Genomic DNA, 57,671 nt, shown 5'->3' with positions numbered 1-57,671 from the left:
TATTTATATATCGTTTTCCACCAAATCACTACTTGATCCACCAACAATCAATAAAATCTGTTAGCATATGAAACAGCAATCCTACGGCAACGATTCTGGTTTTTTTGAAGAACAGAAGCAGTACGTAAACCCCAATGGCATAATACGAATGCAAGGGATGAAACCCAATGCTACAGCGTTCTGGAGAAAATATTGGATCTGCCAATACATGATCCACATCTACGAGCATGGTAGCAATCATGATCAACCAAGCCTTTTTCCAATTGTTTCTGAAAAAAACAAATGCAATAAGACCTGGAGCCAGAAAATGAAGGGTATAATGAATAAAAGTCTGAAGCATTTTTATATAAACTATCGAGAAAAAAAGGTTAATAAACGGTTAGCTGCACCATTCAATATCCTGCAGCAGTTTCATTTTTTGTATTCTCACACAATAATAACACTAAACCCTAACTTATATGAAAAATTTCAGGAGGTTTCTTACTCACACAGACCCAAACATTTGAATTTCAATATTCTGGCACAGGGTTTTGTAAATATTTCAAACCTCGCCAATGGCTTAATCTTGCCATTATTACAGTATCTCGTAAAACCAACGATAAAATTTTACTGCCAACGCATCATCCGTTTGATCCACTTCAGTTTGTTTTTGGTATGCGGATAATATTTAATGGGAAGCTCCAGCCAGGTAGGTTTATCGAGAATGCTTTTATAATGCGTAAAACAGTCAAAACCGGCTTTGCCGTGGTAACTGCCTATTCCGCTCTGGCCCACGCCACCAAAAGGCAGGTTTGGGTTCGAAATGTGCATCACCGCATCGTTTACGGCGCCTCCTCCAAAGGAAATTTCTTTCAGGATTTTCTGTTTTGTTTTCTTATCGCTGGTGAACACATAGCAGGACAACGGCTTCGGAAATGTTCGCACCTTAGATATAGCATCTTCTACATTAGTATAAGCAATCACCGGTAAAATGGGGCCGAAAATTTCTTCTTGCATTGGCGCATCATCAAATGAAATATTTTGAAGAACTGTAGGTTGTATGTAACGGCTTTCTTTGCTCAAGGTTCCACCGTAGTATATTTTATCCTGCGGAATCATTTTTTCAAGCCGGTCAAAATTATCATCATTGATAATCTGGACGCAGTTATCATTTTCAAAGGCAAAGCGCTCTTTCTCGATTTCGGCTTTTAGCAGCTCTAAAAATTCATCTTTTACGCGTTCGTGCACCATTACATAGTCTGGCGCAATACAGGTTTGGCCAGCATTTAAAAACTTGGCCCAGACCAATCTTTTTGCGGTCATTTTCATATTGCAGTCTTCGGTAACAAAAGCCGGACTCTTTCCGCCCATTTCCAAGGTGACGGGCGTGAGGGTTTCGGCAGCGGCTTTATATACAATCTTGCCCACTTTGGTACTTCCGGTAAAGAAAATCTTATCGAAATCCTGTTTTAAAAGTTCGGTTGTTTCGGGTACACCACCTTCGATTACCTTAAACACTCTCGGGTCAAAGTTTTCATTGATCAATTGAGCAATAATGTTACTGGTATTTGCAGGCAGTTCACTGGGTTTTAAAACCACTGTATTACCGGCGGCCAATGCAGCTACAACGGGAGCAAGGGACAATTGGTAAGGGTAATTCCACGCGCCAATGACCAAGCAGACTCCAAGAGGTTCGGGTATAATGTAACTTGTTGCCGGGAAATTCAGCAAGTTGGTTGAAACCCGTTTTCTACCGGACCAATTTTTCAGGTTGCGTTTGGCTTGTTTTATATCGTGGTACAGCAAAGCCAACTCGCTCACATACGTTTCGAACCCCGATTTTTTAAAATCGCCATAAATGGCTTCGTTCAATAAGCTTTCGTTTTCCTTTAAAACGGTCTCTAATGTATTGAGTTGTTTTTTCCTGAAGGAAACAGCTTTTGTGGTGTGGGTGTTAAAAAATTCTTTTTGAGTTGCGATCAGTTGCTTCATGGCGCTTGGTTTATGAGCACACTAAAATACAAAAAGCCCATCCAAAACACTGAAACAAAGAACCTATTTACCCTTTCCCCCGGTTCAACACCTTATATTCTTCGTAGCATTCACTAATGGCGTCGAGGATTTGGAGATCGCTTGCTGTTTTTATGAAGTTTTCGGAATAGCTGCAATTGTTCAATATCTCGTCAATATCCACGCGTTCCAATTGTAGCACTGCCATAAGGGTTTCCCTATCGTATTTATTGGCAAGCAAGTTGCGTATTTCGTCATCTTCCTTCATTTTACGGAGCTTGCGCATTTGTTTGGGCCGTTTTCCGAAGACATTGTAAAGAAAATCGGCCGGGTTAAATATGGCGCTCAACACTTTGTTGACGGCTCCTGGTTGCCTGCTTCCGCCTTCGTAACCTGTGCTCAAACCCGAAATACGGTAGCGGTAATTGTCGTACACCGGGATTATTTTGGCATCGACCTCTACATATCCGGTGAGCTGTACGGGTTTAACCACCACTTCTTCCAAGGCGATGCCCAGCTCGGTCATTTTTACTTTAATGTCGCCAAATTTAAGCCAGTCATTGGTCACGCGAACCCTAATGGATTTATACCCTAAATAACTGAAATAAAGCGTGTCATTCACTTTGGCACGAATGGAAAAATCACCATCCTTATCGGTCGTGGTACCAATTACCTCGCTCAGGTTCACGATGTTCACATTTTCCAGTGGCTCATCGGTGGCACTGCTGAGCACCTTTCCCTTGATGGGCGCGTTTTCTTGCGAGAAGGCCATCCACGATATCGTACAGAACACTAAAAGTAAAAGATGTTTTTTCATAGCTAATTTGGGTAAATTTACATAAATAGACGAAACATCCGTGCCAAAGTTTCAAAAGGTGGGCAATTTATTTATTAATTGCGTCTTCTGCGTTTACCGCCGGTACCTTTTCCGGAAGGTTTTTGGCCTCTCCTCCGGCTTTTGCCTTTAAAATTCGGTTTTCCGCCGTCAAAACTTTTTCCGCTTCGTCTGCCCGATTTCCGGCCTTTGCCACCACTTTTTCCGCCACCTTTTTTTCGGCCGTCCTTGCTTATTTCTACTGAAATGTTACGTCCATCCAGCTTAAAATCGTCAAAAATGCTCAAAACCAAATCTTGATGCTTTTTATCGGTATTGAAAAAGGAAAACGAATCCTTTACATCTACACGGAACACATCGTCCTGACCTAAACTAAGTAAATCTTTTAAGAAATCTTTTAGGCTCATCCAGTTGAAATCGTCGCGCCCTCCAATATTGATGAAATAACGCACACTATCTGGATTATGACCCGCCGAAGGATCGCCGGCCGCAGCATTGAGGTCTTTTTCGTTTTTGTAATAATTGTAAAAACGCGTAAACTCTACCGAAAATACTTTTTTAATCAATTCTTCTTTGCTGAAACCTTCTAAGACCTCATTGATATTTGGCAAATAAGGTTCGATCTCTTGATTGACCTCGGTGTTTTTGATGCTATTGGCCAAATGGAACAGTTGCGTTTCACAGATTTCCATCCCGCTGGGGATTTCTTTTTTGGTAAAGCTTCTTTGAATGATTTTTTCAATGCTCTTGATTTTCCGGAGCTCACTTTTTGAGACAATTACCATAGAAACCCCGCTTTTTCCAGCACGACCGGTACGGCCGCTACGGTGGGTATAGGTTTCAATTTCGTCTGGCAATTGGTAATTGATCACGTGGGTAATATCGTCCACATCAATACCACGGGCGGCAACATCGGTTGCGACCAACATCTGTATTTGTCGCGTACGGAATGATTTCATGACCAAATCACGCTGGTTCTGACTCAAATCACCGTGCAGGGCAGCAGCGTTGTAGCCGTCTTCAATCAGTTTTTCAGCGACTTTTTGGGTATCGCGCTTGGTGCGGCAAAAGACTACCGAAAAGATATCGGGGTTGGCATCGGCCAACCGTTTCAACGCCAAATACCGGTCCCTGGCATTGACCAAGTAATATTCGTGCGAAACGTTTTCGGTACCTACGTTTTTGCTGCCCACGGTAATTTCAACCGGACTGTGCATAAACTTCTTGGCAATTTTTGCCACGTCTTTTGGCATGGTTGCGCTAAACAGCCACGTACTTTTATCTTTTGGCGAATGTGACAGTATTTCAGTGATGTCTTCGTAGAAGCCCATGTTCAGCATCTCATCTGCTTCGTCGAGAACGCAATATTCAATTTTTGAAATATCGATCATCCCGCGGCCAATCATGTCTTTCATCCTTCCGGGCGTGGCAACGATAATCTGTGCTCCTTTTTTAATTTGGCGGGCTTGATCGCTAATGCTGGCACCACCGTAAATGGCGACCACATTAAGTCCTTTTTTATGTTTTCCGTAGCTTTCCAGCTCTTTGGTGATCTGTAAACAAAGCTCACGGGTTGGCGAAAGAATAAGCCCTTGCGTGGTGCGGCTTTCTATGTGTATTTTTTGGAGCATCGGGAACCCAAACGCTGCGGTTTTACCGGTCCCGGTTTGTGCTAAGGAAACGATATCTGTTTCCCGGTCCAATAAAATAGGGATTGTTTTTTCTTGTACTTCCGAAGGGGTTTCAAAACCCATGTCGGTAATGGCCTGAAGTAAGTTTTTCTCAAGGCCCAATTGTGTAAATGTAGCCATATAATGGTTTAAATGTTTGCGTGTTGGTTGGAAGCAAACGACTGTTAAACCTTGGGCTCCGCTTCAACACAAATCCTCACCCTGAGGATTTTTTTTGAAGCGGCAAAGATACTACTAACTATTGACTTAAATAGGATTTCGGTAAGTTATTTTCATTTTTACTGACACGGCGCTAAGCCATTAATCTTCACTCTTTAAGGTACTCAATAAGTTGCCGCATGGCCTTGCCCCGGTGGCCTATTTCACTTTTTTGGGTGAGTTTCATTTCGGCGAAGGTTTCATTAAAGCCATCGGGCTTGAAGATTGGGTCGTAACCAAAACCGCTATCACCTTTCTTTTCGGTGGTGATTTCCCCTTCACAAATTCCAAGAAACAACACTTCGGAATGATTTAACGTCAATGCGATTGCGGTTTTAAAGCGGGCAGAACGATCCTCTTTCCCGTCAAGGTTTTCTAAGAGCTTTTCGATATTCGCTTCTGAATTTTTTTCCTCCCCGGCATAACGTGCACTATACACCCCAGGTTCCCCGTCAAGGGCAGCGACCTCTAAGCCAGTATCGTCTGCGAAGCAATTAAGGTCGTAATTATCGCGCACATAATTGGCTTTTAAAATAGCGTTGCCTTCAATGGTATCGGCTGTTTCAGGGATGTCTTCGGTGCAACCAATATCAGTTAGGCTCAATACCTGAATATATTTGGGCAACAAAGCTTTTACCTCTTTCAGTTTGTTTTTATTATGTGTGGCAAAAACTAATTTCATTATTTGAATTTGAAGTTTTTTTCGCAGGAATTTTATTTTTGTGAATGCAAAGCTACCCTATTTCCTTCAGAATCTATAAAAACCCCTATAAAGCCGTGTTCTGGAGAAATTTCGGTTTTTTCTTGATAGATTTTTCCACCAGCACCTTCTACTCTATTTAGTTCATTTTTAACATCTTCACTGTAAAAATAGACTAACGGGCCTTCTTCACTGGGGATGTAACTTTCTTGTTGAATTAGAGTTCCAGTGGCTCCGGGAGCACCTTCAGCAAAAGGAAACCAACCCATTTTTAAGCCCCCGAAATCAACGGGTTTTATGGTGGTGTCAAAAACTTTTTCATAAAACTGTATGGCGCGTTCCATATTGGAAACGGGAATTTCTATCCAGGCAAAAGGGTTGTGGTTCATAATCGTAGATTTTAGTGTTTGCAATTCAACCCCTAATTTACTGCTTTTTTCCGTAACTATTTTTATACCTACAGGGTTTTTAAAACCTTGCAGGAAATTGTAGTTTCAGTATAATTCCAGCATCTCTGGCTCGTTGGCAGGCAGCATTCAGCATTTAACCTCCCATTTACTGTTTTTTTCCCTGATACCCCGTCTGCTTTCCGGCATGGTATCGTTTTATAATATCTTCGGAACTTTTAATGCACTTTTGGGTCCAATCCATTTCAATCTCACGTTTTTCGGCTTCTGAAAGTTGCCATGGCAAACCACTTTTTTTAAGTCTGGTAACAACGTCTTGAAGGATAATAGCTGCCGAAACGGAAATGTTTAAGCTTTCGGTAAATCCATACATCGGTATTTTCAGGAACCCGTCGGCTTGATCAAGAACGGCATCGCTAAGACCTTCGCTCTCTTTTCCGAAGAAAAAAGCGCTTTTTCTGGACACATCAAAATCTTGCAGCATGGTTGACTCGTTATGTGGCGTCGTGGCAATTAATTGATAGCCTTGGACTTTTAGGTTTTTCATACAGTTTTCAATGCTGCTGTACCGGTTTAAGCTCACCCATTTTTGCGCACCCATGGCAATTTCGCGATCTACCCGTTTGCCCAATTTTTCTTCTACGACGTGAAGATCCTGAATGCCAAATACATCGCAGGTCCGCATTACGGCACTGGTGTTGTGCAATTGGTACACATCTTCGGTCACCACCGTAAAATGGCGGGTACGTTTGGCCAACACTTCTTTAAAAAGTGCCTTGCGGCGGTCGGTAAGATAGCTTTGCAGGTATTCAAACAGTTGGGTATCCAATGAAATTGTGTATTTTTAAAAAACGAAGATATAAAAAAATAGCGCAATGAACATTGTAGTTTTGACCGGTGCCGGCGTAAGTGCCGAAAGTGGCATCAATACCTTTAGGGACAGCAACGGCCTGTGGGAAAACCACGATATTATGGAAGTGGCCTCCCCCGAAGGTTTTGCCAAAAACCCAGAACTGGTACTGGATTTTTACAACAAACGACGAAAACAGTTATTGGAAGTGCAACCCAATGCTGCCCATAAAGCCTTGGCCCAACTTGAAAAAAACCACGCCGTTACCATTATAACCCAAAATGTGGACGACCTGCACGAACGGGCTGGCAGTACCAACGTCGTACATTTGCACGGCGAATTGTTGAAAGTGCGCAGTACCGGCAACGAAACCACGGTTTTAGAGTGGAAAAAAGACCTCAACCTTGGCGATTGCTGCGATGAAAACCACCAATTGCGACCGCACGTGGTTTGGTTTGGTGAAATGGTGCCTATGATGGACGAAGCGATGAAACACGTTTCTGAAGCCGATATTTTAATAATCGTTGGCACCTCTATGCAGGTGTATCCCGCTGCGGGATTGCTTCAATTTGCTTCAGAAAACGTGCCTATTTATTTTGTGGATCCCAACCCATCTATTTCTTCTTCAGAACGGGTTTCGGTCTTTGCTGAAAAAGCCTCGACGGGGGTGCCCAAGGTTATTTCAGAAATAGAAAACGCTCCGTATAATGAGTGATACCGGTTTATTACAGCAACTCAGTTATAAAAAAGCGTACCGAAAAAACCGCTTGCAAGCTGCCCATTGGGTGATCGATCACCCCGGAACCTTTGGCGAACTGCTTACATGTTGTTTTAAAAATGAAGACGATGTATCATACAAAGCCGCGTGGGTACTGGAGTTTGTGTATTTAGAACAACCAAGTTTATTATTTCCACACTTAGATATATTTTTTGAAAAACTGCCTACGGTAACACGCGACCAAACCTTGAGGCCAATGGCGCATATTTGTGAGATGATTGCTATTTCATATTATAAAAAGAAGGAAAAAAAGATAGTTTCTTGTTTATCTGAAACCCATAAAAAAACAATGACGGAGTGTTGTTTCGACTGGTTGATAACCGATAAAAAAGTGGCTTGCCAAGCGCGTGCCATGACGGCTTTATATTATTTAGGCACCGAGTTTGAATGGATACATCACCAGTTACGGCAAATCTTGGAGCAAAACATCCACCAAGGAAGCGCAGGATATAAAGCAAGGGGTAAGAAAATCCTTGGAAAAATTCGGAATCCTGAATCCTGAATTCTGAATGGAAAAAGGTATCTTTGCACCTTTAAATTTCAACCTATGGCCAGCAACGCATTACAAGCAATTTCGCCCATTGACGGACGCTACGCATCGAAAACAAAAGACCTTATCCCTTTCTTTTCTGAAGAAGCACTGATAAAATACCGCGTGCAGGTAGAAGTGGAGTATTTTATCGCTTTGGTAACGCTTCCACTCCCTCAGCTAAACAGTTTTGACACCTCAAAATTTGAAGCGCTTCGGAAATTATATACTGATTTTTCCACGGAAGATGCCCAACAAATTAAGGACACCGAAAAAGTGACCAACCACGATGTGAAAGCGGTTGAATATTTTATAAAAGAAAAATTTGACGGTTTAGGGCTTCAGGGTTTTAAGGAATTCATTCATTTTGGCCTAACCTCGCAGGACATTAATAATACCGCCATTCCGCTATCGCTAAAAGAAGCGATGAACGAGGTGTATGTGCCCTTGTTGCTTGATGTAAAAAAGAAGTTGAAAGAATTGGCCAAGGATTGGGCAAACGTACCCATGTTGGCACGAACCCACGGCCAACCGGCTTCTCCTACCCGTTTAGGGAAAGAAATCGATGTGTTTGTAACGCGTATCGAAGAGCAGTTCGGCCTGCTGGACAATATTAAAAGTGCAGCGAAATTTGGCGGTGCTACTGGGAATTTTAATGCCCATAAAGTTGCTTATCCTGATGTAGATTGGAAAGCGTTTGGACAAAATTTTGTACAATCTAAATTAGGATTGCACCATTCCTTCCCAACTACACAAATTGAGCATTACGACCATATGGCGGCGTTGTTTGATTGCCTAAAACGCATCAACACTATTTTAATCGATCTAGACCGGGATATCTGGAGCTATGTGTCCATGGATTATTTTAAACAGAAAATAAAGAAGGGTGAAGTAGGGTCTTCGGCCATGCCGCATAAAGTAAACCCGATCGATTTTGAGAACAGCGAAGGGAATCTCGGTATCGCAAACGCTCTCTTCGAACATCTTTCGGCCAAGTTGCCCATTAGCCGCTTGCAACGCGATTTAACCGATAGCACCGTTTTACGAAACATCGGTGTTCCCATTGGCCACACTTTAATCGGTTTTCAGTCCACGTTAAAAGGGTTGGATAAATTATTACTGAACGAAGCCAAATTCAATGAAGACCTTGAAAAAAACTGGGCGGTCGTGGCCGAAGCCATCCAAACCATTCTACGACGGGAAGGCTATGCAAACCCTTATGAAGCATTAAAAGGTCTAACTAGAACCAACGAAGCCATCACCAAGCAATCCATAGCCGATTTTATTGAAACCTTGGATGTTTCCGAAGCCGTAAAAGAAGAAATGCGGGTGATTACACCTTCTAATTATACAGGGATTTAAAAACCTAATATAAAAAAAGCTTCAGAAAACACCTGAAGCTTTTTTTTATTGAGTTTAGAAATAAATACTATTGTTTAACAGCAGTACTATCAGCGCCCATACTCAAAATATCTCCTATTCCGCTTAATTGGTCTATATTGATGTCGCCCTTGTCAATGGATTTCATTAATTTCATCATTTGATCCGGTCGCATCTTCTCGCCTAACAGTCTGAATACCGCAAAACCACGCTCTTCATCACTGGCAAAGACAATCAACTCATCAATGGCATCTTCTTCCCCTGTGTATTTTAAAGTAGCACCACGATTGTTAGAGCCCATTTTAAGTAAGGTTTTGTATTTTTCTTCCGCAAGAATGGATTTCACCTTGTCTTTTTCGGTTTGATAATCGGTTTTGTTATCGCCTTTTAAAGGATATGCGACAACGTTTATTTTTTTAACGGTTGCCAAGATGTCTTTCTCTTCCCGGGTAAAATCGCTGTTTTCATTTTGTAGCAAACTAGTGGCCAAATCCACTTTTAAGAATTTATCGTCATCCTGTTTGTCAACTAAATATTGTTGTAGCGATTCCGAGTTGTCGCAGGAAAACAGCGCTAGGCTCGCTAAGGTAATACCTAATATATATTTTGCAAGTGTCATAATTATTGTTTTTTATCGTCAAGGTTCTTCAGTGCGTCGCTTCCCGGAACGTTAAGGTCTTTGGTGAGTTTGGAGACTTTTTTAAGGTCGATGTTTCCGGTAATGCTCATGATCACGGTACGCTCTTTGCCCTCCAGGTTTCCGGTAAGGTGCATCAAGAGTTCGCTTACGTAATTATCGGTTTTTCCTTCTTTTGAATAAAACTTGATGTTTTTGCCATCGTCTTTTACCCGCATCAGTTCAGAAAGTTTGGAATTGCCGGCGACATATTTTGAAACGGCATCGTTCATTTTTGAAGCGACCGAAAGGTTATCGGTAGTAAAAATCTTGATGTTGTCCAGGCTGTTGACCAATTCCAGGTATTCTTTTACCTCGGGGTCGTTGGAGTCAAAATCCATCTTGCTGAGAAGCTTGAACATATTTTTGGTGGCTACAAAAGAGGTTACGTCTTTTTCATCTTCGAATACATCGAAGGCTTTTTGCGCCGAAGCGAAGAAAGGTACCGCCAATAGGGCAATTAATATAAGTGACTTTTTCATGTTTAAAGTGTTAAGGGTTATTTTAAAATTTTGTTTTTTGTTTCGGTAAATGTTGAAATGTACGTGAGCTCTTCGGCTCCTTTATTAAAGTTTTTAGACATAAACTGCATGGCTTCCTTGGTTTTTTCAAATGCGGCCAAAGCTTCTTGTTCTTCTTGTGTTAGTTTTGGTTCAGAAAACACAAACCCCGCCACGCCAATGGCCAGCACTACCGATGCTGCCGCAGCATACCACCAATTCTTTATTTTAAATTGGTTTTTTGGCAGTTTCAGTTCCCGATCAGAAACCTCTTCTTTTGCGGCGACCAAACCTACAAACAATGGCTGATACATCGCTACTTGTGGCGCTATTTCATCTTGTGCAAAATAGTCCCGTAACATGGCTTCTTCGGCCAAGGTGGTGTTGCCTTCAAAATAGGCATCCAGCAATTTTTCTATTTTAGCTAATTCCATAATTGTGTTTTTTAATCAGTTGTTCCCGTACTGTTTTTCTTGCCCGGGACAAATTTACGCGCACTGCGGTTTCGTTACTGTCCAGCATTTTTGCGATTTCTGAAAATTCAAACTGTTCCACGTCCCGCAATTGCAATACAATGCGTTGTTGTTCGGGCAAAGTTTCCATTATTTTAAAAACCAATTGTACCCCATCATTTGCTTCAATTTTCTTTTCTACATTTTCTGAAGTCTGAAAGTTGTTGTGAACAATCTTTAAATTGGAAGCCTGTTTCGATTTTAACCGATCCAGACAATAATTTTTTGTCATGGTCACGGCAAAAGCTTCAGGGTTTCTATAGTTTCCAATTTTATTGCGGCCTTTCCATAGTTTCAAATACACTTCCTGTATGGCATCTTCAGCTTCATCGCCCGAAACAAGAATCCGTTTTGCAAGACGATATAACTTATCCTTAAAAGGAAGCACGGTTGCTATAAATTCTTTTTGTTTCATTTTTTGGTGGTTGTGGGAAAGCTTTTGTGATGGCTCTCTATACTTACGACGAACAACTATAATATTTGTTACATTTACATTTCTGAAACTATAAAACTACAAGTAAACCGCAGATATATTATATTTGATTTTGAAAATCAACTGTAAACCCCGTAATTTTCATATTTACAATATTGTAAGTATTTTGGGGTTATTAGACTAAATCGAAATAAAACCCCAACATCTTGAAAAAGAAACTCATACTACTTTTACTGATTGTCGCTACTCTATTCACTTCTTGTTTTGAAGATAGCGACGACAACCCCCGTACCGCCTCCCAGTTGGAAATACAGGATTTCATTTACCGCGGCCTTAATTTTTTCTATCTCTATAAAGCTGACAAACCCGAACTTGCCGATGATGCTTTTGCCAATGAGCAGGAATTGAATAACTTTTTAAGCAGTTATGATTCCCCCGAAAGCCTATTCGACTTTCTGACCGTGCCACAAGACCGTTTCAGTATTTTGGTAGATGATTATATCGAATTGGAAAATGCACTTTCCGGTGTTTCCAAAAGCAACGGAATGGAATTTGGCCTGGTACGCTACCCCAATAACCCAACAAATGTATTTGGGTATGTGCGCTACGTATTGCCAAATACCGATGCCGAGACCAAAGGGTTGCAACGTGGCGATATTTTTAACTCTATCGATGGACAACAACTTAACGAAAACAATTTTAACGCATTGCTATCACAAGATAGTTACACTATTGGCCTCGCAACTTTTGACGGTACAAACGTAAATTCCACCGGAGAAACGGCCTCGCTTACAAAAACACAATACACCGAAAACCCTGTCTATATTGCCAAGACCTTGGATGTTCAAGGGCAAAAAATAGGGTATGTAATGTACAATAGCTTCACAAGGGATTTTGATAATGACCTCAACGCTGCTTTTGGATCTTTACAGGCAGATGGCGTGACAGATTTAGTTTTAGACCTTCGTTACAATGGGGGCGGCGCCGTGGAAACTGCGGTCGATCTGGCCGGTATGATTACCGGTCAGTTTAACGGCGAACTGTTTTATACCGAACAATGGAACCCAGACCGCCAAGAAGAATATGCCGAAAACGGACTTTTTAACGCAGCCATAAGTGACGGCAGCGCCATTAACAGTTTAGGCCTTACCACCGTTTATATTTTGACCACCGGTCGTACCGCCTCAGCAAGCGAGCTGGTAATCAACGGCCTCGACCCTTACATTAATGTGGTACAAATTGGCCAAAACACCACGGGGAAATTTCAAGCTTCGTTTTTATTGTACGATGCGCCCGCACCTGGTTTTCGGCGCAGTCAAGCCAACCCAGATCACACGTATGCCATGTTGCCGTTAGTGTTTAAAACTGCCAATGCCGTTGGAAACACCGATTACGTGGACGGATTAACCCCAGATATTGCCATAGATGAGGATTACGCCAATTTAGGCATATTAGGAGATGTAAACGAGCCTTTTTTGGCGACGGCCCTTTCCGAAATCGTGCCCGGTTTCCCAAAACCTGCTTCACGCGGTTCTTTTAATGAGTTGGAAGAGATTTCTGAAAGCAAGGCAAACTCGCCTTTACATCAAATTATGTTGGCTGAGCATTAAATAAAAAGCGCCGAGTTTAAAATATTAAAAACCCGGCGCTTGGCTTAACATCAAAAAAAATTAAAGGTTTAAAGTAAATCCGGTGTGGATGTTTCTTCCGCGGGTTTGGTACTGGTACAATTCTTCATATTCTTCATCAAGGATATTGCTTACGCCTGCAAAAAGTTTCAGGTTTTTGGTTACTTGCCCATTGATTTTAAAATTCAACAACCCATAACTTTCTAAGGTAACATCCTCATTCATAAAAGTGTCTTGACTAAAAAAAGTATCTTCACGTTCACTTACATATTGATAATCCAACCCTAAAAACACACGCTCAGTCACCTTATATCCAATGGAAGCATTTGCTTTATGTTCCGGGATGCGCAAGGCAAAGCGTTCATCGGCTTGGGTATTGGTATAATTGGCCTGCACCGTTACCTTTTTACCAAATTTTTTATACACTTCAACTTCAATCCCGCTGGTGTTGAACGTTTCATCTATATTAAGGTATTGCGAAATAAATAGATCAGGGTCAATGGTCACAAAATCCACATAGTTTTTTTCTTCCCTGTTAAAATAAAGGGCGCTAACGCGAAACCCTTCTTCCGAAGCAAACTCCAAACCACCTTCAATCGTTGTGTTTTCTTCAGGGATCAACTCCTCGTTTCCGTAAAGCGGGTCATAAAGCTGAAACAATGAAGGCGTAATATAAGCGGTGCTGTAAGAGCCTAATACTTTCAAAGTGTTGTTGCCAAGACCGAAAGCATACGACGGGTTCACATTATACACCAAATGGGTATCATAAACACTGTGAATGTTCAACCGCGCCCCAGCGTTAACCGTAAGCCCAAAATCTGAAATATATACTGCATTTACATAAGGATCAATGATATTGAATTTAGCTGTATCTTCATCTACATCTTGGTTAAAATCAGTTTCGCCAAAAGGAATTGAAAACGAATTAAAACTGCTAAAGTTTCCGTTTAACCCTACCACAACCTGCAATTGATTGGTAAAGCGATGGTTTATATACGTATCAAAAGTATAAGAATCTGAATCGTATTTTGAAGGAAATCCAGACGCTATTTCCCGTTCAATCCACGTGTAGGTATCGTTAAATATATAGGTGCCGTTTTTATAGTTCCACTCAAAATGGCCTCCAGTTTTTAATTGCTCACTAATGGAACGGAACTCGGCATCGGTAAAATCAAAATTATCAAAACCGGCTTTGAACTTGTCAAAACTGAAAAATTGACTAACGGTGATATCTTCTGAAATATGATACCCTAAATTTATGCGTCCGTCGTACCTATTGAACACATCGCTTTCAAACAACGCTTCCCCTTTTGGCGCAGCTAGGGCCGAAAGTCCATCGGTATATCGATTACTGAAATTAGCATTGTAAAAAAAATTGTTCAATGTTCCATTTACTGTTGCGTGGCTTGTAAACGCTTGAAGTTTTGTGTTTTTATCACTTTCAGTTGGTCTATTCGTACCCAACGTGGAACTTATAGTAGCGGCAATGGGTTCTTTCGATGCTTTTTTGGTGGTAATGTTAATAACCGCAGTTGCCGCTCCAGAACCATACAGAACACTCGAAGCTCCTTTTAATATTTCAATTTTTTCTACTGAAGAAGCCGACACCAAACGCAAGTCGTAATCATTGGCAATGTGCGATGGGTCATTTAATTGCACGCCATCTACCATAATCACCACTTGACGGTTTCTACCGCCACGCACATAATAATTCAGATTTTGCCCGTCATAACTCCGTGCGCCGTTTATTTCGATGCCCGACACAGTGTTCAGCACTTCAGCAACTGACTGCCCGGGGCTGTTTTCTAAGGTTTCCTTGTCAATGGTAATGACTGTTTTCCCGCTGTTTTTCCTCGCAATTGGGGTTTTGGTGTCTAAAACCACCGTATCCAGTTTTTCTGGATTGTTGTTTTGGGCAAGCGATACAATGCTTGCACCAAGGCATAATGCCACAAGTACATGTTTTTTCATTTTAAAAGATTAAAACGGAAAAAGAAAGAAGAACTATAACAGATGTTTAGGTACAGATGCTAAAATATCTTCTCAAACCTTTATCCCGAAAGTTTGACAATTGGTTGAATGCTGGCAGGTCTCCTGGCTTACCTTTTCTATGAACCTTCCCATCCCCAATGTTCAGGACAGTGGTGAAGTTTTCATAATCTCAACGAATGTGAGACGGTTTACAGTTGCGGGAACAGCTTCGGATTTTAACCGAATTCCCTTTTTAAGAGAATTTTCAATCGTGGTTGAAAATTCTCACCAAAATTCACTGCAAAAATAAGATTTTATTTTCGTTGCACCACCCAAACAAAAACCTTTATTTTTGGATATGCAAAAAATTGTCCTATTTACCGCTTTCCTCCTTCTGTTTTTTTCGTGTAAGGAGCAAAACAATCAAAACGATACATTAAAAAATGAAACCTCCTCAAACAAATCCAAAAAGCAGGTTGACATAACTTATGCAAAAGGTTTTGCTATCGATCTGTACGACGGTTACAAAGTGCTTACCATAAAAGAGCCTTGGCCAGATACCGAAACTGAATTTAAATATGCGTTGGTTGAAGAAAAGGGAGCATTACCAGACGATGCCGACTTTGACGCCGTAGTGCAGATGCCCGTAAATAACATTGTGGTAACCTCTACCACACATATTCCTTCGTTGGATATGTTGGGCGAAACAAAATCCTTGGTTGGATTTCCAAACCTCTCTTATATTTCTTCTAAAGAAACAAGAAAGCGAATTGATGCAGGGAACGTTAAGGAGCTGGGTAAAAACGAATCTATAAACACCGAAGTATTGATCGACTTAAACCCTGATCTGGTCGTCACTTTTGCCGTAAAAGGAAACAACAAAACGGTTTCCACCATTGAAAAAACAGGGATTCCGGTTTTTTACAACTCCGATTGGACCGAGCAATCCCCATTAGGAAAAGCAGAGTGGATCAAATTTTTTGGAGCGATATTCAACAAAGAACAAAAAGCCGATAGTATTTTCAAGAACATTGAAACCGAATACCTTTCCGCCAAGAAAAAAGCTGCTAAAGCTACCACTTCTCCCACTACTTTAAGCGGTGCCATGTACAAAGATGTTTGGTATATGCCCAAAGGCGGAAGTTGGGGTGCACAATTTATAAAAGATGCCAACGGAACCTATTTATGGAATGACACCGAAGGCACAGGAAGTCTTTCACTCAATCTGGAATCTGTTTTAGAAAAAGGGAAAGATGCCGATTATTGGATTAGCCCTGGACAGTTTTCCAGCAAACAGCAATTAAAAGATGCGCATTCGGTATATAGCGAATTTGCAGCCTATAAAAACAATACTATTTACACCAATACTACATTAGTGGGCGAAACCGGCGGCGTGATATATTATGAGCTCGCCCCAAACCGTCCCGATATTGTGCTAAAAGACATCATTAAAATCTTGCATCCAGAAGTATTGCCGGAACACGAATTGTACTTTTTCAGTAAATTGAAATAAAAGATGCAGACCACCCAAACATACCGTGTCTTTTTTGTGGTGTTGCTCATCGCATTGCTTGCTGTTTTTCTGGCGAACATCAGTTTGGGGTCAGTTTCCATCCCAATAGATGAAGTAGTAAAAGGGATTTTTGGCGGGAATGCCTCAAAAGGGACTTGGAACTACATCATTATCGATTACCGATTGCCCAAGGCCATCACTGCAATTTTGGCCGGTGGCGGGCTGGCCGTTTCGGGTTTGTTAATGCAAACATTGTTTAGAAATCCTTTGGCCGGTCCTTTTGTATTAGGCTTAAGCAGTGGCGCCAGTTTGGGTGTTGCACTTTTAATTTTAGGCGCCGGGGCCTTTGGCGGTTTTTTAGGAAATGCTTTGGTAAGCGAATGGAGCTTGGTCATTGCTTCGGCAGTGGGCAGTTTCTTGGTGCTTTTGGCGGTTTTAATGGTGACGTTTCGGGTAAAAGATACGATGGCGATATTAATTATAGGATTGATGTTCGGGAGCGTTACCGCTGCGGTGGTCGCCGTGCTCTCTTATTTTAGTAATGCCGAAAAACTGCAACAGTACATTTTTTGGAGCTTTGGGAGTTTGGGCAACCAATCGTGGGAAGGCATTATTATATTGAGCTGTTGTGCCGTATTGGGACTTTTAATTGCCGTTGCCAGCAGTAAGTCGTTAAATGCGTTGTTGCTCGGGGAAAACTATGCTAAGAGCATGGGGCTTCATATAAAGCGCACCACTTTTGCCATTATACTTGCCACCAGTATCTTGGCTGGCGCCATTACGGCGTTTGCCGGTCCCATTGCTTTTGTGGGCTTGGCAGTACCGCATATTACCCGGCAATTTTTTAAAACGTCCAACCATTTGGTTTTAATTCCAGCAGTATTGCTGTGCGGCAGCCTGTTGATGTTGGTCTGTGATACCATTGCACAACTTCCGTTCAGTGAACACACCCTGCCCATCAATGCCATTACCTCACTTGTTGGGGCACCGGTAGTAATTTGGTTGTTGGTAAGAAAACGTAAATTGCTGTTTTAATGACTTCGGAAACAAAACATATCACCTTACAGGCACAGGATTTAAGTGTGGGTTATTTCAACAAGAAAGCCAAAAAAGCCGTCGCCGAAACTATAGATTTCAGTTTTTCTGAAGGCGAGCTCATTGGCTTGGTGGGCGCCAACGGAATTGGCAAATCCACCTTGTTAAGAACCTTGGCCGGGATGCAACCCAGACTTTCCGGAGCCATCTTGGTGAACGAAAAACCATTGGAGGACTATTCAACCTTGGCCTTGGCCAACCAAATAAGCGTAGTGCTTACTGAACCACCTGCCTCTAAGAACCTGACTGTTTTAGAACTGATTTCCTTGGGAAGGCAACCTTACACCAGCTGGATGGGCACCTTGAGCGAAAAAGATAAAACGGCGGTCCAAAACGCACTGCAAGCCACCGAAACCCAATCGATGGCCCATAGAAAATGTTTCGAGCTCAGCGATGGCCAAATGCAACGTGTCGCCATTGCCAGAGCCTTGGCACAAGACACGCCCATTATTCTTCTTGATGAACCCACCACCCATCTCGATTTATACCACCGCGCCTATATTTTAAAGTTGTTGAAGAAACTTGCTTCCGAAAACAAAAAAACAATTCTTTTTTCTACTCACGAAATCGATCTTGCCATTCAGTTAAGTGATACCATGCTGGTGATGACGGGGAACGCCAATTATTTTGATACGCCCTGTAATTTAATTGAAGCGGGACATTTTGATGCGCTTTTTCCGAAGGATACCATTCATTTCGATAAAAACACAGGCCGGTTTACAGTAAGAAAATAAAGGTTTGCGACTTTATAAAGTAGCTAGCAAACTCTATCTCCTTCCCTTGCTAAGGGAACCCGCCTGAATGACTAGTCGGGCAGGGGTGGCCCGAAGGGTCGGAAGGGTCAATGCCAAAGTTTTAACCTTCTAACCTCTATTAAAACAAACATCTCAAACACAACAGCCTAAAAACTACGTTTACAGCTTTTACCAAATACGTTTATTGAATTTGTTCGTATATTTACTTTTGTGGAGATATAAGCGTATTGTTTACATACAACCGTTGTGGTACATTTAATAAAATGAAACAATTAACAAAATTCATAGAAAGAAACATATCGGGAAAAAAGGTTTTAGGACTTTTTATCTTGACAAATGTTGTCTACATCTTTATGCTGACCGTTACGATTCCGAAAACAATGAACCACTCAAACGGATTAAATCTTTTGGATATGATGCCAGCGGGATATGACTTGAACTATGTAGGCGAATTATTCAATTCGCTCGGGGAAATTGGGCGTCGGACTTACCTAACAAACCAAATTCCTGTGGATATGATTTATCCGCTACTTTTCGGACTTTCTTACGGTTTTATTTTGGCATACTTTCTCAAGAAACTAAAAAAATTAAATGCACCATACATTTATCTATGCCTACTGCCGATAATTGCGGGAATTGCAGATTATATGGAGAATTTCGGAATTATTGCAATGTTGAAGAGTTATCCCGATTTGACACAGGGAATGGTAAGTACAACAAGTTTATTTTCGGTCATAAAGAGTATCTCGACAAGTGTATTTTTCGTTACTCTGATTATTATTTTAATATTACTCGGAATAAGAGCTATTAGCGGAAAAAAAACGCACTACAACAATTTATAAAAAATAGGGCGGTTTGGCACTTAAAGAAAGGCTTGGGCGTATTTGCGAAGACCGCCAAATCTTTTGATTTGGCTTTTAGAAAATTAATATAAAAACAAAATGCAAAAGTTTTGGCTTGTGGCTATACCCAAAGGTCTTCGCTTACCATCTGCCCTACTTTTCTTATACTAGACGTTGTGGCTAATTTGAATCAACTAAATGAAATTATTTAGAAGAATACGACATAAGCTGATTTTAGACAACAAAAAAGTTCAATACCTAAAGTATGCTTTAGGAGAAATTGTATTGGTTGTAATCGGAATTTTAATTGCCTTACAAATCAACAATTGGAATGAATCCAGAAAAGGCGATATAGCCTTGAAAGAGTATTTAGTAAAAATCAAATCCAATACTTTGGAAGATATTATCGAGCTAGACTCCTTAACAATAGGAAGAAGACAAATAGCTGAGCTATGTAAAAAGGCACGTACTAGTATTTTGGACAAGACGGAAGATGAAAACACTATGCTTTTTATGTCCAGTGGTTGGGCTTTTATTGACCTTTATTTTAATCCTAGCATTGATGGGTATGAAGCCTTAAAGAATTCAAATTATTATGGGAAAATAAACAATACGGCTTTGGATTCGCTTTTAACAAGATACCATACCATTATTGGCGAAATTGCATTAAATGAAAAGAGTTATAATGAATATTCAGAAAGTCAGGAGGCATATCTTTCCACTCAATTTGACAGGTCTTTGATTTTGGCATATGCCTTTTTACCACCCGATTCACTTAACATTAGAGCCACTTCACAAACTGAGTATTTTACCGATTTTAAAGAATATACTTCATTTCCTGCCTTTCGAAACGTAATTAGTTTAGCTGCCTGGCAGTTTGATACGATGATTCATCGATACAATGAATTAAAAAATGTAGGCTTAAGCATTATAAAGGAAATAGACACGATTATCGAAGATTAAAAATTAATAAAAACACAAAAAAGCCAAATGGATTGTAAGCATTGAAAATGATGATACAACACCTTTCTGGTATTCCAAATTTCACAGATAATCCAGTGTTTTGGAAAAACAAAGAAATACAAATGGCAGTTCAACTATTCCATTTACCTTGAAAACAAAAAAGTACAGTTGGCAACAATTTATAGCCATAATACCAGTACTAAACCGAAATTCTGTATTTTTATCCCGTAACGGACAGTTATACCAACCGTTAAAACCCATAACCAAAACACACAATACTTTGGAGCGAAACCCTACTTTAAATTCGACAGGGATTTTTAAGCTTTCTTAAAATAACCAAATGCCAAGAAAATAGAAAAAAGGTAAATAAACCTGTTGTTAGGCATCCTTTGAAGCACAATTAAATAAACAGTTATGAAAAACACTATAATAGGATTTTTACTTTTACTTCTTTTAATTCCAAGTATAAGTTACGCTCAATTTTGGCCATTTACCCCAATGGACCGATTTGGAAATACTGTTTATTATCAGATGGACGGCGACGGGAAAATTGAGTTAAAAGGTTCCAATAAGTTATTGGGTAAAAATCTAGAGAATAGGTATTTTGATGTATTATCACATCAAGATGACATTCAGGTTAAAATAAACGATACCTCCCTTAATTTTACCCAGAAAAAGAGAAGAGAACCCAAAAACCACAAAGAAATACTTTTTTATTCCAGACGAAAATTAAAGAACGACCTTGCTACCATTAAATACTTAAAACTGTTAGAACTTAAAGAAAATGTGCTTATAGCAGAAGCAACGATTAAGTATAAAACAAAGTCAAAAAAACGAACAAAAGAACTCGTGGAAATTGACCGAAACCAACTAAAAGGGATATTTTTAGGCCCTGGAAAGAACCTCCGCACAATCACTTCGGTTGTAGCATTTGGTGGCACAATTATACTTATTTTGCTTATTTAACCGTAACTACTGCCTCTTTCTTTATTCTTCGGCTTCATTGAAGTTGGATTTCATCTACTCCAAGTTGCCAAAACCTATGCTTAAACCAAAAAAATCGCTACTTTAGCGGTATTATCGATAGTATGAGTCGTTATTTTAAAACCCTAAAACAACCCCTTAAAACGCTTTTCTTTTGAACGAAACACTTATCTTTTTACTCATTGCCGTTGTTTTTATATTGATCGGCTTTTTTCTCGGCAATCTGTTTGCACGCTTAAAACTTAAATCTGAAACCGGAAAACTGGAAGAACGCATCAACCAGTTACTGAATCAAGAAGAAAAACTCCAACAGCGCATCAGTGCAGTTGAAGCCGAGCGGGAAGCCATAAGGAAAGAAAAAGAAGCACTTAACAACCAATTGGTGCGTACTGTTGCGGAATATGATAATCTGCAAGAAAAAAACAGGGAACAAAAAGCCGAAGTGGAAAAACTGCAGGAAAAGTTCACCAAGGAATTTGAAAACCTCGCCAATAAAATCTTGGAAGAGAAATCGACAAAATTCACCAAACAAAACAAAGAAAGCCTGGAAGTGTTGTTGAATCCGCTTCAGGAAAAAATAAAGACATTTGAAAAACGCGTGGAAGACACCAACAAGGAAAATGTGGGGCGCCACAGCGAGCTGAAAGAGCAATTAAAACACCTTTCTGAGCTCAACCAACAAATGAGCAAGGATGCCGACAACCTTACCAAAGCCCTAAAAGGAGACAGTAAGATGCAAGGAAATTGGGGCGAATTGATCTTGACCAGAATCCTTGAAAAATCCGGATTGGAGAAAGACCGCGAATACACCGTGCAGGACAGCCACACCACTCCCGAAGGAAAACGATTGCAAACAGATGTTTTAATTCATCTACCCGATGGAAAGAAAATGATCATCGACAGCAAGGTTTCCTTGGTTCATTTTGAGCGGTTTGTTTCGGAAGAAGATGAGGAACAGAAGCAAGTGCATTTAAAACAACATATCGCTTCCATCAAACGGCATGTAGAACAGTTGAGCGCCAAAAACTATCAGTATTTAATCGATGAAAGCCCAGATACGGTTTTCATGTTTATCCCCATAGAACCAGCTTTTGCCATCGCTTCGGCCCACGAACCCAATTTGTACGAACAGGCTTTTGACAAGCAGGTGATCATAGTTACGCCTGCTACTTTATTGGCCGCTTTACGGTTAGTGGATAATTTATGGCAAAACGACCGCCAGAAACAAAACGCGCTCGATATTGCCAAACAAGCCGGCGCTTTATACGATTCGTTCACCAATTTAACCGATGAGCTCATTAAAGTGGGCAAACAAATAGGCACGGTACAGAACAGTTATGAAAGTGCCATGAAAAAATTAACCGGAAGGGGAAATCTCATCCGTCGTGTGGAAAAACTGAAAAAACTGGGCGCCAAAGCCAGTAAAACCATTGACAGTAAGTTGTTGAAACGTTCGGAAGAGGAAGATGAAGAATAACTCAACTTGATTCAATCATATAAGGTGTCAAGTTCCAAAAAAACAAAACACAAATTCCAAACAAAAACAAAAACAAAACGATTTAAACATTCAAAAAGCATTAATCTCTAAAAAATTAGAGATAATATTATATTTAATAAAGCAATATCGTCCTAAACGATTTTAAAATAAACTCTGAAAGCCTTTATTCAAGCAAGTTTTAACAATATTATCAATTTTTAAGGTTGTTTTTTATAACAGCCCATTTTGTGCCTATCGAAAGTTTATCGTAAAATTTGAAGTGAAGACCCCGTAAAATTTTAGGCTGTTTGAGCCAGCCAAAATAGTTCCCAAAGCACTATTTTTAAAGGCGAGTTCCTAAAATTTAGGGGGCGAACAAAAAATTTAGATAAAGTTTCGTAAGCCTAGATTTTTTTGGTTCGTTTTTTCATCAATGGAAAAAATGAACAAGTTAAATGTTTAGGACAGGATTGTTAATAAAGTAGCTAATCATTATATTTATGGTTGACTATTACTTTTCCTGTTTTTAAAGGCAGGCATCTCAGTGAAGCTCTGCGACACTCTGTGTAATGACATATAAAATTGTACAATAAAAAAGATAAAGCAGACGAAAGATTAAAACTCAAACATTCTTTAAGTTAAAAAAAAAACCCCTGCTTTCGCAGGGGATATTATGAAAAAAATACTCTTTATCATTCTCGGAAGCCTATTGGCGTTGTACTTAGCGTACTTTGCTTTTGTTTATTTTGTAACCTTTAGCGAGGGTACGCGGGCAGGCGAGCTCATAAAATTCAGTCATCGAGGGATTGTTGTAAAAACTTGGGAAGGCGAAATAAGCCAAGGCATCAGCGGGGCACAGATATTTTCGTTTTCGGTCATGGATAAAGAGGCCGATGTAATCGAAAAACTGAAAGAATACCAAGGCAGCTATGTGAAATTGACTTATGTGGAACGCTACGACACCTTTTTCTTTTGGGGCGACACCAAATATTTTGTAACCGATGTTTCCCAAGAAAATTCACCGCACTTTAACAGGAATTAAATGGAAAAAATCCACAAACACGTAGAAGAATCGCAAGTGACCATTTCCGAACTGATGCTGCCCTCGCACACCAATTTCAGCGGAAAAATTCACGGTGGGTACATTTTATCGCTTATGGACCAGATTGCTTTTGCGTGCGCATCCAAACACAGTAAAAATTATTGCGTAACGGCTTCTGTTGATACCGTAAACTTTTTAAAATCCATTGAAGTTGGGGAGTTGGTCACTATGAAAGCTTCCGTAAATTATGTGGGAAAAACCTCTATGGTCATTGGTATTCGCGTGGAGGCCGAAAACATTCATACGGGCGTTAAAAAGCACTGTAATTCGTCCTATTTTACCATGGTTGCCAAAGATGATGACGGCAATAATGTAGAAGTTCCCGGGTTGATCTTGGATTCGAAAACCGAAATACGCCGTTTTTTAAAAAGTGAACATCGGTTGAAAGTGAACAAACAACAAAAATATCAAGAATCCAGTTTTGAGGTGGCAGAGCACTTGCACGTTTTAAAAGAACACAACGTGATTGTTTCTTATAAAAAATAAGGAACAAGAAAAAAGCAGAGCGAACATTGCCCTGCTTTCACTTTTAAAAGCTTTAAACTTAACGGGTCAAGTACATTTTTCTTCGAGCGTAAAGCTCATAAAAATCATCGTCTTTTAAGTTCTCGATAAACAAAATGCTTTCACCGGTACTCTTCATTTCGGGACCCAATTGCTTGTTCACATTCGGGAATTTATTAAAACTGAACACCGGCCGCTTAATCGCATAACCATCCAAGTGTGGATTGAAATCGAAATCTGAAAGTTTCTTCTCGCCCAACATTACCTTGGTGGCGTAATTTACATACGGTTCGCCATACGCTTTGGCGATAAACGGCACGGTACGCGACGCCCTTGGGTTAGCCTCGATAATATAAACCTTATCGTCCTTAACGGCAAACTGAATGTTGATAAGCCCAACGGTGTTCAAGGCCAAGGCGATTTTTTCGGTATGGTCTTTTATTTGTTGAATCACCAAATCGCCCAAACTGAAAGGTGGCAACAGCGCGTTCGAGTCGCCACTGTGTATTCCGCAGGGTTCAATATGTTCCATAATACCAATGATATAGACGTTCTCGCCATCGCAAATGGCATCGGCTTCAGCTTCTATGGCACCGTCTAAATAATGGTCCAACAAGAGTTTGTTGTTTGGTATTTTCCGAAGTAAATCAACCACGTGTTCTTCCAGTTCTTCTTTGTTGATTACGATTTTCATTCCTTGGCCTCCCAATACATACGAAGGACGTATCAATAAAGGGAAATCCAATTGATCGGCCAACTCCAGAGCTTGTTGTGTGGTTTCAGCAGTTCCAAATTCTGGATAAGGAATGTCGTTTTCTTTCAGGATTGTTGAGAAACTGCCCCGGTCTTCGGCCAAATCCAGCGCCTTGTAGCTGGTTCCCATAATTTTGATGCCGTAACGGTCCAGTTTTTCGGCCAATTTCAATGCCGTCTGTCCTCCGAGCTGTACGATAACACCTTCTGGTTTTTCGTGGCGGATGATATCGTAAATATGTTCCCAGAACACGGGTTCAAAATACAATTTGTCGGCAATGTCAAAATCGGTCGATACGGTTTCGGGGTTGCAATTGATCATAATGGTTTCGTACCCACATTCGGCAGCGGCCAAAACGCCGTGCACACAACAATAATCAAACTCGATTCCCTGCCCAATACGGTTGGGTCCTGAGCCTAAGACCACGATTTTCTTTTTATCGGAAACCTTGCTGTCGTTTTCCACATAGCGATCTCCTTGGGCGGTTTCCACTTCGTTTTCAAAAGTAGAGTAGTAATATGGAGTTTGGGCTTCAAACTCGGCGGCACAGGTGTCCACTAACTTGTAAACCCGCTGTATATTGAGTTCTTCCCGCTTTTTATAGACCTGGCTTTCCAAACATTTAAGCATATGGGCTATTTGCCTGTCGCCATAGCCTTTTTGTTTGGCTTCCAACAATAGTTCTCTTGGTAAGGTGTCTAATGTATATTCTGAAATTTCCTTTTCAAGCAAATACAGTTCTTCGTATTGCTTTAAAAACCACATATCTATCTTTGTGATGTCGTGAATGCGGCTCAAAGGAATGCCAAGCTGTATGGCGTCATAAATGACAAACACCCGGTCCCAGCTGGGGTTTTTAAGCTTATCGAGTATTTGCTCGTAGTTGGTATAGCCTTTTCCGTCGGCTCCTATCCCATTTCGTTTTATTTCGAGGGATTGGGTGGCTTTATGCAGTGCTTCCTGAAACGAACGGCCAATGCCCATCACCTCGCCTACCGATTTCATTTGTGGACCGAGCAACCTGTTGGAACCTTCAAATTTATCAAAGTTCCACCGTGGTATTTTCACGATCACATAATCTAAGGTAGGTTCAAATAAAGCTGAAGTGGTTTTGGTAATTTGGTTGTCCAATTCATCAAGGGTATAGCCCAAAGCCAATTTCGCCGCAATTTTAGCGATGGGATAGCCCGTGGCTTTAGAAGCCAAAGCTGAAGAGCGGGAAACACGCGGGTTGATTTCAATGGCGATGATGTCTTCTTTTTCATCTGGGCTTACGGCAAACTGCACGTTGCAACCACCAGCAAAATCCCCAATGTTCCGCATCATTTTAATAGCCATATCGCGCATACGCTGAAAAGCCGAATCGCTCAAAGTCATCGCTGGGGCCACGGTAATGGAATCGCCTGTATGGATCCCCATTGGGTCCATATTCTCAACAGTACAAATTATAACAACGTTGTCGTTTTTGTCGCGAAGCAGTTCCAATTCGTATTCTTTCCAACCTTGTAACGCTTTATCGATAAGCACCTCGTGAATTGGGGAAACTTCCAATCCGTGTGTAAGCGCTTTTTCAAATTCATCTTCGGTTTCCACAAAGGCCGCTCCTGCCCCACCTAAGGTAAACGATGCGCGAATAAGCAAAGGCAAGCCAAATTCTTGGGCAATTTCTTTCCCCTGTAAAACCGATTTAGCAGTTTTGGCAGGAGCCACGGGAACACCAATACGTCCCATTAGTTGTTTAAATTCTTCGCGGTCTTCGGTAATATTAATGGCGTCGATATCCACCCCAATGAGTTTTACGTCAAAATCTTCCCAAATCCCTTTTTCATCGGCCTCGATACAGAGGTTGAGCGCTGTTTGCCCGCCCATTGTAGGCAACACGGCATCGATTTGTGGATGTTCCTTTAAAATCTTGACCAGCGATTTTGTGGTAAGCGGCAAGAGATAGACGTGGTCTGCCATGGCAGGGTCGGTCATAATGGTTGCCGGGTTGCTGTTTATAAGTATGGTTTCAATTCCGTCTTCACGAAGAGAGCGTAAGGACTGGGAACCAGAATAGTCGAATTCACACGCCTGCCCAATGACAATAGGGCCAGAACCAATGATCAAGATGGATTTTAATTTTTCGTTTTTAGGCATTGTTAAAGAAGATTTTTTTTTCGGTGCGTAAAATTACGTTACGTATGGGTAAAAAAAAAGGCGTTGTATAAAAACAACACCTTTATTATTTAATAGGATATAAACATTATTTCTTGTGGCGGGTTTCAGAAGACACAGATAGTTTTTTTCTGCCTTTCGCTCTGCGGGCAGCCAACACTTTTCTACCGTTTACTGAAGCCATACGCTCTCTAAAACCGTGTTTGTTTCTCCTTTTTCTTTTTGATGGCTGAAATGTTCTTTTCATGGTAACTTATGTTATAACTTCTTCTGAAAAATTTTAAATAAGACCTCTGTTAAAAGTCGGGTGCAAATATACAATCATTTATCAGGTTTCCAAATGGAATTTTGAAAAAATATTTATTAGTTTTTAGTACCTTTGCCAACCCTATAAAAACAGATAGTTCATGTTCAACAAAAATATAAAATTAGTATTGGCTGCGCTCGTTATTGCAGCAGCCGTTTGGCAGTTTTTTGAAAATAACATTGGCAATGGGATTATGTTGATATTCCTTTCCTTGATTTTCATTTTCCTGTATTTCAAAAACGAAATCATCCTACTTGCTTTCCTTCAATTGAGAAAGCAAAATTTTGACGGTGCCAAAAAATGGTTGGACAAGATTAAAAACCCAGAAGCTTCTTTGGTCCAGAAACAGCAAGGGTATTATTATTATCTAAACGGGTTGATGGTGTCGCAAACCAATATGAACGAAGCCGAAAAATATTTTAAAAAAGCCATAAGCTTAGGCTTGAACATGAGTGCCGATATGGCCATGGCCAAATTAAACCTCGCTGGGATTGCCATGACCAAAAATAGAAAGCGTGAAGCGCAAATACTCTTAAATGAAGCCAAAAGCCTGGACAAGCACAATATGCTGGACGACCAGATAAAAATGATGAAACAGCAAATGAAACGTGCTGGGCAGCCCAACCAACATTTTGGTGGTGGCCGGGCCGGACGCCGTGGTGGGCGCCGTTAATTTCTTACAAACCACTACGTGTAAACACGTACTATCTTACAAAATTTAGTTGTTAATCGATTATACGGCTGCTTAATCGAAAAAATACTGTTTTCTCTTAACACCTTAATACCTTTGAAGCGTTAACTAACAAAACGCTTATGGGTAGAAAACTACTTCTTCTATTCTTATTGGTTTCATATACAGCGCTCTCTCAAGAAGTTGAGCATGAAACCCTATTCTCCCAAGCGATTGGAAAAAACATCAAAAAATACAAACTCCAATCGAAACAAGCGTTCATGGACCACAATTACGAACGGGCAACTTTCCTGTTCGATTCGTTGGTAAACCACGTAATCAATGGAAGCCGGTTAGACAATTTTGACATCCGGAAAACTTCAGGAAAAAAAATAAACTTTTACGATTTTGACAAACCGGTGTTTTTAATAAGTTATGCCTCATGGTGTACGCCTGGCATAGGGGAAATCCCTGCTTTAAACAAAATCGTGGACGAAAACCATCAAGAAATCGATTTTGTGGTGCTTTTTTGGGACACGAAGCGAAAGGCAAGACAGCAGGCCCGCAAATACAGCAAAAACATAACCGTGGCCTATGTTGACGAAACCGAAAACACCCACGACCACATCGTGCAGACCTTGAAGCACAGCTTGGGCTTCCCTACTACGTTCTTTATCGATTCAAACAAAACCATTATCGATGTTAGACGTGGCGTTTTACACCCTTATAACGAGACCTATGACGCTTCATTTGAAATGAACTACGATGCATACCACAACGGCATTACCCTTATAAAAAGTTTTGACGGAAAAAGCCGGACAACCGTTGTAGCAAAAGACAACCCGTGAACGGGTAAACTAACCAAAATGCAAAAGACCGGTACTTTAGAAATAAGCTACCGGTCTTTGTCTTTTTAAAAAACGTGTTTCCTATTTTGTAGTTGTATCGTAATAGCCCTTTTTAGGGATCTCGATAAAATATTCTTTTCCCGAAGCATTTTTTAAATATGTTTCGCGCAACCAAGGGTTGTGTATTTTCAACACCTTATAGCTAATATCATATTTATGGGCAAAGTCTGGTATATCGGTTATTGCGGTATCCACTTTTACCTTAAAGGTGGGCACTTGGTGGTAGAGGTCCTGTTCCCTAAAATTGAAGCCGTATTTTTTGGGGTTGGACAAGATGGTTTTAAAAGCCAATATCCTAAATACGTAACGGCTTGTTTCATCGTTTAAAAGAATATCGTAATAATCGTTTTCGGCCTTCTGTCGGTCTATCTGTTTGCTTACCCCGTAATTGCCCGCGTTGTATGCGGCAGCGGCCAAAGTCCAGCTTCCGAATCGCTCTTTAGACTTTTTTAGGTACTCTGCGGCAACTTTTGTAGCCAACTCTAGGTTATACCGTTCATCCACATAATCATTGATTTCCAATCCATATTCCCGTCCAGTACTGCTTAAAAAGTGCCAAAATCCTGCGGCACCAGCTGGCGAACGGTTGTTCATCAGTCCACTTTCGGCTACGGCAAGGTATTTAAAATCGTCTGGCAGACCATATTTTTTGAGCATTGGTTCAATAATTGGGAAATATTTGTTGGCTCGTTTTATAATCAACAGCCCGTTGGATTGCCAATACGTGTTTACCAACAATTCCCGGTCAAAACGTTCTCGTATGTCTGGCTCGTTCAAGGGAACGGGTTCCCCTGCAAACTCCAAATATTCAGGTGTTGGCAAGGCATACACATTATAATCGTTTACTAAACTTTCTTCAAACTTCTCGCTTCCGGGCGGATTTTGCACCGCTTTATCGGTTTTTGGCTCTTGTACCGCATTGATGGACAGCCCGCTAATAACGAACAAGATTGCCCCCAGCCCTATTTTTGATAAAAAACTCATAACTTTTATTTTTTTTCTAAATATACCATATAATATACCTCTTTTCAATTAATTAACACAGCATTACTTAGAAATTATTTCCACTAGTTTTTCTGAAATTTTCGTTCCTTTATTCAAAAGCATAATATGGGTGCCTCCTTCTAATGTAACGCAATCATCAATGTTTTTTATGGGAAACACCACATCTTTGTCACCGTGTATGTGTACCACGTTTTCCATAGGTTCTTTACGTTGCCATTTTACCATGTTTTTTATGGCCCAGTCTAAATACTGCTTATTGCGAACGTGAAGAAATTCTTGGTACAGTTGAAGCCGTTTTTTAGACCGTGGGCCTATCGAAAATTTAGTAAGGTCATCGGCACTCAACACCAAGCGCGTGGGTATTAACTTATATGCTCCCGTTTTGCGGGCAAATTTCATACGGGTGGGCAATTCTTTTTCAGACTTCACGCTGGAAATAATGATCAGGTTTTTCAAGGTGAGGTATTGCGCCATTTCCTGTGCTACCACACCCCCAAAAGACACCCCTACCAATACCGAATTGGGTGCTTTTACCCGTTCTGCCATCCGTTTGGCGTACAAGGCGATAGGTTCGTCTTTTTCAGGAATCAACCATTCTAATATGTGCGTTTTAAAGCGGTCTTCGGGAAGCTTGATGTTTTTGAAAATCTCTTTTCCGGCAGCCATTCCCGGAATAAAATAAACGTGTGTCATTTCAAGAGCCATAAAGGATTATCGGGATTATATGCGTTTCAGCACACTAATTTTTTGTAACTTTGTTAAGCAAAGATACTATTATCTTATAGCTATTGGAGCGTATGAAAACTATTTTACATCCTGCTGAAAGTCGTGGTACAGCAAATTTTGGTTGGCTACAAGCCAGATATTCTTTCAGTTTTGCCAATTATTACAATCCGGACCGTCTTCAATTTGGCAAACTTCGTGTTTTGAACGACGACCAGATTGATCCAGCAATGGGTTTTGGCAAGCATCCCCACAAGAATACGGAAATTGTTACCATCCCACATTCCGGTGCTTTGAAACATCAAGACTCTACGGGAAGTAGCGGAATTATAAAATCTGGTGACATACAGGTAATAAGCGCAGGTACGGGTGTTGAGCAAAGAGAAGTAAATACAAGCACTACCGAAGCGGTTTCATTGTTTCAAATTTGGATCTTGCCTGAAAATGAAGGCGTTGCACCCCGTTACAACCAGAAAAAAATCGCTCCCCTATTACAAAAAAACGGTTGCAGCACCATGGTAAAGCTTAAACAAACCAAAGAAAACAAGCTGTGGACCCAAGAACAAGCCTATTTTAGTTTAGGTACCTTTTCAGAAAAAACCAAAACTTCCTATTCATTGCATAACAAAACCTACGGCGTTTACGTTTTTGTGATAGACGGCACCATTCTTGTTGACAATGAAACACTTAACAAACGTGATGCCATAGAAGAAATATGGGACACAGACAGTATTGATGTTACTGCCAGTAAAAACAGTCGCGTTTTACGTATTGAAATACCCATGAACTAAATTATAAAATAACTCCCATGATTGAAGATGTAGAGATTACCGACAATGAATTTTTAAGGCAATTCGAACTTGAGATTGGCGACAATATGGCGCGAATAGAATATGCCCTCCAAGACCGTAAAATATTTTTGACCAAATATGATATGCCAGAAGACCTGGAAGACCAAGGCTTTAGAGATATTTTTATTAAAGCTGTGTTTGAAGAAGTACGGGACCGTGGCATTAGTTTGGTGCCCACCAGCCCGGAGATTGCAGGTTTTATGCGAAAAAACAGGAGGAAATACCGCGATTTACTGCCCGTAGGCATTAGTATTTAACTGGCCATTGCTTTATTGTTCACAAATTCAAACCGCACCAGACCATCTTCATCTATTTCGGTAAGTTGAATTGTATGCAGTGTATTGACCAACTCCGGATTCCACGGTGCTTTTACTTTTACATAATTTTCGGTAAACCCGTGGATATAGCCTTTCTTGTTTTCGCCTTCAAAAAGCACCGTTCGCAAACTCCCTAATTGACTTTCATAAAAAGCCCTTCTTTTCTTAGCTGAAAGTCCCCGTAGCATTTTACTTCGTTTTTTGCGTACTTTATTCGGCACTACACCGTCCATTTCGGCAGCTGGGGTATTATCTCTTTCTGAATAGGTAAATACGTGCAGGTACGAAATATCCAGTTCGTTTAAAAAGTTGTATGTTTCCAAAAACCGTTCTTCCGTTTCCCCGGGAAAGCCTACGATAACATCAACGCCAATGCACGCATGAGGCATCGCATCTTTAATGCGTGCTACCCTATCTACATACAACTCGCGCATATACCGGCGACGCATCAGTTTTAACAAATCATTGCTTCCGCTTTGCAACGGAATATGAAAATGCGGTACAAAAGTTCGTGAGCCTGCAACAAAATCTATCGTTTCATTTTTCAACAAATTAGGTTCTATGGAAGAAATGCGTAAGCGTTCAATTCCGGAAACTTCATCCAAGGCTTCGCAAAGTTCAAAAAAAGTGTGCTCGTGTTTTTTGTTGCCAAACTCGCCTTTTCCGTAGTCGCCAATATTTACACCAGTTAAAACAATTTCTTTAATTCCTTTTTCTGAAATTTCAGCAGCATTTTTAAGCACATTTTCCAAGGTATCACTTCGGGAAATTCCCCGTGCCAAAGGAATGGTGCAATACGTACATTTATAATCACAGCCATCTTGAACTTTTAAAAATGCTCTCGTTCGATCACCAATAGAATACGAACCGACATAAAAGTCTGCTTCGTCTATTTCACACGAATGTACTTCCCCGAAATCATTTTTAGAGAGATCATTTAAGTAATCGGTGATTTTAAATTTTTCTGTAGCCCCTAAAACCAAATCAACACCATCAACATCGGCTAATTCTTCGGGCTTCAATTGCGCGTAGCAACCTACAGCCGCCACAAAAGCATCAGGATTTACTTTTTGAGCTTTCTTTACAATAGTTTTAAAACGCTTATCTGCATTTTCGGTTACACTACACGTATTAATAACGTAGATATCTGCTTTTTCAGAAAAATCTACTCGACTAAACCCTTCATCTTTAAAATTTCTAGCAATGGTAGAAGTTTCACTAAAATTGAGCTTACAACCTAAGGTATAAAATGCGACTTTTTTTGTAGCGTTCATAGTATTTATTGAAGTGCAAAGGTACTATTTTCTATTTAATTTGCAGGGTGTGTGATGCTGGGCGCTGGATGATTGATTTATGAAATCACAATACATTATCTTTGAAAAAAACAGACAGGATGAGCTTTAAATTTGAAAAATTGAATATTTGGAAAAAAGCTATGGAATTAGGTGAAGATGTTGATGCTATAGCAGACACTTTTCCCAAAAAAGAGCTGTTCAATCTTAGCAGTCAGATAAGAAGAGCAGCCGATTCAATTGCGCTTAATATTTCGGAAGGGTCAATTTTGCAATCAGACCCTGAACAAAAGAAATTTTTAGGGTATTCTATTCGTTCTTTAGCAGAAGTTGTGACTTGTCTTTATAAGGCAAAGAATAGAAATTATATAAATCAGGATTATTTTGATGAAAAGTATGATTTTTGCTATCATTTAATGAATATGTTAATTGCTTACCGAAGAAGATTTTTATAACACAATATGACAATACGAGACCGAATCTCATCGAGCACCCAGCATCCAGTACCCAATTTTTTATGGGGAATAATAATAGTATTGTTCACTCTTTTTTCTTGTGGAAAGAACAATACCTCCAACAATAACCACCTCGTTTTCCGCTACAACGAGCACAGCAACATAAGCTCCCTGGACCCGGCATTCGCCAGAAATCCGCAAAACATCTGGCCTACCAATCAATTATTTAACGGCCTTATACAATTGGACGATTCATTAAACATTGAACCCGATATCGCTAAGCGATGGGAAGTGAATGACAGCACGTTTACCTATACTTTTTATTTGCGGGACGATGTTTATTTTCATAAAAACCAATGCTTTGGAAGCGATTCAACCCGAACGGTTACCGCTCACGATTTTGTGTTCAGCTTTGACCGTTTGACCGATGCCGACGTCGCTTCGCCTGGAAGTTGGGTGATGAACACCGTTAAAAACTATAAAGCAAAAAACGATACCACGTTGGTTATTCAATTAAAACAACCCTTTCCTGCTTTTTTGGGTTTGCTGTCCATGCGGTATTGCTCGGTAGTGCCAGAAGAAGCAATTAACTTCTACGGAAATGAATTCAGGAGCAACCCAGTAGGCACAGGCCCGTTCCGGTTTAAGCTGTGGGAAGAAAATGTGAAGTTGGTCCTTCGGAAAAACCCGTTGTATTTTGAAACCGATGCACAGGGAAACCAATTGCCGTATCTGGAAGCCGTTGCCATTACCTTTTTACCCGATAAACAAAGTGAGTTTCTACAATTTGCACAGGGAAAATTGGATTTTATTTCAGGCTTGGACAATTCGTATAAAGACGAAATAATAACCACTCAAGGAACGCTTCAGAAAAAATACAGAGACCGGGTAAAACTAATCACAACCCCATATTTGAACACCGAATATTTGGGTTTTTTCATGGAAACCGAAACCTCTGAAATTGAATCAAAAGAATTAAGAAAAGCAGTCAATTATGGATTTGACCGTAAAAAAATGGTAACCTACCTCCGCAACGGAATGGGTACGCCCGCCACGCACGGTTTTATACCAAAAGGACTGCCAGGGTTTGCTTCTATTGAAGGATATGACTACAACCCTGATAAAGCCCGACAATTAATCGAGCAATACAAAACCGAAACAGGAGACACCCAACCGGAAATTACCATTGGCACTAACAGCCAGTATCTGGACATTTGCGAGTATATACAACGGGAATTGGAAAAAATAGGGATTGCAGTAGAAATCGATGTGATGCCCCCTTCCACCCTACGGCAAATGAAAAGCAGTGGCGAGCTGGATATTTTCCGGGCCAGTTGGATTGCCGATTATCCCGATGCCGAAAATTACCTGTCGTTGTTTTACAGTGAAAACTTCACACCTAATGGCCCCAATTATACACATTTTAAAAATGTTGTTTTTGATAGTTTGTACGAAAAATCACTGACCATTTCAAACATTGAAAAAAGAAAGCGGCTTTATGTAAAAATGGATTCCATAGTGGTTGCTGAAGCACCTGTTGTCCCTTTGTTTTATGATGTTGCCATACGGTTTGTGAACAAAAAAGTGTCTGGCTTGGGCATCAATCCACAGAATTTTTTGGTTTTAAAACACGTTAAAAAGAAAAAATGAAACGAGGAATAACAAAATGCGAATGGTGCCTCACCGAAAACAGTAACAATACCACCCGTTGTAATAATTGTGGTGGGCCTGTGGCCGTTTTGGAACCGTGGGTGTTGCAATGCGGTTGGTGCAAAACCTCTAACAGGCGCGACCAGGTGAGCCACTGTATAAGTTGCGGTGGACAGTTGCCAAGCATTCCCGGCAGCTCCAGGCAACCCGAACCTCCCAAACAGCCCAGAAATTTGAGCTTCTCCTATAAAATAAGGGTAAAATATACGGGAAATGCGTTAATGATGATCGGAATTATTTTTATGATCGTTGGGCTCCCAGCATTGGCAATTTCTATATTTGAAATTTTTGAAGGACTGATTAATATTCCCTTTATCGTGTTCAGCCTTGTTTTTCCTGTAATTGGTTTCTTTTTAGTCAAAAAAAGTAACAAAAATTCCAATCAAAAGTTAAATGCGCTTCAATTTGGGGTGCCTACCCGTGGGGTAATAAAAAAGGTTTACGTAGACACCACGCAAAGTATCAACAAGAAACATCCCCTAAAAATAGAATATGAATTTGACACTCCTTTAAAAACCCGTCACGATTCGGTTAGGGTTTGGGACCGTGCTAACCTGAAACGCCCAAAAGGGGAACATATTTGGGTGGTTTGCAATCCAGAAAACCTAAAAGAAAACAACTTGTGGCCGCCTTTGGCTTAAATTACAGGTATTAAGGTAGAAAATGAAAAACAACACGTATAACACAATAAAATTATGTTCGGAGCCGGTTTTGTTATTGACATGATACAGACGCTTAAAAACAATAGGCGAGACCGTATCACAAAATTTGATAAAGGTGTTGACGAAGCCTCGCCAATGTATGGCAAATTTGTGGACCACAAAAAAATGAGCCCGGAAGCCTTTGCGGACTTTCAACAAAAGCTAAAAGAAACCAACAGAAAAAACAGACGTAGGCTATTTATAACATTTGGGACTGTCATGGTAGTCATTATTGCCATCATCATTTACTTTTTGTTCTTTCTTGAACTGGAACCGGCTAAGCCCATTAAATTTAAAATGAAATAGCCCCTTAATTTCACACCATTTCTTTGTGCCTCCGCGACTCTTCGGGAAACAGTACTACCCGCGACGCCATTGTGCCGTCTCTTCAAAAACATGTTCTAAAATCTTAGCATCTTCCTTAGAAAATTCAACACTTCGTCTTGCCATCACCACTTTGGCCACTTCAAAGGCCTTGTTGGTTTTGTAGGTAGTCATGCCGCCGCTTCCACCCCAGCTAAAACTGGGGACAAAATTACGCGGGAAACCGCTTCCGAAGATATTGGCACTCACACCTACCACTGTTCCGGTATTGAACATGGTATTGATGCCACATTTGCTGTGATCGCCCATCATCAAGCCACAAAATTGCAATCCGGTTTTGGCAAAACCTTCGGTTTCGTAATCCCATAAACGGACCTCAGCATAATTATTTTTTAAATTACTGTTATTGGTATCGGCACCCAAATTGCACCATTCGCCAATTACCGCATTCCCCAAAAAGCCATCGTGGCCTTTGTTGGAATATCCAAAAATAACCGAGTTGTTAAGCTCTCCACCTACTTTACTGTGCGGACCAATAGTACAACCGGTATAAATTTTTGCATTCATTTTTACCGTAGCATGATCACAAAGGGCAAACGGACCGCGAATCATAGAACCTTCCATGATTTCGGCATCTTTACCAATATAGATGGGGCCTTCGGTTGCGTTTAAAGAGCATAGGGGAAGTTTCGCGCCTTCTTCAATAAAAATCTGTTTTTTATTAAAAGCCACGGTCATTTCTGGTATGGGCTGCGATTGCCTGTTCTTGGTCAACAACTCAAAATCACGTTTAATGGCTTCATGGTTTTTTGAAAATATATCCCAAGTATGTGCTACTTGAAAGACGTCATCATACGTATATTGAATAATGTCGTAGCTTTCAAAATCCACTTCCTGTCCTTCAAGGGTGTAAAAGGCAATCGGTTCTTCATCATAAAATATGGCCTGGTTTTCTGATAGTTCTTTTATGATATTCACCAAATTTTCTGAAGGAAGAAAAGAAGCATTGATTAAAATGTTCTGCTCCATTTCAACCATTGGAAACTTTTCTGACAAATAATCCTCCGTTATCGTAGTGGTGGTAAATCCTAATAGTTTTTCCCATTTTTCACGAATGGTCAATATGCCTATACGGATATCGGCCACAGGACGTGTGAAAGTGAAAGGAAGCAATTGGTTGCGAACGGTACCGTCAAAAAGGATGTAATTCATGTTCAGTTGTGTGTTTTGAGTTGTCGGTTATCAACAATGTATTTTTATGCTGAGTAAATATACAAATCAAAAAATTAGGCGGTTGAGTGTTTTCCTGAAATTACTGGCAGTAATTTCAGGAAAATGTATCGAAACCACCGATTTAAAAAAAACAAATAAACAAAAAAAAGCCCCCGAAGAAATTTCGAAGGCTTTTATATATCGTATCAAAAAAAGGTTATTCGCTTTCTTTAGCTTCCTCTTCCTGTTTTTTAGGTGATTTCTTGAATTTTGCGTACTTGTTCTTGAACTTATCGATACGTCCGGCAGTATCAAGCAATTTAGCTTTACCTGTGTAATACGGGTGAGAAGTTCTGGAGATTTCCAGCTTTACCAATGGGTATTCTGTACCGTCAACCTCGATCGTCTCTTTTGTCTGTGCAGTCGATTTTGTTAAAAAAACGTCGTCATTGGACATGTCTTTAAAAGCAACTACTCTATAATTTTCAGGATGGATACCTTTTTTCATCTTCTTGTCTTTTTAATAGGGTCTCGATTTTGAGAATGCAAATTTAATTATTTTTACTAAACAGACAATAGTAAATGTTATTTTTTTGAAAAAGAAAAACCTACGTATCGTTCAAAAATATACAGATTGCATATTTCAGAAAAATAAACCGTAACAATTTAGTATTTTTGCTTACTAACCAACCAAACCAGCCTATCAGTAATTGGAGGCTATAAACTTCAAACCATGGAAAATCAAACTGCATCTGTTAAAAAAATCGGTCTTAATTATGGTCTTATCCTCTCCTTATTGGTCGTAGGACTTTCTGTAATCGTGTATGTTTTAGGTTTGCACCTAGAGCAACCTTGGTGGCAATCTGTGCTCAATTTCGTTTTTATGACCTTATGTATCGTTTATGGCCTTAAAGCCTTTAAAAATGAGAGCGGCGGTTTTTTATCGTTGGGCGACGCGCTTAAAACCGGCTTGATCATCGCCTTGGTATCGGGTATTATAGGTTCTGTTTTTTCTTATATTTTTATTACGTTTATTGAACCGGATTTTATTAGTCAAATGCTCGATACAACCCAAGAAAAAATGATTGAGCAAAATCCTAATATGACACAAGAGCAGATGGATATGGCCATGGGAATGACCGAGAAGTTTATGAGCCCCTGGATTATGTTTGCCATGGGAATGATTGCTTCGCTTTTCTTCGGCTTTATCATTTCATTGATTGCCGGTCTTATAATGAAACAACCTAGGCCAACACACGAATAGACAGCTCTATGAACCTATCCATCGTCATTCCACTTCTCAACGAAGAGGAGTCCATAAACGAACTCTACCATTGGATTGCAAACGTTATGCAATCCAATGGCTTTTTATATGAGCTCATCTTTATAGACGATGGTAGTACCGACAATTCTTGGAACATAATCGATACGCTTTCCCGTGAGCATAAGGAAGTGAAAGCCATCCGGTTTTTAAAAAATTTCGGAAAATCCCAAGCCTTACATGCCGGCTTCGCCCTTGCCATTGGCGATGTGGTAATCACCATGGATGCCGATTTACAGGACAATCCAGAGGAAATCCCAGCACTATACAATATGGTGGTTAAAGAAGGCTACGATCTGGTTTCCGGCTGGAAAAAGAAACGGTACGACTCGGTAGTTTCCAAAAACATGCCTTCCAAACTCTTCAACTTTGCCGCCCGGAAAACCTCGGGTGTAAAACTGCACGATTTTAACTGTGGACTAAAGGCCTATAAAAACGAGGTGATAAAAACCATTGAGGTTACTGGCGAAATGCACCGGTACATCCCGGTACTGGCCAAAAATGCCGGTTTCAACAAAATCAGCGAAAAAGAAGTGCAACATCAAGCCCGAAAATACGGTACCACCAAGTTTGGGGCCGAACGGTTTGTGCGCGGTTTTTTAGATTTAATCACCATTTCTTTTTTAACCCGCTTTGGAAAACGGCCTATGCACCTTTTTGGGGCTTGGGGCGCTTTTATGCTCTTTGTGGGCTTCTGTTTCGCGCTGTACTTGGGTATCGATAAACTGTTTATCCATACCAAAGGTAGGCTATTGGCCGAGCGTCCCGAATTTTTTATCGCCCTTACCGCTATGATCTTGGGCACCCAACTTTTCTTGGCCGGATTTTTGGGCGAACTCATCTTGCGCAGCAAAAACGGCTCCAAAAACTACATTATTAAAGAACACCGAAACGTTAAAGAATAACGAATTGGTTTCCTTATTTTTGCACCTGCCTGCCATAGCGGCTTTTATTAATTTTGAAACATGATTTACGTAGATCCTTCCATATTAGAACGCGTCAATAAATGGCTTACCCCTTTTTTCGATGACCAGACGCAATACACTATAAAAGAAATGATCGCCCACGACCCCGAAGGGCTGGAAGACAGTTTTTATAAAAATTTAGCTTTTGGCACCGGCGGTATGCGCGGAATAATGGGCGTTGGCGATAACCGTATCAATAAATACACCCTTGGAAAAAACACACAAGGCCTTTCCAATTACTTAAAAAAACAATTTCCTAACCAAACCATAAAAGTCGCGATTGCCTACGATTGCCGCCATAACAGCAAAGAGCTGGCCCAAGTGGTTGCCAATGTTTTTTCGGCCAATGGCATTGAAGTTTTTTTGTTTTCAGATTTACGCCCCACACCAGAGCTTTCGTTTGCGGTAAAATACCTTAACTGTCAGTGTGGCATTGTATTGACTGCCTCGCACAACCCACCGGAATACAATGGTTATAAAGTGTATTGGGAAGATGGCGGACAATTGGTGCCACCTCAGGATAGCGAAGTAATTGCTGAAATAAACGCACTGGAATATAGCGCTATTAATTTTGAAGCCGTTTCAGAAAAAATTCAATTGATTAATACTGAAGTAGATAACGCTTTTGCTGAAGCGTCTATTAAAAACGGCAGTTTTAATACGTCGCAAGAGGCTAAAGACAATTTAAAAATTGTATTCACGTCGCTTCATGGAACTTCAATCACCATGATCCCGAGGGTTCTGGAAGAAGCCGGGTATCAAAATGTTACTGTTGTTGAAGAACAAGCCAAACCTGATGGCGATTTCCCAACCGTTAAATCGCCCAACCCAGAAGAACCGGCGGCCTTGAAAATGGCTTTGGAACTGGCGGAAAAAAAACAAGCCGATATCGTGATTGGTACCGATCCTGACTGCGATCGCTTGGGAATTGCCGTTCGTAATAACAACGGAAAAATGACACTGCTCAATGGCAACCAAGCCATGGTATTGAAAACACACTTTTTGTTGGAACAGTACAAAAAAGCGGGAAAATTAAACCGCACCCAGTTTATCGCTTCGACAGTGGTTTCCACTCCAATGATGCGGAAATTGGCCGAACGTTATAACGTAATATACAAAGAAGGCCTAACCGGCTTTAAATGGATTGCCAAAATGGTAAAGGATTTTCCAGAACTTGAATTTATTGGCGGCGGCGAAGAAAGTTTTGGTTTTATGGTGGGTGATTTTGTTCGTGATAAAGATGCCGTGACCGCTACCCTGCTGACTTGTGAAATCGCTGCCCAGAAAAAAGAAGCCGGCAGCAGTATGTTTGATTATTTACAATCCATTTATGAAGAATATGGTACCTACCGCGAGCATTTGGTTTCCTTGGTGAAAAAAGGTAAAAAAGGAGCCGAAGAAATTTCAGAAATGATGAAAACCCTACGTGAAAAACCGTTTACCAAAATAGCCGGCAGCAACGTAATCCGGTTTGAAGATTTACAAAAACAAGAAGCGATTACATTCCCTTCAAAAACAAAAGAAACCTTAGACATCCCAAAATCGAACGTGCTGATTTATTATAGTGAAGATGGCAGTAAAATTGCAATGCGCCCCAGTGGAACGGAACCCAAGATTAAGTTTTACATGAGCGTGAACACAAAATCCACTGGAGAGGATGCTGTTGCACAATTACAGCAAAAAATTGATAACATTAGTACCCATTTAAATATTAGTTAGTGAAATACTTTAAAAAAATACTGCGGTACGCACAGCCTTACAAAGGGTATGCTTGGATGAATATCGTCTCCAACGTTTTTTATGCCCTGTTCGGTACTTTGGCCTTTGTATCGTTGATGCCAATGCTGAAAGTGCTCTTCGGAAATTCAGAAAAAATAACCGAAGTACCGCAATTTAACGGTATTGGCGATATTGGCACTTACTTTGAAGAATATTCCAATTATTACATCAACCGACAGATTGAAACGTCAGGCGAACTCAATACGTTAATGATTATGATCGCCCTGGTCATTGCCACGTTTTTATTGAAAAACCTGTTTGGCTATCTGGCGATGTATTTCATTACCTTTTTACGCAACGGGGTGCTAAAAGACCTTCGGAACGCGCTGTATAAAAAAACGATCGATCTGCCCGTTTCTTTCTATTCTGAAAAACGAAAAGGCGATACCATTGCCCGTATCACGAGTGATGTATTGGAAATCCAACATTCGTTTCTCTCTATTTTAGAACTGATTATTCGCGAACCGCTTATGATCCTTTTTACCATTATTGCCATGCTCGCCATAAGCCCGCAGTTAACGCTCTTTGTATTTATTTTCATTCCGGTTTCTGGTTTGATTATTTCACGGATCGGGAAAAGCCTAAAACGAAAATCAGATCGCGTACAGAAGGAACAAGGCATGTTTCTCTCCATTTTAGAAGAAACCCTCGGGGGGCTTAAAATAATAAAAGGCTTTAATGCCGAACGCATTTTCAACCGGAAATTCAACGAATCCACTTCTCGGTTTTACAAGTATTCAAATTCCCTGATCAATAGACAAAACCTCGCTTCGCCTACCAGCGAATTTTTGGGCATTGTGGTTATTGCAATTTTATTGTGGTACGGTGGATCTATGGTATTGGTTGAAAAAACCCTGGCTCCGGAAGAGTTTATCGTATTCATGGGGCTGGCCTATAATATCCTCACCCCGGCAAAAGCGATAAGCAAAGCCAGTTACGGCGTTAAAAAAGGAAATGCCGCTGCCGAACGGGTGCTGGAAATACTGGAAACCGAATCGACCATACAAGATATTCCCAATGCTACCGAAAAAGAAGGGTTTAATGACAAAATCGAGATACAGAACATCTCGTTTAAATACGAGGATAACTATGTGCTGCACGATTTTTCATTGACCGTCCCCAAGGGGCATACCGTAGCATTGGTGGGGCAAAGTGGAAGCGGAAAAAGTACCATTGCCAACTTGCTCACGCGTTTTTACGATGTGAACAAAGGTGTTATCTCCATCGACGGGTTGGACATTAAAACCATTTCTCAAAGTTCTTTGCGCAATTTGTTAGGCTTGGTTACCCAAGACTCTATTTTATTCAACGGCACCGTTAAAGAAAATTTATTGGTCGCCAAAGAAAGCGCAACTGTTGAAGAAATAGAAGACGCACTGAGAATAGCCAACGCCTGGGAGTTTGTGAAAGACTTACCGCGCGGAATTGACACCAATATTGGCGATAGCGGCAATAAATTAAGTGGTGGCCAAAAACAGCGCCTGAGCATCGCTAGGGCCGTACTGAAAAATCCGCCTATTATGATTTTGGACGAAGCCACTTCGGCCTTGGACACCGAAAGTGAACGCTTGGTACAAGATGCCTTGGAAAAGATGATGAAAAACCGTACCTCGGTGGTTATTGCTCATCGATTATCCACCATTCAAAATGCGGATAAGATTGTGGTATTATCTAAAGGTAAAATAGTTGAGCAAGGAAAGCATCAAGAACTATTAGCCAAAAAAGGGGTGTATCACAGTTTGGTTGAAATGCAATCTCTGGCTTAAATACAGGACATAAGTAAAAAAAAAGAACGGTTGGGGGACCGTTCTTTTTGGTTGGTGCCATCGTATTTGGGGCGCACGATGGCCGGTATTAAGTAGGTTTTTTTATTTGATTCAAATATAAATTCTTTTTTTCATTCCACCAAGAAAAAATGCATTTAATCTTAAAATATTGTATTTCATCGATTATTTTACACTTATTTTCCTACATATTCTTACAAATCATTTTAATATAAAACGGGTCAGCCCCCGCTTAGACCCGTTTTAACTTCGCTTTTGCTATACTTGAGGCTTATAACAAAAACACACATAAGTAGTGTACACCAAAATTAGTAATATTTTTCTTACAAAAAAACATTTAACACACTTAATCGGTTTAAATCGTACTTAATCGATGCTATTCAGAATATTCTAAAGGTAAATAAACGGTTTTTACATTTAAACCTTTTACATTTAAAGACGTCAAAATATAAAATGATCAGTTTTTGGTTACAGAGAACGACTTGGTGGGTGCGTTACAGAACGACAAGCATAAAGAAGCTGCGTTTAGGGAGCTGGTGTCCCAATATAAAGAACGGTTGTACTGGCATATCCGAAAAATTGTCTTGAACCACGATGATACCGACGATGTACTCCAAAATACGTTCATCAAAATTTACAAAAACATCCATTCGTTTAAAGGCGACAGCAAGCTTTATACGTGGATGTACCGCATTGCCACCAACGAGTCCATCACTTTTATAAACAAACGGGCCAAACGGAAGCAGGTTTCTTCAGAAGAACTACAAAATCAAGCCATTGAAAAGTTGACGAGCGATGTTTATTTTGAAGGGGAAACCATTCAGCTACAACTTCAAAGAGCCATCGCTACCCTACCGCCCAAACAACGAATGGTGTTCAATATGAAGTATTTTGACGAACACACCTACGAAGAACTTTCAGAAATCTTAGAGACTTCAGTTGGTGGATTGAAAAGCAGTTACCACATTGCCGTAAAAAAAATAACCGAATATTTAAAAACCAACGAGAGCCGGTTCAACGATATGTAAAACAAAAAGAGGTATCAATGAAACCTTTTAGCATTTTTAAAGTCAAAAGACAAATGGACAAGCAAAAACATACATCTGGGTTTAAGGTTCCGGAAAGCTATTTTGAGACTTTTGAAGAAAAGCTCTTCACAAAAATAGCCGAAGAACAATTGCCCAACCAATCAGGGTTTTCCGTTCCTCCCGGTTATTTTGACGGGTTGGAAGACACCCTTGCACAGCATCCTGATATTGCCCCGAAACATACAAAAGTACGCTCACTGTTCGCTAAAAGCAATTTAAAGTATGCCGTTGCTGTTGCAGCTGCCGTAGTATTGGCTGTTGTACTGTTAAACAAGAACAATGCAACCGTTTTAGATATGAATTCGGTCGATTATCTGGCCATTGAAAACTATATAAATGAAGGCGAACTCGATTTTGACTTATATGATGTTTCCAATTTGCTTTCAGAAAATAATAGTGAAACCTTAAACTATGGAACCGAGAACATTTCCGAAGAAAATTTGGAAAGTTACCTGTTAGAAACCGTTGATGAATCTATTTTATTAGATGAATAATATGAAAAACATACTTATCCTCTTGGTGTTGGTTGGTTCGGCGACATTTGCCCAAAAAACCGACAGGGAAAAATGGCATGAAAAGATCAATGCCTTGAAAACCGCTCATTTAACCGAAGCCTTGCAATTATCCCCGGCCGAAGCAGAACGGTTTTGGCCAGTGTATAATGTGTATGAACAAAAAATGCACGAGTTGCACAGAACCAAAAAAAAGGAAATTTATTCAAAAATAAGAAACGGTGTCGATGCCATGAGCAACACAGAGGCAAACACTTTAATTGACAGGCAATTGCAACTGGAACAAAAAGAATTGCAATACCGTAAAGAATTGATAACAGCACTTAAAAAAATCATATCCCCCGCTAAAATCATTAAGTTGAAAAAAGCGGAAGATGATTTTAAAAGACAACTGTTAAAGCGGTATCGAGAGCGAGAAGAAAAAGAAAAAAAATAATGATTGGTTATTGTTGATTAACGATTGGTTTTTGTTTAGCTAAAAGGGAATGTGTTGAAAGATGCATTCCTTTTTACTATTTAAACAACAATTTGGCTATTTGGTTATTTCCGCTGGCAAAGGCAATGGAATCGTTTAAAAATTCAATGGCATAGAATCCCTCTGTTGAAAGCTCCTCCCACGTTTCGCCCCGATCGTTGCTATACGACAGTCCGGGCGACCCCACCGCTACCAGATCATTACCTTTTGTTCCCGGAACAAATTTAACAGACGAGCGATAGCCCGGCCCTTCCCCGTTGCTCAGCAAGCGCCAAGTTTTACCCCCGTCGGTGGTTATCGCCTTGTTGCCTTCATTAAAGTCTTTCTGGTTCCAATCGCCGCCAAAAACAATACCTGTTTTGGCATCAAAAAAATCAACGCTGTATATACCGGTCATGGCCTTTCCTTGAATTATAGGGGTGTCGTAAACTTCCCAGTCCTTTCCTTTATTTTTAGAATGGAATATACGGGCTTGTTTTCCGCCGGTAGCAATCCAAACATTGTTTTTATAAACCGAAATATTGCTGTTACTGGCCGCAAAGGCTGCTTCGCCTTTTTCCACCTCCGGAAGGTTTTCACAAGGTATCTTTTGCCACGTATCGCCACCGTTTCGGGTAAGGAGTATCGATAGGCAACCATCAACCGGGTCGCCCATGGCAATGCCTTCGTTGTTGTTCCAAAACTTCATGGAATCGTAAAAAACACCTTTCCCTGTTTCGGTATAGACCTCGTGTATATTGGTGGCTTCGTTACCGTCAAAATCGATTTTGTATAAAACCGCTGGACTCGCGATGCTAAGCACAAAAACTGCTGCATCTGTGGTAGCTATGGAACGGAAATGCAACAGGGAGTCTTCATATTTAATGGTCGCCAGTTTTGGCTGTTTATGGTCAATAAGCCCCACAATGCCTTTATTGGCGGCGAACCACACCCTGTTTTCGTTTAAAGGTTTTATGGCCCTAATGCTCAAACTATCCACGAAGACAGGTTCAATGCTAACAGAAGTGAAATTTTTTGAATGGTTTGAAGTACAGGAAATTACACCCAACAAAATGATAAGGGGAAAAAGAAATCGCATCGGTAAAATTTTTCGCCAAAAATAAAGAAAACAACGGGATTATAATACCTTTGCAATCCAAATTAAAAGCATGAGGTTACACCGAAATTTAGTATTTGCGACCATCGATTCGTTGCATTTGATTTTTAATGAAAACAAACAGGCGGACAAAGTGTTGAAAAACACCCTAAAACGCGATAAACGTTGGGGTTCTAGGGACCGAAGCTTTATTGCGGAAACCACTTACGACATTGTACGCTGGAAACGGTTATATGCTGAAATAGCCGAAGTGAAAGAACCGTTTGATCGTGCGAATTTGTTCCGTCTTTTCGCTGTTTGGGCCACCCTAAACGGAATAAAAATTCCCGATTGGCCCCAATTTGAACATACCCCTACCCGACGTATCAAAGGTAAGTTTGACGAATTATCCAAAATAAGGAAATACCGCGAGTCCATTCCCGACTGGCTGGATAAATTGGGCGAAGCCGAATTGGGTAAAAAATGGACTACGGAAATTGCAGCGCTGAATCAATTGGCAGATGTGGTACTTCGGGTAAACCCTTTAAAAGCTTCCGTAAAGCAAGTACAGGCCGAACTGCTTGATGCCGAAATAGAAACCGAAACCATACCTGGTTTTCCGTATGCATTAAAACTGAAAGAACGCGCCAATGTGTTCATTACCGATGCGTTTAAAAAAGGATGGTTTGAAGTGCAAGATGCTTCTTCGCAAAAAGTAGCCGAAATCTTAAGCCCCGAACCCGGAATGCGAATAATCGATGCCTGTGCCGGTGCTGGTGGAAAGAGCCTTCACATCGCTTCGTTGATGGAGAACAAAGGACAAGTAATTGCGTTGGATATTTATGGCAACAAACTGAAAGAACTCAAGCGCAGGGCCCGGCGAAACGGAATCCACAATATTGAAACCCGCCTTATCGACACTACTAAAGTAATAAAAAAGCTGAAAGGCTCTGCCGATAAGGTATTGATAGATGCTCCTTGTACCGGTTTAGGCGTTTTAAAACGCAACCCAGACGCCAAGTGGAAATTGCAGCCTGAGTTTCTGGAAAAAATCAAAAACACCCAACAAAAACTGTTGGTCTCCTATTCCAAGATGGTCAAGACCGGTGGACAATTGGTATATGCCACGTGCTCCATTTTACCTTCTGAAAACAGTGAACAGGTGGCCACGTTTTTAAGCAGTGCGGCAGGCAATGATTTTTCATTGGTACAAGAAGAAAAAATATTCCCCAGCAAATCGGGTTTTGACGGTTTTTATATCGCATTGTTGCAACATAATTAATCTAAACTATACTATGAACAGATTTTTACTTATCCCAATTCTATTTATCGCTCAACTTACAGTTGCGCAACAACCGTATTACGATGATGTTGACCTAACCCTTACCGGTCAAGATTTATACCTTGAACTTCAAGATAAAATTGACATCAACAACACTACCTTTACCTACAACGATGTAAAAGACGCCGTGAAGGTAACCGATGAAGATCCTGAAAACAACGCCAACGTTCTGCTTATTTACGGGTATAATGACAACGATGGCAATTGCACTACGGACAGAAGCCGCGATAAAGATGATTTTGGCGGAGGCACTTGCGAATACAACCGTGAGCACACGTTTCCCCGATCGTTGGCCAATCCACCAATGGGCGGAACCAGCAGTGGCACAACAGGTATTGGCGCCGATCCGCATAATTTACGCCCATCTGATGTGCAAGCCAACGGTAACCGCGGCAATAAAAAATTTATCTCGGGGAGCGGCAATGCCGGTTCGGTAAGCGGTGCTTGGTACCCTGGCGATGAATGGAAAGGCGATGTTGCCCGTATCATGATGTATATGTACACGCGTTACGGCGATAGATGCTTGCCCTCTTTGGCAGGGAATGGCCCCAAAGAAGGAACGACCGATATGTTAAAACTATTTTTACAGTGGAATGTTGACGATCCCGTGAGTGAACTGGAAGACCAGCGCAACCCCTACTTAGAAAATGAGTACGGCAACAGAAACCCATTTATCGACAACCCAGTGCTGGCCACCATTATTTGGGGCGGTCCACAAGCCGAAGACCGTTGGGGTTTATTGTCTTCTGAAGCATTTTCTAATGAAGTGATAAACATACACCCCAACCCCGCTTCAGAAAAAATTTGGATACAATCTTCTACTGCAACCAGGCCAGAACGGTATGTGCTTTTCGATATAACTGGAAGAAAAGTGCTTCAACAAGCTGCTACGGAAGAAGGTTTTATTGATGTTTCTGAATTTAAAAGTGGGATATACCTTTTGCAGGTCATTTCTTACCTACCCTCCGGCACGGCTTCAGCAATAAAAACAACCAAAAAAATTGTCATAAAATAATTTTTAAGATTTTCTGAAAACTAAAAAAAGCGTCCTAAATCCAAGGACGCTTTTTGTTGTTATTACAATGATGGTCTTTATTTTACAATCAGCCTTTTTACGGTACTGAATGTTTTGTTATTAAGTTTAACCAAGTACATGCCAGTTGCCACATTTGCAAGGTTTACGTTGGTTTTATACCCATCGCTTCCCGTTTCCATCTCGCCAGCGGTAATTTGTTGGCCCAGGGTATTGAACACTGTATAATCAATGGTTCCAAAATCGGTGCTGGTGTTAAACGTTACTTCATAGGTTTTATCGCTCACGGGATAAATCACCACATCGGTATTGTTGAATTCTTGTTGCCCAACAGACAAGGTAGGATCTATGATGGTTACGGTATAGTCTTCGGTTTCCCCATACGTGAAATCTATACAAGGGTCTGCTGTGGTGTCTTCACTATTGGCCCATCCAGCCCTAATACGCAGCAAGTGGGTGCCAAGCAATGCTTGATCCTGCGGAATTTGAAAAGTAGCCGTAACATCGGTACCAGAATTTGGGATGGCAACATCTTCTATGAGCAGCTCATTGGTATCGAACACCGAATTGTCATTATAATCGATCCAAAGAGAAAAAATTTGATTGTTGTAACCTGAAGCTACCGTAACTTCGATAGTGGAATTAAACTCCAGCTCCGTGTTCAAGTTGGTATAATCGCCGTATCCATTTGGCGAGCAAGAGGTGGAATTATCTATGGTACCTATAACAAAATGCTGAATTCCATCGCCTAAACTACAATTTGCCGTGGGCAGGCATTGCAGGTTTTCCACAGTAACCTGAAAAGCATCGTTATCGGTATTTTGATCGGTAGCCAAGTTTGTTTGCGCTTCAATCTCATACGTTCCCAATACCGAAAGATCTGCCGTTTCAGAAAAAGTATAGTCTATTTCCTCTTGCGAATTTATGGTTCCTGTAAACTGCTCTATCACCGGGGTATTGCCATCAACAGAATACTGTACGTCAAAATTAGATTGTGGATTATCGCCAAAGTTGGTTATTGTTACCGTCACGGTTTCGTTACCAAGCCCTTCTCCAGACACTGGTGAGGGAATGGCTGTTATGCCTACATCGTCGCCTAAATAATGGATAACGTCTTTGGTAAAGCCATCATTATCGGTAAACTCATCATTACTCAAACCGGTTTTGGCTTCAAGAGTATAGGTTTCGCCTTCATTTGAAAGATCTACTGTTTGGCTAAAGCTATACGTTGCCGTTTCATTGGGGTTAATGGTTCCTGTAAAGGTTTCAGAAACTTCAAGTGTTCCGTTCACGCGCAATTCTAATGGAATGTTGGACTGTGGATCGGTTCCGAAGTTACGGATGACAACCTCCACCGTTTCAGCGTTGGTCAAGATTCCGCTTTCCGGAGCAGTAATATTGTTTACCCCTACATCGTTCGCAAAGCCACCCGATAAACTAAAGGAAGCCACCCGGCTCGTCCAAAAGTTATTCGATGCAAAATATTCGGCGGTATGCCAAAAGGTAAAATTATCGGGGTCTATGGTCAAGTGTGAGTAATCGCCAAAGCGGTTGGTGTTAGTTTGTACACCAATACCATCTACTATTGTGGTTTCGGCCACCGTCATTTCGCCCAATGGGTCACCATTAAAACGGCCCGTGTAGCGAATTCCTGCTGGAAGTGTGTTGCTGGCGATATTAAAGCCCATACCTATGTTGCCGGCAGCGTCCATAGCGGCACTTCCCATAAAACGGCTATGACCATCTGCGGGGGCGTAGGTACCTTCCTGAAAAATAGACCAACCGTTTGAAGCATCATTGCGCAGTTCTATCCAGCGGATGCCCGACGTATCGTTCCCGTCTATATCAACATTAAAGGTAATGAGCCAAGAGTTATGGCTGCCATAACTGCGGTAATTGGCCGCATAGGAGATAACCCCGCCAATCATGTCGATTTTCTGACTGGTGCCCGGTTGTTCTACATCGCCTGTTCCAAAAGGGGCGAACGTAGCTTCAAAAGGCGTAGTGGGTATTTCTAGCGGTGCTGAAATGGTTGAGTTTGATGTATTGTTCCAATCCAGTTCAATTTCCCAGATTTTTAAGTGGTCGAAGGAAACCCCCGACCAACCATCGTCTTGCAAATAGACAATATATCCCGGCACATCGGCAGGAAAAGAAGTGCCGGTAAGATTTGCCGGTTCAGGGCTAAACACCGTATTTGGATTATTGGTCACCCCCGGAAGGTTAAAACCAATTATTTTTGGATCGGGATCACCGGCAATCAATGCATCCCGTTCTATGGCGTAGGTGGTGTTTCCCGAAAACTTATTGGCCGTTAAGTAATAGCCATCTGGCCACACCGAATAATGTGGATAATCTGGAAAAGCATCCAACGGAAATTCATAAACATTATAGACTCCCGTAGGGTCAGAAGTTTCCGAAACACCAATAATAAGACTATCGTTGCCTGTATCGAACTGGCTTACAAAAAAACGGTCGGCCAATTGATCGTACAAAACAATTGGGTCGCCACTGTTGTTCCCTGAACCTAAAAAATCACCGAGAAACGTTGGCCCTGCCAAAAGATTACCCGATTTATCGAAAATTTTCACGACCAAGTTTACGGCGTGCACATAATGATTAGGCCCAACGGCTCCCGTAGGGTCTGGAGGGGTTGCTTGACCTTCGGAAGCATCGGCGCCATCAAAATTTTGCTCAAGGGCTTTGGTTTGTATGCCACCAAACTTTTTTTGGGTCAATACATCGCCATCAAGCGGAAGCGCATTTTCGTTGGTTTTCCGATTGGCCCGCAATCTGTTTTGAATTATTTTAAGTGCACTGGTCTCCTCCTTTTCAATGGTTTGCCTTATGGGCATATCGCGCAAAGGAATTGTTTTTTTAACAAATGTTCCTGTTGCAATTACATCTGGCCCGTGCTTTTCTTGCGCAATAAGTACGCACGTACTGAAAAAGGTGAGCAGTAGTAGTAGTTTTTTAAAGTTCATACGAATGATTTTTAAATTGTTTTGGAATTCTTCACAATATAGCATGATTTAATAAAACAATCACTTCATTTGCAAATAGATAGATGAAACAAGAGCAATACATACTAGACTAAAAAAACCTGTGGCGTTGAAACCACAGGCTTTTAAAATAAATAATGATTATAAAAATCGACAGGTTATTCTACAATAATCCGTGCTGTTTTATAACTAGTGGTAGAAATTCCACCCATTTTCAATATGTAAACACCGCTTGATACTTTAGACATATCTAAAGATGCTTTATAGGTGTTCCCATCTCTGGATACTGATTTGTTCATGCCTATTTGCTGTCCAAGGGTATTGAAAACAGTCAAGTAAACAGTTCCATCAAATTCAGATGTCAAGGTAACATCATATTTGTTATCTCCTAAAGTAGTAACGATCATTTCAGAATTTGAAATTTCAAAATCGTTTACTCCCAAGTTACCAATATTAACAGTATAATCTTCTACTTCTCCAAGTCCATCGTCCTTACAAGAATCTGGACTAACCTGGCCGTCTCTGTTACTTCTAACTCTCATAATATGTTCTCCAATGGGAGCATTTGACGGGATAACCAATTCTAAGGTTTCAGTATAAGAACCTTGGCCTTGACCAGGTGCAATTTCAAAATTAGGAACGACTACTTCAGTATTTGAAAAAGTAAAGTCGTCATTAAAATCTATCCAAACCTTAACATTTTGACTTCCATAACCAGTGGTAAGTGTTATTTCATTAGTGCTTCCTTGATCGAGATTTGCTATTTGATTTGTAAAATCAGCATAACCTTCGCAATCTGACACGTTATTTATTTCTGCAATTGAAACCAATTGGAATCCATCACCAAGAACACAAAATAAATCAGGTTGACATAACAAGTTCTCAACAGTTATGGTAACCGAATCATTAGACGGTTGCTGATCTCCAGATAAAGAAGTTGAAGCGGTAATTTCATATTCTTTCAACTCATCAAAATTAATTTGTTGTGCAAAATCAAAGCTAGCAACTTCTCCAGAATTGAGAGTCCCCGTAAATGTTTCTACTACTGGCGTACCCCCATCAACACTGTATTGGACATCAAAATTAGATTGGGAATTAGCTCCAAAGTTTTTAACATCAATAGTAACGGTTTGCATACCCAAACTATTTCCGGTTGCTGGAGAGGTAATAGCTAAAGTACCAAGATCTTCTGCAAATAAACTGGTCACATCTTTAGAAACTCTATCGTTGTCTCCAAATTCATCACCAGATAAATCAGTAGCAACTTCTATGGTATATGTCTGAGATTGCGTTGAAAGATCTAATGTCTCATTAAAAGTGTAGGAAGCTGTTTCATTTGGCTGTACGGTTCCCGAGAATATTTCGGTTGCAACTAAACTTCCATCTAGAAAAAGATCCAGTGGAAATCCACTTTGAGCATCTGTACCAAAATTTCTAATGGTGACTTCTACTTGTTCGTTGGCTGTTAAAAGACCATCTTCTGGTTGGTCAATTGAAATAGCACCTAAATCTGCTGCAAAACCTCCACTCAATGAAAAAGCAGCAATTTGTGTTCTCCATTGATTATTTGCGTGAAAATAATCTGAAGTGAACCAAAAAGAAAAGTTGTTTGGATCCATGGACATATGTGAATAATCACCGTATCTGTTAGTATTGGTTCTAACTCCAGGACCGTCAATTATTATCTCTTCTGCCACGGTCATCTGTCCTAATGGATCACCATCAAAACGCCCTGTATAACGTAAAGAAACCGGTAGGTTTTCACTAGCTGTGGTATAGCCCATTGCAATATTACCGGCAGCATCCATAGCGGCACTGCTCATTAATCGGCTGTGCCCATCGGCAATGGAATAGGTCCCTTGTTGAAAAATGCTCCAATCATTGCTTGAATCGTTCCTTAGCTCAATCCAACGGATCCCTCCTGTTTCATTTTGATCAATAAATGTATTAAAAGTTAGCAACCAAGAGTTATGGTTAGCAAAAGAGCGGTAATGTGTTGGGAACGATATAATCCCACCATGTCCGGCCAATCGCTGGCTGGTTCCCGGTTGACGAATGGCACCGTTTCCGTCTCCAAAAAGTTCTCCGGCATCGAAAGGATCTGTTGCTAATTCTAAAGGTTGTGACACTGTAGAATTGTTTGGGTTGCTCCAGTCCACATCGATTTCCCAAATTTTCAGGTGATCAAAAGTAATCTGGCTAGTCCAACCATCATCTTGTAAATACACAATATATCCTGGTGCGGAAGTATCGACCGAAGTACCCAATAAACTTACGGCACCTGGGCTTTTAACTTGATTAGGGTTTACCACAATTTGCGGCAAGTTGAAAATTTGGATTTGAGGGCTGGGGCCACCAGACAACATTTCATCACGTTCCATAACAAATGCCTGGGTGGTCTGTCCATTTAAGTTAACGGTTCCATAATAGCCGTCATGCCATAATCCGTATTTTGGATAATCTGGGAAACCGCTAAATTGATATTGATATACATTGTAGGCTCCTCCTGGGTCATTTGTTTCAGAAACACCAATGGCCAATGAGTTGTTTAATGAGCCAAACTCACTAACCACCCAACGATCTGCCAATTGATCGTACATTATAATAGGGTCACCGGCATTAGAGCCAATTCCTAAGAAAGATCCAAGGCTTACAGGTCCAACTTCAAGGTTACCGGTTTTATCAAAAATCTTTACCAATGAGTTTACAGAATGCACATAATGATTTGGCCCTACGGCACCTGTGGGGTCTGGAGGTAAAAACCCAGATTCAGATTGCGAAACGCCTATAAAGTTTTGTTCGGGTGCTTTGGTAACGATTTTACCTTTTTCGGTCTGCAGGTCGTTTATAATAGTAGTGGTCTCTACAAACTCCATTTCGGTTCTGGAATCGTTGGGCACCAATACTTCAATGGCCTTACCCCTTACATCACCGGGTTCAACGGTTGGAAAATCCCTTAAAGGTATTGTTTTACCAATAAACTTTCCTGTTATCACTTTTTCTGGGGGGAGTTTGTCCTGCCCAAATACTGTCGCAAAGCACAATAAGCTGAGCGTAAATAATACATAGTTCTTTTTCATACTTAGTAGTTTAAAAAACGTTAAATCTTAATAGTTTGCGCAATATAACATAAAAAAAAGGAATTTAAAACCCAGTAGTTCCATAGGGTTAACCACCAAAATTCAAAAATCACATTGCTAACTACATAATAATCAATTAATTGAAATAAAGCAAGTTCTAATTCAGATTTATTTAAGAAAAAACTTCTCTATACCGCTAGTTAACAAGTATATGCTGCACACTCGTTTTTGCATCAGCTACAAAAATGGCAATATATGCGCCAGACTGAAGGGATATGGGCAAGGCTTTGTCCTGAAACAGGATTGTACGGAATACTTCTTTCCCGTTTGAAGCATATATGAAAAATTCGGTTTTTTCAGCAACACCTACAACATTTAAAATTTCAGAAACGGGGTTTGGATAGATGGATAATTCTGGTGTCTTCGTTTCTTCAACAGAAAGCGGAGGATAGTAGATCTCGCCTTGCATATTTCCCCAGAGGTGTTCTACCAAAATTGGTCGGTCTATAAACGGGTTCCTGTTTTTTTGCCACGCAAACACCATGTTGTTGCGATTCATTTCAAAATCGTCTGGAGGATCATTTCGGTGCCATTCCAGCAAAATGTCCAAATCGCCCAATTGACCTACAGTGGAATTATCGGGATCACCGCTCACCACGTCCAAATCATTATAGCGAACGGCCATATAAAGTACCGCCCGGGCTACATCGCCCATAAAACTCCCTGCATTGCCAGTAGGTCCTGAGTATTCGCCGTAATCCTGATTTCCCCGAGAGCTGTTTTCGGGGCCATCGGCAGCACGCAAGCCATGAGCATCGGAAATGGCATGCCGAAGCGAATCGGCATTGGTTTCGATAAAAATATTCATACCATCGGCAATATCGTCTTCTTCCAACGGATAAAACCCGCCACGTGAACGGGGATAGGTGTGTTCGCGGTTCCATTTGCCCACATTGCTACCGCCCAAAGTTTGGAATTCTATTTTCGCCCGGGGTTGTTCGGTATAGAGCAACCATACTTCATTGCTGTTCCCTGGGTTCTGGTCGGCACTTTTCAATATATCAATGGCATCGGCATAGGTTTGGGTGCGCACGGTTTCAGGATTGGCAATTACATCTTGAATGGCCTGCCGCAGTTCGTTGTCCGCCAGACCACCAATAGAATCGTAATAATCTTGTGGCTCTGTACTTTCCACAATATCATACGTTGGATTTACAGGTGTTCCCCAAGGTGCCGTTGTAAAATCCAAATCTATCACCAACCGTTTCACATTGTCCTTTAACCTATTGTATTCTTGCGGAAGTGCTTGTATATCTATCTCGGCAAACTCATCGCCATCGTTCACCCCGTCTTCAACCAACTGTATCGCAACGGTGGCCTCGCTCATTCCCGTCGCGATAAAAACCGAAGTACTCCCAGTGTAATCTTCGGTAGTAAAAGAGCCGTTTTCCAAAGTAAAATCAAAAATCAAATCGTTCGCAACAGGGTTTTCAGTAGTAAAGGTAATAGATATCGTATCGCCCTCGGTATATTCTTGTTGGTCTGTGGTGAAAGAAACACCGTTCAAATCAATTCCGCTGCCATCGTTCAAGGCGCCGGGAGTTGGGGTTGTTACCGTATACGTGCCATCATTGTTTCGTTGAATGGATTCAGTCGTTTGGTTGCTGTTCTCCCCTTCGTTTATCTGTTCGGTCAAACCCAACAAGCCCATTAAAATCTTATCATCGGGGTCGTTGGTATCATACGCCAACGCATCGATCAAGTTGGTTGTTGTTGCCAAGGTGCCTTCGGGAAAATCAGCTGCGCTACCTTGGTAAATGGCAACTGCATCGGGTCCATTCTGTATAATGGCCGGCGGAATTAAATAGGCCGGAACAGGCGAAACATTGCTGCTACCAACCACCAATATGCCATTGACATCGGTAGTAAACCCATCCAGATCGAAAGCTAAATAACTGCTATCGCCCCCACTTTGCGATCCATTGAAAAAAACCACCACGTAATCATCCAGGTTGGCATTGGGAGTATCAGATTTCAGTTCCACAAACTCCTCAAAATCCTGCCCATCGGTATCGGTATCAAATTCATTGATGACGATCTGTGCTTGGGTATTTAAGAAAAATAAGAAAAATAGAGATAACAGTACTAATGAGGAAAAATGGTTCATATACACGCTTTTTTTTACTAACACATTTAAGTGGGCACAATGTAACAATAAAATAAAACATGACCGAAACGAAAACTGGTTGAAAACCATGTGCATAACCCTTTAAATATGTCACCGCCTTTTGCAAGAAATACCGTAAATTTGTGCCTTTAAAAATCCGAACAACACCACGGCACCATGATTTATTATTTTTCGGCCCCCAAAGAAACGGTTTACGCAGTACAAACCACTAAGGATCTTCCTGAAACTGCCCTAGCAAAGCTGAAATGGCTTTTTGCAATTTCATCACCGAAGTCCTACAAACCTGAAGAAAAACTTTCGGGAACTTTCATCGGTCCGCGAGCGGCGAT

General features: G+C 40.7%; 53 protein-coding genes, 1 pseudogene and 1 riboswitch (1 of these 55 cut by a window edge). Of the genes and pseudogenes, 31 read left to right on the top strand and 23 right to left on the bottom strand.

What is annotated here, in order from left to right; translation table 11 throughout:
* Window positions 1–28: 28 nt before the first annotated feature.
* The 7 genes from DDV96_RS09510 to DDV96_RS09480 all read right to left on the bottom strand — a co-directional run bounded on the left by DDV96_RS09510 (window position 29) and on the right by DDV96_RS09480 (window position 6,649).
* Window positions 29–340, bottom strand: a complete 312-nt coding sequence (locus tag DDV96_RS09510; RefSeq protein ID WP_116694526.1) for a DUF6122 family protein — start codon at window positions 338–340, stop codon at window positions 29–31.
* A 266-nt stretch (window positions 341–606) separates the two neighbouring features.
* A complete protein-coding gene (locus DDV96_RS09505; RefSeq protein ID WP_116694525.1) occupies window positions 607–1,971 on the bottom strand; it encodes an aldehyde dehydrogenase in 1,365 nt (454 codons plus the stop codon).
* A 67-nt stretch (window positions 1,972–2,038) separates the two neighbouring features.
* Window positions 2,039–2,806, bottom strand: a complete 768-nt coding sequence (locus DDV96_RS09500; RefSeq protein ID WP_116694524.1) for a carboxypeptidase-like regulatory domain-containing protein — start codon at window positions 2,804–2,806, stop codon at window positions 2,039–2,041.
* Window positions 2,807–2,880: 74 nt separating this feature from the next.
* On the bottom strand, window positions 2,881–4,635 hold the full coding sequence (locus DDV96_RS09495) for a DEAD/DEAH box helicase (protein ID WP_116694523.1): 1,755 nt from the start codon (window positions 4,633–4,635) through the stop codon (window positions 2,881–2,883).
* Window positions 4,636–4,822: 187 nt separating this feature from the next.
* Complete coding sequence (locus DDV96_RS09490; protein ID WP_116694522.1) at window positions 4,823–5,395, bottom strand: non-canonical purine NTP diphosphatase; 573 nt, start codon at window positions 5,393–5,395, stop codon at window positions 4,823–4,825.
* A gap of 32 nt (window positions 5,396–5,427) precedes the next feature.
* A complete protein-coding gene (locus DDV96_RS09485) occupies window positions 5,428–5,802 on the bottom strand; it encodes a VOC family protein (RefSeq protein WP_116694521.1) in 375 nt (124 codons plus the stop codon).
* A 166-nt stretch (window positions 5,803–5,968) separates the two neighbouring features.
* Window positions 5,969–6,649, bottom strand: coding sequence for a TrmH family RNA methyltransferase (locus DDV96_RS09480; RefSeq protein WP_116694520.1), 681 nt, complete (start codon window positions 6,647–6,649; stop codon window positions 5,969–5,971).
* Between the two features lie 46 nt (window positions 6,650–6,695).
* On the opposite strand from DDV96_RS09480, the gene DDV96_RS09475 reads away from it, so the two are divergent.
* From DDV96_RS09475 to purB, 3 genes are read left to right on the top strand one after another with little or no spacing between them, the layout of a single operon-like run.
* Window positions 6,696–7,385 (top strand): SIR2 family NAD-dependent protein deacylase, encoded by a 690-nt coding sequence (locus DDV96_RS09475; RefSeq protein WP_116694519.1) that lies wholly within the window; start codon window positions 6,696–6,698, stop codon window positions 7,383–7,385.
* On the top strand, window positions 7,378–7,950 hold the full coding sequence (locus tag DDV96_RS09470; RefSeq protein ID WP_116694518.1) for an adenylosuccinate lyase: 573 nt from the start codon (window positions 7,378–7,380) through the stop codon (window positions 7,948–7,950). Before DDV96_RS09475 ends, DDV96_RS09470 begins: the two co-directional genes overlap by 8 nt.
* 45 nt (window positions 7,951–7,995) lie before the next feature.
* Window positions 7,996–9,339, top strand: a complete 1,344-nt coding sequence (purB, locus tag DDV96_RS09465) for an adenylosuccinate lyase (RefSeq protein ID WP_116694517.1) — start codon at window positions 7,996–7,998, stop codon at window positions 9,337–9,339.
* Window positions 9,340–9,406: 67 nt separating this feature from the next.
* Here purB and DDV96_RS09460 read toward each other — a convergent pair whose 3' ends face one another.
* From DDV96_RS09460 to DDV96_RS09445, 4 genes are read right to left on the bottom strand one after another with little or no spacing between them, the layout of a single operon-like run.
* A complete protein-coding gene (locus tag DDV96_RS09460) occupies window positions 9,407–9,976 on the bottom strand; it encodes a DUF4252 domain-containing protein (RefSeq protein WP_116694516.1) in 570 nt (189 codons plus the stop codon).
* Between the two features lie 2 nt (window positions 9,977–9,978).
* Window positions 9,979–10,515: a DUF4252 domain-containing protein gene (locus DDV96_RS09455; RefSeq protein ID WP_116694515.1), complete on the bottom strand. Its 537-nt coding sequence runs from the start codon at window positions 10,513–10,515 to the stop codon at window positions 9,979–9,981.
* Window positions 10,516–10,532: 17 nt separating this feature from the next.
* Window positions 10,533–10,967 (bottom strand): hypothetical protein, encoded by a 435-nt coding sequence (locus tag DDV96_RS09450; RefSeq protein WP_116694514.1) that lies wholly within the window; start codon window positions 10,965–10,967, stop codon window positions 10,533–10,535.
* The gene (locus tag DDV96_RS09445) at window positions 10,954–11,460 is read right to left on the bottom strand and encodes an RNA polymerase sigma factor (RefSeq protein ID WP_116694513.1); all 507 of its coding nucleotides are present in this window, start codon (window positions 11,458–11,460) and stop codon (window positions 10,954–10,956) included. Before DDV96_RS09445 ends, DDV96_RS09450 begins: the two co-directional genes overlap by 14 nt.
* 224 nt (window positions 11,461–11,684) lie before the next feature.
* Between DDV96_RS09445 and DDV96_RS09440 the strand changes: the two genes are divergently transcribed.
* On the top strand, window positions 11,685–13,088 hold the full coding sequence (locus DDV96_RS09440; RefSeq protein WP_116694512.1) for a S41 family peptidase: 1,404 nt from the start codon (window positions 11,685–11,687) through the stop codon (window positions 13,086–13,088).
* 60 nt (window positions 13,089–13,148) lie between these two features.
* Here DDV96_RS09440 and DDV96_RS09435 read toward each other — a convergent pair whose 3' ends face one another.
* Window positions 13,149–15,059 carry a TonB-dependent receptor plug domain-containing protein gene (locus DDV96_RS09435; RefSeq protein ID WP_206074016.1) on the bottom strand — a complete coding sequence of 637 codons (1,911 nt, stop codon included), beginning with the start codon at window positions 15,057–15,059 and terminating at the stop codon, window positions 13,149–13,151.
* A 114-nt stretch (window positions 15,060–15,173) separates the two neighbouring features.
* Window positions 15,174–15,385: riboswitch (cobalamin riboswitch) on the bottom strand.
* 50 nt (window positions 15,386–15,435) lie between these two features.
* Here DDV96_RS09435 and DDV96_RS09430 point away from each other — a divergent pair.
* The 9 genes and pseudogenes from DDV96_RS09430 to DDV96_RS09385 all read left to right on the top strand — a co-directional run bounded on the left by DDV96_RS09430 (window position 15,436) and on the right by DDV96_RS09385 (window position 24,294).
* On the top strand, window positions 15,436–16,590 hold the full coding sequence (locus tag DDV96_RS09430; protein WP_116694510.1) for an ABC transporter substrate-binding protein: 1,155 nt from the start codon (window positions 15,436–15,438) through the stop codon (window positions 16,588–16,590).
* A gap of 3 nt (window positions 16,591–16,593) precedes the next feature.
* Window positions 16,594–17,625, top strand: a complete 1,032-nt coding sequence (locus DDV96_RS09425; protein ID WP_116694509.1) for a FecCD family ABC transporter permease — start codon at window positions 16,594–16,596, stop codon at window positions 17,623–17,625.
* Window positions 17,625–18,239 (top strand): annotated as a pseudogene (locus tag DDV96_RS09420) (ABC transporter ATP-binding protein); the annotation flags it as partial. The gene DDV96_RS09425 and the pseudogene DDV96_RS09420, both read left to right, overlap by 1 nt.
* 464 nt (window positions 18,240–18,703) lie before the next feature.
* On the top strand, window positions 18,704–19,282 hold the full coding sequence (locus tag DDV96_RS09415; protein ID WP_116694507.1) for a hypothetical protein: 579 nt from the start codon (window positions 18,704–18,706) through the stop codon (window positions 19,280–19,282).
* 198 nt (window positions 19,283–19,480) lie between these two features.
* Window positions 19,481–20,245: a DUF6090 family protein gene (locus DDV96_RS09410; protein ID WP_116694506.1), complete on the top strand. Its 765-nt coding sequence runs from the start codon at window positions 19,481–19,483 to the stop codon at window positions 20,243–20,245.
* A 414-nt stretch (window positions 20,246–20,659) separates the two neighbouring features.
* Window positions 20,660–21,211: a hypothetical protein gene (locus DDV96_RS09400; RefSeq protein ID WP_116694505.1), complete on the top strand. Its 552-nt coding sequence runs from the start codon at window positions 20,660–20,662 to the stop codon at window positions 21,209–21,211.
* Between the two features lie 172 nt (window positions 21,212–21,383).
* A complete protein-coding gene (rmuC, locus tag DDV96_RS09395; protein WP_116694504.1) occupies window positions 21,384–22,706 on the top strand; it encodes a DNA recombination protein RmuC in 1,323 nt (440 codons plus the stop codon).
* A gap of 673 nt (window positions 22,707–23,379) precedes the next feature.
* Window positions 23,380–23,748 carry a 6-phosphogluconate dehydrogenase gene (locus DDV96_RS09390; RefSeq protein ID WP_116694503.1) on the top strand — a complete coding sequence of 123 codons (369 nt, stop codon included), beginning with the start codon at window positions 23,380–23,382 and terminating at the stop codon, window positions 23,746–23,748.
* Window positions 23,749–24,294 (top strand): acyl-CoA thioesterase, encoded by a 546-nt coding sequence (locus DDV96_RS09385; protein ID WP_116694502.1) that lies wholly within the window; start codon window positions 23,749–23,751, stop codon window positions 24,292–24,294.
* A gap of 58 nt (window positions 24,295–24,352) precedes the next feature.
* Here the strand turns inward: DDV96_RS09385 and carB are convergent, their stop codons facing one another.
* Window positions 24,353–27,205, bottom strand: a complete 2,853-nt coding sequence (carB, locus tag DDV96_RS09380) for a carbamoyl-phosphate synthase large subunit (RefSeq protein ID WP_116694501.1) — start codon at window positions 27,203–27,205, stop codon at window positions 24,353–24,355.
* A gap of 106 nt (window positions 27,206–27,311) precedes the next feature.
* Window positions 27,312–27,470: a 50S ribosomal protein L34 gene (gene rpmH / locus DDV96_RS09375; protein ID WP_114492135.1), complete on the bottom strand. Its 159-nt coding sequence runs from the start codon at window positions 27,468–27,470 to the stop codon at window positions 27,312–27,314.
* A 160-nt stretch (window positions 27,471–27,630) separates the two neighbouring features.
* Between rpmH and DDV96_RS09370 the strand changes: the two genes are divergently transcribed.
* Together DDV96_RS09370 and DDV96_RS09365 are read left to right on the top strand one after the other, a co-directional pair.
* Window positions 27,631–28,203, top strand: coding sequence for a tetratricopeptide repeat protein (locus DDV96_RS09370; protein ID WP_116694500.1), 573 nt, complete (start codon window positions 27,631–27,633; stop codon window positions 28,201–28,203).
* Window positions 28,204–28,343: 140 nt separating this feature from the next.
* On the top strand, window positions 28,344–29,048 hold the full coding sequence (locus tag DDV96_RS09365; RefSeq protein ID WP_116694499.1) for a redoxin domain-containing protein: 705 nt from the start codon (window positions 28,344–28,346) through the stop codon (window positions 29,046–29,048).
* An 81-nt stretch (window positions 29,049–29,129) separates the two neighbouring features.
* On the opposite strand, the gene DDV96_RS09360 is transcribed toward DDV96_RS09365, so the two are convergent.
* Window positions 29,130–30,092 carry a lytic transglycosylase domain-containing protein gene (locus DDV96_RS09360; protein ID WP_116694498.1) on the bottom strand — a complete coding sequence of 321 codons (963 nt, stop codon included), beginning with the start codon at window positions 30,090–30,092 and terminating at the stop codon, window positions 29,130–29,132.
* Window positions 30,093–30,155: 63 nt separating this feature from the next.
* Complete coding sequence (locus DDV96_RS09355; protein ID WP_240607699.1) at window positions 30,156–30,806, bottom strand: alpha/beta hydrolase; 651 nt, start codon at window positions 30,804–30,806, stop codon at window positions 30,156–30,158.
* 104 nt (window positions 30,807–30,910) lie between these two features.
* Between DDV96_RS09355 and DDV96_RS09350 the strand changes: the two genes are divergently transcribed.
* Complete coding sequence (locus DDV96_RS09350; protein WP_116694496.1) at window positions 30,911–31,627, top strand: pirin family protein; 717 nt, start codon at window positions 30,911–30,913, stop codon at window positions 31,625–31,627.
* Between the two features lie 17 nt (window positions 31,628–31,644).
* Window positions 31,645–31,944, top strand: a complete 300-nt coding sequence (locus DDV96_RS09345; protein ID WP_116694495.1) for a GNAT family N-acetyltransferase — start codon at window positions 31,645–31,647, stop codon at window positions 31,942–31,944.
* On the opposite strand, the gene mtaB is transcribed toward DDV96_RS09345, so the two are convergent.
* Window positions 31,941–33,278 carry a tRNA (N(6)-L-threonylcarbamoyladenosine(37)-C(2))-methylthiotransferase MtaB gene (mtaB, locus tag DDV96_RS09340; protein ID WP_116694494.1) on the bottom strand — a complete coding sequence of 446 codons (1,338 nt, stop codon included), beginning with the start codon at window positions 33,276–33,278 and terminating at the stop codon, window positions 31,941–31,943. The genes DDV96_RS09345 and mtaB overlap by 4 nt on opposite strands.
* 101 nt (window positions 33,279–33,379) lie before the next feature.
* Here mtaB and DDV96_RS09335 point away from each other — a divergent pair, with 101 nt between their 5' ends.
* The 4 genes from DDV96_RS09335 to DDV96_RS09320 are packed head-to-tail and all read left to right on the top strand — an operon-like array spanning window position 33,380 to window position 36,468.
* The gene (locus DDV96_RS09335) at window positions 33,380–33,751 is read left to right on the top strand and encodes a four helix bundle protein (protein ID WP_240607698.1); all 372 of its coding nucleotides are present in this window, start codon (window positions 33,380–33,382) and stop codon (window positions 33,749–33,751) included.
* A gap of 6 nt (window positions 33,752–33,757) precedes the next feature.
* Entirely contained in the window at window positions 33,758–35,401 is a 1,644-nt protein-coding gene (locus tag DDV96_RS09330; RefSeq protein ID WP_116694492.1) for an ABC transporter substrate-binding protein, read from the top strand.
* Complete coding sequence (locus tag DDV96_RS09325) at window positions 35,398–36,102, top strand: hypothetical protein (RefSeq protein WP_116694491.1); 705 nt, start codon at window positions 35,398–35,400, stop codon at window positions 36,100–36,102. The genes DDV96_RS09330 and DDV96_RS09325 overlap by 4 nt, the downstream gene beginning before the upstream one ends.
* A 54-nt stretch (window positions 36,103–36,156) precedes the next feature.
* Window positions 36,157–36,468, top strand: coding sequence for a hypothetical protein (locus tag DDV96_RS09320; protein ID WP_116694490.1), 312 nt, complete (start codon window positions 36,157–36,159; stop codon window positions 36,466–36,468).
* Between the two features lie 54 nt (window positions 36,469–36,522).
* Here the strand turns inward: DDV96_RS09320 and DDV96_RS09315 are convergent, their stop codons facing one another.
* Both DDV96_RS09315 and DDV96_RS09305 read right to left on the bottom strand, forming a co-directional pair.
* The gene (locus DDV96_RS09315) at window positions 36,523–37,698 is read right to left on the bottom strand and encodes a GlmU family protein (protein ID WP_116694489.1); all 1,176 of its coding nucleotides are present in this window, start codon (window positions 37,696–37,698) and stop codon (window positions 36,523–36,525) included.
* Between the two features lie 217 nt (window positions 37,699–37,915).
* A complete protein-coding gene (locus DDV96_RS09305; RefSeq protein ID WP_116694487.1) occupies window positions 37,916–38,206 on the bottom strand; it encodes a type B 50S ribosomal protein L31 in 291 nt (96 codons plus the stop codon).
* A 225-nt stretch (window positions 38,207–38,431) separates the two neighbouring features.
* Between DDV96_RS09305 and DDV96_RS09300 the strand changes: the two genes are divergently transcribed.
* The 7 genes from DDV96_RS09300 (at window position 38,432) to DDV96_RS09270 (ending at window position 45,583) form a co-directional block, all read left to right on the top strand.
* Window positions 38,432–38,962 (top strand): DUF4199 domain-containing protein, encoded by a 531-nt coding sequence (locus DDV96_RS09300; protein WP_116694486.1) that lies wholly within the window; start codon window positions 38,432–38,434, stop codon window positions 38,960–38,962.
* 8 nt (window positions 38,963–38,970) lie between these two features.
* The gene (locus DDV96_RS09295) at window positions 38,971–39,924 is read left to right on the top strand and encodes a glycosyltransferase family 2 protein (RefSeq protein WP_116694485.1); all 954 of its coding nucleotides are present in this window, start codon (window positions 38,971–38,973) and stop codon (window positions 39,922–39,924) included.
* A 60-nt stretch (window positions 39,925–39,984) separates the two neighbouring features.
* A complete protein-coding gene (locus DDV96_RS09290; RefSeq protein ID WP_206074015.1) occupies window positions 39,985–41,703 on the top strand; it encodes a phospho-sugar mutase in 1,719 nt (572 codons plus the stop codon).
* Window positions 41,703–43,529 carry an ABC transporter ATP-binding protein gene (locus DDV96_RS09285; RefSeq protein ID WP_116694484.1) on the top strand — a complete coding sequence of 609 codons (1,827 nt, stop codon included), beginning with the start codon at window positions 41,703–41,705 and terminating at the stop codon, window positions 43,527–43,529. Before DDV96_RS09290 ends, DDV96_RS09285 begins: the two co-directional genes overlap by 1 nt.
* A 482-nt stretch (window positions 43,530–44,011) precedes the next feature.
* Window positions 44,012–44,575: an RNA polymerase sigma factor gene (locus DDV96_RS09280; RefSeq protein ID WP_116694483.1), complete on the top strand. Its 564-nt coding sequence runs from the start codon at window positions 44,012–44,014 to the stop codon at window positions 44,573–44,575.
* 53 nt (window positions 44,576–44,628) lie between these two features.
* Entirely contained in the window at window positions 44,629–45,129 is a 501-nt protein-coding gene (locus tag DDV96_RS09275; protein ID WP_133240835.1) for a hypothetical protein, read from the top strand.
* 1 nt (window position 45,130) lies between these two features.
* The gene (locus DDV96_RS09270) at window positions 45,131–45,583 is read left to right on the top strand and encodes a hypothetical protein (protein ID WP_133240834.1); all 453 of its coding nucleotides are present in this window, start codon (window positions 45,131–45,133) and stop codon (window positions 45,581–45,583) included.
* A gap of 76 nt (window positions 45,584–45,659) precedes the next feature.
* Here the strand turns inward: DDV96_RS09270 and DDV96_RS09265 are convergent, their stop codons facing one another.
* Window positions 45,660–46,700: a WD40/YVTN/BNR-like repeat-containing protein gene (locus DDV96_RS09265; RefSeq protein ID WP_116694480.1), complete on the bottom strand. Its 1,041-nt coding sequence runs from the start codon at window positions 46,698–46,700 to the stop codon at window positions 45,660–45,662.
* 70 nt (window positions 46,701–46,770) lie between these two features.
* Here DDV96_RS09265 and DDV96_RS09260 point away from each other — a divergent pair, with 70 nt between their 5' ends.
* Both DDV96_RS09260 and DDV96_RS09255 read left to right on the top strand, forming a co-directional pair.
* Entirely contained in the window at window positions 46,771–47,979 is a 1,209-nt protein-coding gene (locus DDV96_RS09260) for an RsmB/NOP family class I SAM-dependent RNA methyltransferase (protein WP_116694479.1), read from the top strand.
* Between the two features lie 13 nt (window positions 47,980–47,992).
* A complete protein-coding gene (locus DDV96_RS09255) occupies window positions 47,993–49,054 on the top strand; it encodes an endonuclease (protein WP_165805993.1) in 1,062 nt (353 codons plus the stop codon).
* A gap of 77 nt (window positions 49,055–49,131) precedes the next feature.
* Here DDV96_RS09255 and DDV96_RS09250 read toward each other — a convergent pair whose 3' ends face one another.
* From DDV96_RS09250 to DDV96_RS09240, 3 genes are all read right to left on the bottom strand, one after another.
* Window positions 49,132–52,056, bottom strand: coding sequence for a GEVED domain-containing protein (locus DDV96_RS09250; protein ID WP_116694477.1), 2,925 nt, complete (start codon window positions 52,054–52,056; stop codon window positions 49,132–49,134).
* A gap of 176 nt (window positions 52,057–52,232) precedes the next feature.
* Window positions 52,233–55,154 (bottom strand): GEVED domain-containing protein, encoded by a 2,922-nt coding sequence (locus DDV96_RS09245; protein ID WP_116694476.1) that lies wholly within the window; start codon window positions 55,152–55,154, stop codon window positions 52,233–52,235.
* A gap of 196 nt (window positions 55,155–55,350) precedes the next feature.
* Entirely contained in the window at window positions 55,351–57,321 is a 1,971-nt protein-coding gene (locus DDV96_RS09240) for an endonuclease (RefSeq protein ID WP_116694574.1), read from the bottom strand.
* Window positions 57,322–57,498: 177 nt separating this feature from the next.
* On the opposite strand from DDV96_RS09240, the gene purL reads away from it, so the two are divergent.
* Window positions 57,499–57,671, top strand: partial view of a phosphoribosylformylglycinamidine synthase gene (gene purL / locus DDV96_RS09235; RefSeq protein WP_116694475.1) — the start only. Its footprint extends 3,535 nt past the window's final position; the window shows 173 of its 3,708 coding nt (coding positions 1–173); the start codon lies at window positions 57,499–57,501; its stop codon lies off the right edge, out of view.

Origin of the sequence: Marixanthomonas spongiae, assembly GCF_003095375.1 — a bacterium.
GTDB lineage: Bacteria > Bacteroidota > Bacteroidia > Flavobacteriales > Flavobacteriaceae > Marixanthomonas > Marixanthomonas spongiae.
The sequence above is the reverse complement of the archived record's forward strand: the minus strand, read 5'-3'. Positions and strand labels throughout refer to the sequence as shown.

Excerpts from the sequence above, each read along its gene's own strand:
- DDV96_RS09510 (WP_116694526.1), bottom strand. The coding sequence starts at position 340 with ATGCTTCAGACTTTTATTCATTATACCCTTCATTTTCTGGCTCCAGGT.
- DDV96_RS09505 (WP_116694525.1), bottom strand. The coding sequence starts at position 1,971 with ATGAAGCAACTGATCGCAACTCAAAAAGAATTTTTTAACACCCACACC.
- DDV96_RS09500 (WP_116694524.1), bottom strand. The coding sequence starts at position 2,806 with ATGAAAAAACATCTTTTACTTTTAGTGTTCTGTACGATATCGTGGATG.
- DDV96_RS09495 (WP_116694523.1), bottom strand. The coding sequence starts at position 4,635 with ATGGCTACATTTACACAATTGGGCCTTGAGAAAAACTTACTTCAGGCC.
- DDV96_RS09490 (WP_116694522.1), bottom strand. The coding sequence starts at position 5,395 with ATGAAATTAGTTTTTGCCACACATAATAAAAACAAACTGAAAGAGGTA.
- DDV96_RS09485 (WP_116694521.1), bottom strand. The coding sequence starts at position 5,802 with ATGAACCACAACCCTTTTGCCTGGATAGAAATTCCCGTTTCCAATATG.
- DDV96_RS09475 (WP_116694519.1), top strand. The coding sequence starts at position 6,696 with ATGAACATTGTAGTTTTGACCGGTGCCGGCGTAAGTGCCGAAAGTGGC.
- DDV96_RS09470 (WP_116694518.1), top strand. The coding sequence starts at position 7,378 with ATGAGTGATACCGGTTTATTACAGCAACTCAGTTATAAAAAAGCGTAC.
- purB (WP_116694517.1), top strand. The coding sequence starts at position 7,996 with ATGGCCAGCAACGCATTACAAGCAATTTCGCCCATTGACGGACGCTAC.
- DDV96_RS09460 (WP_116694516.1), bottom strand. The coding sequence starts at position 9,976 with ATGACACTTGCAAAATATATATTAGGTATTACCTTAGCGAGCCTAGCG.
- DDV96_RS09455 (WP_116694515.1), bottom strand. The coding sequence starts at position 10,515 with ATGAAAAAGTCACTTATATTAATTGCCCTATTGGCGGTACCTTTCTTC.
- DDV96_RS09450 (WP_116694514.1), bottom strand. The coding sequence starts at position 10,967 with ATGGAATTAGCTAAAATAGAAAAATTGCTGGATGCCTATTTTGAAGGC.
- DDV96_RS09445 (WP_116694513.1), bottom strand. The coding sequence starts at position 11,460 with ATGAAACAAAAAGAATTTATAGCAACCGTGCTTCCTTTTAAGGATAAG.
- DDV96_RS09430 (WP_116694510.1), top strand. The coding sequence starts at position 15,436 with ATGCAAAAAATTGTCCTATTTACCGCTTTCCTCCTTCTGTTTTTTTCG.
- DDV96_RS09425 (WP_116694509.1), top strand. The coding sequence starts at position 16,594 with ATGCAGACCACCCAAACATACCGTGTCTTTTTTGTGGTGTTGCTCATC.
- DDV96_RS09415 (WP_116694507.1), top strand. The coding sequence starts at position 18,704 with ATGAAACAATTAACAAAATTCATAGAAAGAAACATATCGGGAAAAAAG.
- DDV96_RS09410 (WP_116694506.1), top strand. The coding sequence starts at position 19,481 with ATGAAATTATTTAGAAGAATACGACATAAGCTGATTTTAGACAACAAA.
- DDV96_RS09400 (WP_116694505.1), top strand. The coding sequence starts at position 20,660 with ATGAAAAACACTATAATAGGATTTTTACTTTTACTTCTTTTAATTCCA.
- DDV96_RS09390 (WP_116694503.1), top strand. The coding sequence starts at position 23,380 with ATGAAAAAAATACTCTTTATCATTCTCGGAAGCCTATTGGCGTTGTAC.
- DDV96_RS09385 (WP_116694502.1), top strand. The coding sequence starts at position 23,749 with ATGGAAAAAATCCACAAACACGTAGAAGAATCGCAAGTGACCATTTCC.
- carB (WP_116694501.1), bottom strand. The coding sequence starts at position 27,205 with ATGCCTAAAAACGAAAAATTAAAATCCATCTTGATCATTGGTTCTGGC.
- rpmH (WP_114492135.1), bottom strand. The coding sequence starts at position 27,470 with ATGAAAAGAACATTTCAGCCATCAAAAAGAAAAAGGAGAAACAAACAC.
- DDV96_RS09370 (WP_116694500.1), top strand. The coding sequence starts at position 27,631 with ATGTTCAACAAAAATATAAAATTAGTATTGGCTGCGCTCGTTATTGCA.
- DDV96_RS09365 (WP_116694499.1), top strand. The coding sequence starts at position 28,344 with ATGGGTAGAAAACTACTTCTTCTATTCTTATTGGTTTCATATACAGCG.
- DDV96_RS09360 (WP_116694498.1), bottom strand. The coding sequence starts at position 30,092 with ATGAGTTTTTTATCAAAAATAGGGCTGGGGGCAATCTTGTTCGTTATT.
- DDV96_RS09355 (WP_240607699.1), bottom strand. The coding sequence starts at position 30,806 with ATGACACACGTTTATTTTATTCCGGGAATGGCTGCCGGAAAAGAGATT.
- DDV96_RS09350 (WP_116694496.1), top strand. The coding sequence starts at position 30,911 with ATGAAAACTATTTTACATCCTGCTGAAAGTCGTGGTACAGCAAATTTT.
- DDV96_RS09345 (WP_116694495.1), top strand. The coding sequence starts at position 31,645 with ATGATTGAAGATGTAGAGATTACCGACAATGAATTTTTAAGGCAATTC.
- mtaB (WP_116694494.1), bottom strand. The coding sequence starts at position 33,278 with ATGAACGCTACAAAAAAAGTCGCATTTTATACCTTAGGTTGTAAGCTC.
- DDV96_RS09330 (WP_116694492.1), top strand. The coding sequence starts at position 33,758 with ATGACAATACGAGACCGAATCTCATCGAGCACCCAGCATCCAGTACCC.
- DDV96_RS09325 (WP_116694491.1), top strand. The coding sequence starts at position 35,398 with ATGAAACGAGGAATAACAAAATGCGAATGGTGCCTCACCGAAAACAGT.
- DDV96_RS09320 (WP_116694490.1), top strand. The coding sequence starts at position 36,157 with ATGTTCGGAGCCGGTTTTGTTATTGACATGATACAGACGCTTAAAAAC.
- DDV96_RS09315 (WP_116694489.1), bottom strand. The coding sequence starts at position 37,698 with ATGAATTACATCCTTTTTGACGGTACCGTTCGCAACCAATTGCTTCCT.
- DDV96_RS09305 (WP_116694487.1), bottom strand. The coding sequence starts at position 38,206 with ATGAAAAAAGGTATCCATCCTGAAAATTATAGAGTAGTTGCTTTTAAA.
- DDV96_RS09300 (WP_116694486.1), top strand. The coding sequence starts at position 38,432 with ATGGAAAATCAAACTGCATCTGTTAAAAAAATCGGTCTTAATTATGGT.
- DDV96_RS09295 (WP_116694485.1), top strand. The coding sequence starts at position 38,971 with ATGAACCTATCCATCGTCATTCCACTTCTCAACGAAGAGGAGTCCATA.
- DDV96_RS09290 (WP_206074015.1), top strand. The coding sequence starts at position 39,985 with ATGATTTACGTAGATCCTTCCATATTAGAACGCGTCAATAAATGGCTT.
- DDV96_RS09275 (WP_133240835.1), top strand. The coding sequence starts at position 44,629 with ATGGACAAGCAAAAACATACATCTGGGTTTAAGGTTCCGGAAAGCTAT.
- DDV96_RS09270 (WP_133240834.1), top strand. The coding sequence starts at position 45,131 with ATGAAAAACATACTTATCCTCTTGGTGTTGGTTGGTTCGGCGACATTT.
- DDV96_RS09265 (WP_116694480.1), bottom strand. The coding sequence starts at position 46,700 with ATGCGATTTCTTTTTCCCCTTATCATTTTGTTGGGTGTAATTTCCTGT.
- DDV96_RS09260 (WP_116694479.1), top strand. The coding sequence starts at position 46,771 with ATGAGGTTACACCGAAATTTAGTATTTGCGACCATCGATTCGTTGCAT.
- DDV96_RS09255 (WP_165805993.1), top strand. The coding sequence starts at position 47,993 with ATGAACAGATTTTTACTTATCCCAATTCTATTTATCGCTCAACTTACA.
- DDV96_RS09250 (WP_116694477.1), bottom strand. The coding sequence starts at position 52,056 with ATGAACTTTAAAAAACTACTACTACTGCTCACCTTTTTCAGTACGTGC.
- DDV96_RS09245 (WP_116694476.1), bottom strand. The coding sequence starts at position 55,154 with ATGAAAAAGAACTATGTATTATTTACGCTCAGCTTATTGTGCTTTGCG.
- DDV96_RS09240 (WP_116694574.1), bottom strand. The coding sequence starts at position 57,321 with ATGAACCATTTTTCCTCATTAGTACTGTTATCTCTATTTTTCTTATTT.